The following is a 54421-nucleotide window of genomic DNA, read 5'->3' as shown; positions in this document are numbered from 1 at the left end:
CCGGCTGGTGCGGCGCGGCCTGGTGCTGCGTCGGCGCGACCCCTCGGACGGGCGGCGCAACCTGCTGTCGCTCTCCCCGACCGGCCAGGAGCTGCTGCACAGCTCCGCCGCCGCGGTGGCGCAGGTGCAGCGGCTGCTGCTCTCGCCGCTGGAGGAGGTCGACCACGAGAAGGCACTCACCCTGCTCGCGAAGGCGGCCCGGCTGGAGCCCGTGGCGTAACGATTCGCCACCAGTTTCGTAAGACGGTGAAGGGGTCCGCACCATCGGTGCGGACCCCTTCACCGCTGCGGGATCAGTTCCAGTCGAAGCCCTGCGGGTCCGGGCCGAGCCGCTTGCCGGTCTCGACGGCGGCGATCACCGCGAGGTCGTCGGCGTCCAGCTCGAAGCCGGTCACGTCGAGGTTCTCGCGGATCCGCGACGGGGTCACGGACTTCGGGATCGCCACGATGCCGCTCTGCAGGTGCCAGCGGAGCACGACCTGGGCCACCGTGCGGCCGTGCTTCTCGGCGACGGCGACCAGCGCCGGGTCCGTCAGCAGCTCCTTGCCCTGGCCCAGCGGGCTCCAGGCCTCGGTGGCGATGCCGTGCTCGGCGTGGAAGGCGCGCAGCTCGTGCTGCGGGAAGTGCGGGTGCAGCTCGACCTGGTTCAGCGCCGGGACCAGCGAGCTGGTCTCGAAGAGCCGGGTCAGCTGCTCCTGGCCGAAGTTGGAGACGCCGACCGCCTTCGCCCGGCCGTCGGCCTGCAGCTGCTCGAAGGCCTTCCAGATGTTGGCGTAGCTGCCGTGCATCGGGCGCGGCCAGTGGATCAGGTAGAGGTCGACGTAGTCGAGGCCGAGCTTCTTCAGCGAGTCGTCGAAGGCGGTCAGCACGGCGTCGCGGCCGGCCTGGCCGGACCAGTCGGCCTTGCCGCTGTTCCACAGCTTGGTGGTGACGAAGAGTTCCTCGCGGGCCGCACCGGCCTGCTGGATGCCCTGGCCGGTGCCGACCTCGTTCTCGTACACCGCGGCGGTGTCGATGCTGCGGTAGCCGGTCTCGATGGCGGTGCGCACGGCGCTGCTCGCCTCGTCGTCCGGCACCTGCCAGACGCCGAAGCCGAGCTGGGGGATCTGCACGCCGTTGTTCAGGGTGACGGTGGGAATGGTGCTCACAGGAAGAACTGCCTCCGGATTTGTCCAGTGCTGCCACTGGGTGAACCTGCCGCTCGCCGTGAGTGTTCCCGGTCGGCGCAGCGGATGTGCCGGGCGCGCTGAGCGGAGGTCACCTGAAGGGGGGACACGGCTGCGCTGTCCGGCGCAGCCCGGCGCGTGACGGGTGAGCGGGCCGGGGGTGCCGCGCGCAGACTGCGGCTGTGACCAAGAACCCGGACAGTGCGTCCTTCTCCGGCCGAAAGAAGAAGAGCGAGATCGCGGGCATTCCGACCCGGGTGATCGCCATCGTGGTGATCGCCGCCCTGGCGCTCTGGTTCCTGCTGGCGAATCTCGACCCGGTGAAGATCCAGTTCTGGTTCTTCACGGTGACCGCTCCGCTGTGGATCGCGCTGGCCGGTACGCTGCTCGCCGGCGGGGTGCTGGGGTACCTGCTGAAGGGCCGTTGGGCGAACCGCTGAGGGGCCGTCGCCCCGGCGGGGCCGCTAATGATCGGTTGAGCCGATGGAGTGTCCCGCTGTCCAAAGTTCTGCTTATGATTCAGTGATGTTGGACACCCGGCACATCAGGACCTTCCACGAAGTCGTGAACACCGGTTCCTACACCGGGGCGGCCAGATCGCTCGGTTACACCCAGCCGGCCGTCACCCAGCAGATCAAGGCGCTGGAACGAGAGGTCGGGCTGCCGCTGTTCGCCCGTGCCGGGCGCCGGATGCGGCTGACCGAGGCCGGCGAGACACTGGCCCGGCACGCCGAGGTGATCATCGGCAACCTGGGCGCGGCGCAGCAGCAGTTACAGGCGCTCTCCCGGCTGCGCGCGGGACGGGTGCGGGTCTGCGCGTTCCCCAGCGCCAACGCCACGCTGATCCCCGAGACGATGGCCCGGCTGCTGGCGCAGAACCCCGGCGTGCGGGTCGAACTGCTGGAGGCCGAGCCGCCGGAGTCGCTGCACCGCCTGCTGGCCGGCGAGTGCGACATCGCGCTCGCATTCCGCTATCCCGGGATGCAGTCCGAGGTGCCGCCCGAAGTGGTCGAGATACGCCTGATGGAGGATCTGCTGACCGTGCTGCTGCCGGTCGGCCACCCGCTGGCCCGCCGGCACGCCGTCCGGTTGACCGAGCTCGCCGGGGCCCGCTGGATCGCCGGCTGTCCGCGATGTCGGGCCAACTTCCTGCACGTCTGCGCGGAGGAGGGCCTGGAGCCGGACATCGTCTTCACCACCGACGACAACCTGGCCATCCAGAGCCTGGTGGCGGTCGGCGTCGGTCTGGCGGTGGTCCCCTCGCTGGTGCTCTCCTTCCTCAACCACCGCAAGGTCACCGGACGGGCGCTGGAACCACACGTGCGCCGTCAGGTCTCGGCGTACGTGCTGCGCGAACACCTGCCGCTGCCGGCCACCGCGCTGGTGCTGAACGAGCTGAAGGCGGCCGCGGCCACCCGGGTCGGCTGCTGACGCTGCGTCAGCTACTCATAAGGGCAGGTTGGGTCTGGCGAAGAAATCGTCCTTGGACGCCCCCGCCCGGTCGGCCGCAGGCTGGTCGGCATGACCGTGCCGACCCTTTCCGTCCGCACCACGGTGCTGACCGACGCGCTCGTCTCCGAGATCCGTGAGGTGGTGGCCCTCGGCCACACCCCCGAGCTGACCGCCTACCTGGTGGGTGAGCGGTTGCGGCCGTACCTGGCCAGAGCGGAACTGCTGACCGAACAGCAGCAGGAGGGAAACCCCGACAGCTACCGGCAGCACGTGCTGCACGCCGAGCCGGACGGGAGCTTCTCGGTCGTCGCGCTGGTCTGGCTGCCCGGCCAGCAGACCTCGATCCACGACCATGTCTCGTGGTGCGTGACCGGCGTCCACCAGGGCGTGGAGAGCGAAAGCCGCTACCGGCTGGTGCCCGCGGGCGACGGCGCGCGGCTGACCGCGACCGAGGACGTGGTCAACCCCGAGGGCTCGGTCTGCGGCTTCGCGCCGCCCGGTGACATCCACCGGGTGCGGAACGCCTGTACGGCGACCGCGATCTCGATCCACGTCTACGGCGCGGACGTGGTCCGGCTGGGCAGCAGCATCCGCCGGGTGTACCAGCTGCCGGACTGAGAGCCGGCTTACGAGAACGGGTCCCGCACGGGTGCGGCGGCGGGCGGTGCGCTGGGTGCTGCGGCGGGGGTCGTGGGCTGCGGGGCGAAGGGGTCGAAGTCGGGCGGCGGGATGTTGACCGGGGTGCCCTTGCCGCGCGGGCGCTGCTCTTCGGCCGCCGGTGGCGGGGTGGGGGTTTCGGGCTGGGGGGCGAAGGGGTCGAAGTCGGGCGGCGGGATGTTGACCGGGGTGCCCTTGCTGCGCGGGCGCTGCTCTTCGGCCGCGGGTGGCGCGGTGGGCGCAGGTGCGGGCGGGCGACTGTCGGTGCGGCGGGGGCCGGGGCGCTGGTGTTGCGGGTGACCGTGCCGAAGGGGTCCAGCGGCTGGTCCGCCGTCACCGTGCCGAACGGGTCCAGCGGCTGTTGGGCCGCGACGGGTGTGGGCGTGGGTGTGGGCGTGGGCGCGGCTGCGGGAGCCGGGGTCGCGGGGGTGGTCGGCGGGGCGAACGGGTTGAAGTCCGGTGGCGGGATGTTGACCGGGGTGCCCCGGGTGGGGGGCGTCGGCGGCGCGGCCGGGGGCGGCGGGAGCACGGGGGGCGGAGTCGGGGCCGGGGCCGGAGTGGGGGTCGGCGCGGGGGCGGTGGGTGCCGGGGGTGTGGGCGCCGGGGCTGCGGCGACCGGGGCGGTGACGCCGTCCCAGCCCGTCTCGATGCTCCGCAGCAGGTCCGCGAAGACCTCCGTGTACAGCGCCCAGTCCTCGCCCTGCGCCGTGCCGAGCTGCACGGTCAGGACCGATTCGCCGTCCGGCAGCGGCAGGAAGGCCTGCACGACGGAGGTCACCAGCCAGCGGCGGGCGCCGTCCTGGCTGAGCAGGCCCGGGACCTCCGCCGTCCGCCCCTGGACCAGCACGGCGGCCGGTCCGGAGGGCAGGATCACCGTCCAGACCTCGGCGTGCGGGCGGGAGTTGGCCAGCTCGGCGGCGAGTTCGGTGATCGGGGCGGGGTCGCGGTGCCGTGCGACGACGAGGGAGGCGTTGCTCGGCCGTCCCTCGATCTCCACCGCCGCGACCCCGGCGTAGAGCACGCCGGCCGCCTCCACCGCGTCGGCCAGCACCGCGCTGAGCACCGCCCAGTCCCGTCGCGGGGGCACTCCGGTAGAGGCGAACAACTCGTCCGCGACCTCGGCGAGTTGGTCGGCCAGCTGCTCGCTGCCGCCACGTACGGTCAGGGCGTGGAAGGCCGGCGGCACGGCCAGCCGGATCTGAACCCCGCTGCCGGTGGGCAGTTCGGCGGGCGTCAGGGTCTGCCGGCCCGCGGCCAGGCGGGCCAGCGGAGCGGCGAACTCCGGGCGCAGCTGAGCCGCCGACGGCTCGGCGCTGACGGGCAGGTGGAAGGCCGCGGCGTCCGGCGGCCCGGGCACACCGCGCACCGGCGCGTGACCGTAGCGGGCCAGCAGCCGGTCGACGGCGGCGGTCGCACTCGGGGCGGCGGGCGCGGTGACCGGGTCGGCCGCGACCAGCGTGCCGAGGCCGCGCACGGCCAGCCGGCCGGGGCCGGAGACGGTGAGCCAGTGGTCGAAGAGCGCGGGGGCGGGGGCCGGCGGGCCGGGTGTGCGGAAGCCGGTGAGCGCGCTGAGCGGCTGGCGGGTCACGTCCGTCCCGAGCAGGGCCTGCGCCAGCGAGTCCACGCTCGCCGAGATCCGGTCGGCAGCGGCGGCTGTCGCCGCGCCCCCGTTGGCGTAGCCGTCCTGGGTCATGGTTCGGAGCCCCCCGTTCTGCGCTGTCCGGCTCTGCCGCCGCGTTCCCCTACCGGTGCTTTTCTATCAGACCTGGTCGGGACGGCCGGGCTCCGGGCGGACCCGCTCGCCGCCGGGCGCGACCAGCGGTCCGACCGCGTCCGCCAGGCCGGGGACCGCGAGCAGCGCGGCCAGCGCGCCGACCAGCGCGCTGGTCGGGCTGCCGACGCGCTCGGCTGTCAGGTAGCCGACCAGCGCCCGGGCCAGCTCCGGATCCGGCTCCCGCGCCGCCGTCACCGTCAGCGCCGCGACGAAGTCCTGGACCAGCCGCAGCTGGAGCTCCTCGCGCGGTGGTCGCTGCTTGGCGGCCAGCCACTCCAGCGAGCTGATCTCGGCGTTGGCGATCCACACCCGCAGGGTCAGCCGCAGTGCGGCGCTGGGCCGCGTCAGCGCCAGGTGGGAGAGGATCTGGTCGTGCGCCGCCCGCCGGACCTCGTCGATCACCGCGCTGGTGCCCGGGCTGGCGGCGACCGAGCCGCCGCGCAGCAGGGCCTCGAAGCCGGGGCCGTGGCTCTCCACGAAGTCCAGGTAGCGGCCCATCACCCGGTACAGCCGCTCGGAGAGCGGGCCGGCCTGCGGCTCCTCGAAGCGTCCGGCCAGCTCCTGGCCGGCCCGCCGCAGGGACTCCTCGTAGATCGCCTGCTTGCCCGGGAAGTAGTGGTACACCAGCGGCCGGGAGGCGCCGGCGGCGGCCGCGATGTCGTCGATCGACACCTCCTCGGGCGGCCGGGCGCTGAACAGCTCCAACGCGACGGCGATCAGCTGCTCGCGGCGCTCGTCCACGCTCAGCCTGCGCCGCTGCGGGGACCTGGGTGCCGCTGCGGGCGTACGGGAAGCCATAGCTGCACACCTTAGTCGGGCGTCAGTTCGGCAAGAGATGAAGAAAGTCTGACGTTTCCGCCCAGAGGTGTCCGGAAGGGATGCGGTGTGGCGACAATTGGCCGCGTGAACGACAATCCACCCACCAGCGGTACCCCGATCGGCCGACGGCTGGTCCTGGGCATGCTCGGCCTCGGCGCGGCCGGTGTCGCCGCCGGGCCGGTCCTCCAGCGTGCGGTGGGTTCGGTGATCTCCGCCGTCTCACGGCAGGACCCGACCGGCCTCACCGCGCTGCTGCCCGACTCCGGCGGCTTCGAGTACTACTCCGTCACCGGCGCGGTCGACGCGCCCAAGAACTACCAGCTGACCGTCGACGGCCTGGTGGACAAGCCCGCCAGCTACGGCCTCGCCGACCTGCAGGCGCTTCCGCAGCACCGGATCGTCCACGACGTGCAGTGCGTGACCGGCTGGCGGGTGCCCGGCACGCCGTTCGAGGGCGTCAAGCTGGCCGACCTGCTGGACGCCTCGGGGGTGCGCTCGGGTGCCACCGCCGTGAAGTTCAGCTGCTTCGACGGCATCTACACCGAGAGCCTCACGCTGGACCAGGCGCGCCGCGACGACGTGCTGGTCGCCCTCAAGATGCAGGACAAGCCGGTCACCCACGACCACGGCGGGCCGGTGCGGCTCTACGTCGCGCCGATGTACTTCTACAAGTCGGCGAAGTGGCTCTCGGGAATCACCCTCACCTCCTCCGTCGAACGCGGCTACTGGGAGGGCTACGGCTATGACACGGACGCGTGGGTCGGCAAGTCGAACGGGCGCGACGATGCGCCGACCAGCTGACCCCGGGCAGCCCGCGCGGCTGCCCCGCTTCACCCCGGCCGAGCGATGGGCGCACCGGGTCACCGCGACGCTGATGATGACCTGCGTGATCACCGCGGCCTTCCTCTACCTGCCGCAGCTGGCGGTGCTGGTCGGGCGGCGCCGGCTGCTGGTGGTCGTGCACGAGTGGGCGGGGCTGTTCCTGCCGGTGCCGGTGCTGGTCGGCCTCGCCTCGCGCGCGCTGCGGCGTGACCTGGGACGGCTCAACCGCTTCGCGCCGTACGACCGGGACTGGCTGCGGGCGGCGCTTCGGCGCAGCTACCGGCGTCGGGCGGGGAAGTTCAACGCCGGGCAGAAGGTCTTCGCGGGGTGGATCGCGGGGGCCTCGCTGGTGATGCTCGGGACCGGACTGCTGATGTGGTTCACCAGCCTGTCCCCGCTCTCCTGGCGGGTGGGCGCGAACTTCGTGCACGACTGGCTGGCGCTGGCGGTCGGGGTGGTGGTCGCGGGGCACGTCTACATGGCGGCCAAGGACCCGGAGGCGCGGTTGGGCATGCGCACGGGCAGCGTGGACCCGTTCTGGGCCAGGGCCGAGCACCCGGAATGGGATCCCTACGAGGACGAGGGCGAGGACGAGGGCAGGGAGTCGTCCGGGGAGTCGGCCGGGGACGAGGGTGCGGCCGGCGAGAGGCCGGCGGCCAGGTAGCGGCGGTAGGCCTCGCGGCCGTCGGGGACGAAGTCCCACTCGCTCATCCGCTCGGCGACCTCCTCGTCGGTGAGCCAGTCGTGCCAGTCGATCTCCTCGGCCTGCGGGGAGACCGGGCCGGTCCACTCGGCGCGGTAGACATCGCAGAACCAGGAGTAGTTCCCCTGTTCGAAGAGGAACTTGAAGAGTGGCTCCGGACGGATCCCGCTGACCCCCAGTTCCTCTTCCGCCTCGCGAATCGCCGCCTCGGCGTACGCCTCGCCCGCGCCCACCACGCCCCCTACGAAGATGTCGTACGCCCCCGGCGCGAAGAGCTTGTCGCGCGACCGTTGGTGTACGAAAATCCGCCCCTCGGCGTTTCGGACCAACACCATCACGCACCGGTGGGTGAGCCGACGCCGGTAGACCTCGCCCCTGGGGGCGGTACCGACGACCTGGTCCTCGTGGTCGACGACGTTCAGCAGTTCGTCCGAAGGGTTGCTCATGAAGATCAGACTAAGGTTCGAAGGGCAGTGTCGGGTGAGGAACTGAAGCGAGGCGGCGCGCGGTGGTGGAGATCTGGGGCGAGACGGCCGAGGGCTACGAGCCGGTGCGCGAGGCGTTCGCGCGCAATTTCGCCGACTACGGCGAGCTCGGTGCCGCTTTCGCGCTCTACGTCCGCGGGCGCAAGACGGTTGACCTGTGGGGTGGTGACGCGCGCCCCGAGGTGGGCGGCCGGCCGGCTCCGGCGGTCGCCTGGACGGCTGACACCGCGCAGCTGCTGCGCTCGGTCACCAAGGGCCTGACGGCGGCGAGTGCGCTGCTCCTCGCCCAGCGCGGGCAGCTCGACCTGGATGCGCCGGTCGCCGCCTACTGGCCGGAGTTCAAGGCGGCGGGCAAGGAGCGCGTGCCGGTGCGCTGGCTGCTCTCGCACCGTGCCGGGCTGCCGGCCCTGGACGTCCCGCTGCGGGTGGAGGACGTGCTGGCCTGGGAGCCGGCGGTCGCCGCGATCGCGGCGCAGGCGCCGGCCTGGGAGCCGGGCAGCGCGCACGGCTACCACCCGTACACCTTCGGCTGGCTGGTCGGCGAGGTGGTCCGGCGGGTGAGCGGACGCAGCGTCGGGCACTACTTCGCCGAGGAGATCGCCCGGCCGCTCGGCCTCGACCTGTGGATCGGCCTGCCCGCCGACGCCGCTCCCCGGGTTGGCCGGCTGGTGGACCTGCCGGCGCCCGCCGCCGCGCAGGCCGGGCCCAGCGGGCTGCGGCTGCGGCCCAAGCAGTCGGTGGTCGACGCCTACCAGGACCCGGCCTCGCTCACCGCACGCGCCTTCGCGGTGGTCCGCCCGGCGCTGGACCTGAACGACCCGGCGGCCCAGGCCGCCGAGATCCCCGGCGCCAACGGCATCGGTACGGCCCGCTCGGTGGCCCGCTTCTACGCGGCGCTGATCGGAGTGGCGGACCGGCACGGCGGCCGGCCCGGCGAGGTGCTGCCCGCGCTCTTCGAGAGCCGGACGCTGGCCGAGGCGGCGGGGCCGGCCTCGGACGGACCGGACCGCGTCCTGATCGTCAACTCCCGCTTCGGGCACGGGTTCTTCCGGCACGGCCCGACCTCGCCGATGTCCTCGCCGGCCGCCTTCGGGCATCCGGGGCGGGGCGGGTCACTGGGCTTCGCCGACCCGGAGCTCGGGATCGGCTTCGGGTACGTGACCAACGGGATGCAGCCGGGCGTGACCGGCGACATCCGCTCGCGCAACCTGATCGCGGCGGTCCGCTCCTGCCTGGCCTGAGCCCGGAGTTCCGGCTCCGGGGTCAGGCCAGGCAGGGGAGTTCAGCGCGGGCCCAGGGCCGCGGCCTCCTCGTCGGTCAGCAGCCGCGAGCGGGTCAGGAAGCGCCGCCCGGTCGGCGACTCCAGTGAGAAGCCGCTGCCCCGGCCGGGCACCACGTCGATAGTGAGGTGGGTGTGCGACCAGTAGGCGAACTGCTCGCGCCCCATCCACACCGCGATCGGCGCCAGCCCCGGCACCGCCAGCTCGCCGACCAGCACGTCGCTGTCCGAGGTCAGGAACTCCCCGGCGGGGAAGCACATCGGTGCCGACCCGTCGCAGCAGCCGCCGGACTGGTGGAACATCAGCGGCCCGTGGTCGGCGGTCAGCTCCCGCAGCAGCTCCGCGGCGGCCGGGGTCACCGCCACCTGGGAGACCGGTGTCAGCGGTGGCATCAGAAGAAGCCCTGCGCCTTGGGGGCGTAGCTCACCAGCAGGTTCTTGGTCTGCTGGTAGTGCTGCAGCGCCATCTGGTGGGTCTCCCGGCCGAAGCCGGAGTTCTTGTAGCCGCCAAAAGCTGCATGGGCAGGGTAGGCGTGATAGCAGTTCGTCCACACACGACCCGCCTGGATCGCCCGGCCGGCCCGGTAGGCGTTGCTGCCGTCCCGGCTCCACACGCCCGCGCCCAGCCCGTAGAGGGTGTCGTTGGCGATCGCGATGCCGTCCTCGAAGTCCTCGAAGCGGGTCACCGCGAGCACCGGGCCGAAGATCTCCTCCTGGAAGATCCGCATGCTGTTGTCGCCCTCGAAGACGGTCGGCGCGACGTAGTAGCCGCCCGAGAGGTCGCCGCCGAGGTCGACCCGCTCGCCGCCGGCCAGCACCTTGGCGCCCTCGGCCTGGCCGATGTCGATGTAGGAGAGGATCTTCTCCAGCTGGTCGTTGCTGGCCTGGGCGCCGACCATGGTGTCGGTGTCCAGCGGGTTGCCCTGCCGCATCGCCCGCACCCGCTCCAGGCCGTCGGCCAGCAGGCGGTCGTAGACCGGCGCCTGGATCAGCGCGCGGCTCGGACAGGTGCAGACCTCGCCCTGGTTGAGGGCGAACATCGCGAACCCTTCCAACGCCTTGTCGTAGAAGGCGTCCTGCTCGGCCGCGACGTCCGCGAAGAAGAGGTTGGGGCTCTTGCCGCCCAGCTCCAGGGTGACCGGGATCAGGTTGCCGCTGGCGTACTGCATGATGAGCCGGCCGGTCGTGGTCTCCCCGGTGAAGGAGATCTTGCGGATCCGGCTGCTGGAGGCCAGCGGCTTGCCGGCCTCCACGCCGAAGCCGTTGACCACGTTGACCACGCCCGGCGGCAGCAGGTCGGCGATCAGCTCCATCAGCACCAGGATGGTGGCCGGGGTCTGCTCGGCGGGCTTGAGCACCACGGTGTTGCCGGCCGCCAGCGCCGGGGAGAGCTTCCAGATCGCCATCAGCAGCGGGAAGTTCCACGGGATGATCTGGCCGACCACGCCCAACGGCTCGTTGAAGTGGTAGGCGACGGTGTCCTCGTCGATCTGGGAGAGACCGCCCTCCTGGGCGCGGATCGCCCCGGCGTAGTAGCGCAGGTGGTCGACCGCGAGCGGGAGGTCGGCGGCCAGTGTCTCGCGCACCGGCTTGCCGTTCTCCCAGCTCTCGGCGACCGCGAGCAGTTCGAGGTTGGCCTCGATCCGGTCGGCTATCTTGTTCAGCACCTGCGCCCGCGCGGCGGGGGCGGTCCGGCCCCAGGCGGGGGCGGCGGCGTGCGCGGCGTCCAACGCCAGCTCGATGTCCTCGGCGGTGCCGCGGGCCACTTCGCAGAACACCTGTCCGGTCACGGGGGTGGGGTTCTCGAAGTACTGGCCGCGGACCGGCGGGACCCAGGCTCCGCCGATCCAGTTCTCGTAGCGGGGCTTGAAGGTCGTCGGGGGCTGAAAGATCGTCAAGTGTCTTCTCCCATGTGCCTGCTGGGTCGGCTGGTTGACGCGCGTTCGACACCCTAGCCCCGTGGGTCGCGATCGGCTACGGTACGTGGAGAACCGGTTACGCGACTCGGTAACGGCCCGTGCGGGCCTCCCAGTCGAGGTAGCCGGTCAGCCAGGCGGCCAGTCCGTCGGCGTAGCGCTGGGCGAGTTGGCTCTCGTCCGGACCCAGCTCCAACTCCCGATAGGTGCGCGGAAGTTCGTCTGCCAACTGGGTGAAGCGTTGGACCATCTGCTGGGCCTCGGCGAGGACCGCGGAACCGGCCTCCGCCAGCGAGCAGTCACGTTCGCGCTGGACGATCATGACCAGGTTGTTCACGTCGCCGCGTGAGGCCTCCTGCTGGTACGAGCGTACGTCGTTGCTCAGCGAGGGTATGTCGGCCGCCAGTTGCCGCAGCTGTCTGAGGTGCGGACAGTGGAAGGCGGCGGGCGTCACCTCGAAGCGGCCGACGCGTTCGACCATGTCGAGCACGGTTTCCATCGCCGCCGTGCCCCGGCGCAGGATCAAGTACCCCTCCCGGTCCGGCGGCTGGCCGCCGAGCCGGCCCGCCGCCTCGGCCGGGTGGCTGGCGAGGTACCACTCCCAGTTGTAGGTGGCGCGGGCCCGCCAGCGGTCCGACATGCCGTCGGTGATGCGCTCCCAGAGGTCCTCGAAGGCGCTGGTGCAGGGTGATCGGCCGGGGGTCGGGTGCCGGCCGTGCAGGACGCCGGTGAGCTCGTCGCAGATCGCGGCCACATCGGCGGGGCGCCGTCCGAGCGGTCCGTCGAACTGGTCGTCGAACAGGAAGTAGAAGCCCATCAGATCGGTGGCGAGGGCGAGTTCATCGGGACCGCAGTCGGGGTAGCTGAGGGAGGCCAGACCGGGGACGTCCCAGCGGGCGTATCCGCTCGGGCTGAGCCGGCTGCCGAGCATGGCGTGGGTGTCCAGCCATTGCCGGTGGCGTGCCTCTGCCTCGGCGCGGTGTGGGCTGAGGCGTGGGGGGAGGGGCAGGTCGAGTGTGGGCGCATCGGACATCGGACTCCCGGGGAGGAGAGGGTGGGTGATGCTGCTGGGGGCTCTGCTGCTGTTGTGCTGGGTGTCAAGATCCACGGGTCTCCTGCGGGCCGCAGAGTATCTGATCACACCATCAGATGGCATGACTGTCGCAGCAATTGCCCTCGGCACGTGAGCTTGAACCCTTATCAGCGCTCGGGCCTGCGCGAACGGTGCTCACGCGGACCGATCCGACGATAGCCTCGCAGCAGGATTGCAGAGCGGTGAGGCGGAGGGACCGACGGTGACCGAACAGGGGAGCGACTGGGTGGTGCAGGGCGAGCGGCCGGACCCGGCGGAGATCGATCCGAGCTTGCCACACCTGCATGAGCGCGAGCAGGCCACCCGAGTCGCGGAGCAGGCCATCGACACGCTCTGCCGCGAGTTCGCGGCCGGCGGCGTCGAGCTCGGCTCGCTGCTCCTCTACAGCGGTGAGCCCGGACTGGGCAAGACCAGCATGCTCCAGCGGGTCCGCACCCTGGCCAAGCGGCGCGGCGGCTGCACGGTGCTGAACGCCCGGGGCGCCGAGGTGCGAAGGAACGAGCCGTTCCACGTGCTGACGCAGCTGCTCCAGCCGGCCCTGCTGGCGCTGACGCCCGCCGAGCAGAAGGAGGCCTTCGGCCACTGGATCGACATCGCCGGCCCGGCCGTCGGGATGGTCAAGCCGACCGCCGCCGAGCCCGACCCGCAGAGCGTGCGCGACGGCCTGGACTACGTGGTGACCCAACTCGCCCGGCTGAAGGCGCCGCTGGTGATGCTGGTGGACGACCTCCAGTGGGCCGACGCGGAGTCCTTCGCCTGGCTGGAGTCGTTCGCGGTGCGCTCGCCGGAACTGCCGGTGCTCCTGGTGATCGCCTGGCGCTCCGGCCAACTCCCCGAGGAGGCCCACGCCTTCCGCACCCTGGTGGCCGGCAACTCGCACCGCCACCTGGAGTTCAAGGGCCTGAGCCCGGCCTCGGTCGAGAAGCTGGTGCGCGCGGCCTACCCGGACACCGCCGAGGACTACTTCTGCCGCCAGGTCTGGGCGGTCACCGCGGGCAGCCCGTACCTCACCAACGCCCTGCTGGCCAAGGTCCGCGAGCGCGGTATCGAGCCGGTCGAGGAGTCCGTCTCGCTGCTGCACGACCTGGCCGCCGAGGCCAAGGGCATGACCCGCGAGCTCTGGCTCGCCAAGCTCGGCGTCAGCACGCTGACCTTCGCCTACGCCGCCGCGATCCTCGGCACCCAGATCGTGCCGGGCGTGGCGGCCCGGATCGCCGGCCAGACCCCGGCCGCGGCGGCCGAGGCGATCTCCGAGCTGCGCCGCCACCAGGTGCTGACCGGACCGGCGGACGGCCCGCTGGAGTTCGTCCACCCGCTGGTCGCCACCTCGATCTACCGCTCGATCCGCACGGGTACCCGCACCGCCATGCACGGCAAGGCCGCTGCCGAGGTGGAGCTCGCGGGCCGGCCCCTGACGGAGGCCACCCGCCACCTGCTGGAGACCCACGGCGAGGGCGACCCCGAGGTGGTCGCCAAGCTGCGCCGGGCGGCCCGCGAGCACCTGGCCGTCGGAGCCCCCGCCGCCGCGAAGCGCTGCCTGGAGCGGGCGTTGGAGGAGCCGCCGGAGGACGACGACCGGGCCGCGGTGATCTACGAACTCGGCTGCTCGGCGCTGCTCACCGACCCGGTCACCACCGTCAACCAGCTGCGTCTCGCACTGGAGACCGAAGGGCTGACCGACGAACTGCGGGTTGACGCCACCTTCCGGCTCTCCGAGGTGCTCGCCCACAGCGGCCAGCTCGTCGAGGCGGCCCGGCTCACCCTCGACGAGGCCGAGCACACCGCGCCCGGCGACGGCCGGCTGCGCCTGGAGGTGGCGCACTACATCTGGGCGGCCTTCCAGCGCGACGAGGAGGACGGCCCCGACCGCTCCGCGCGGCTCGGCCGGCTGAGCGCCCAGCTGACCGGCGACGGCGTCAACGCCCGGGCCGCCCGCGCCGTGCGCGCCTGGGACCTGACGCTCCAGGGCGAGAGCGCCGTCGACGCGCTGGAGCTGGTCGACTCCGCGCTGCTGGACGGCCGGCTGCCGGCGGGCCTGGCCTGGACGAACAGCAACTGGGGCCTGGAGCTGCCCGGGATCATCGGCCTGACCTACGTCTACACGGACCGCCTCGACCGCGCCGAGAAGCTCTTCGAGGAGGCCATCCGGGCCTTCGAGGTGGCCGGTTGGGGCGGTGGCCACCTGGGCTTCGCGTACTTCCTGATGGGGCTGGCCCGGTTCCGGCGCGGCGCGCTGGCGGAGGCCGAGGAGTTCCTGCGCAGTGCCCTGCGGATCGCCCGCCGGCTGGGCACCGACCTGCCGTTGCAGTGGGACGCCGTCGGCGTGCTGGCCGACACGCTGCTGGCCCGCGGCCGGACGGCGGAGGCCTGGCAGCTGGCCTGCGACTACGGCTTCGCACCGCCGTACCACCCGACCGCGATGGTGCTGCCGGACGCGCCGACGCTCTACGGCAAGCTGCGGCTGGCCCAGGGCGACCGCGAGTGCGCGGCCGGGGTGCTGCGCGGGGTGGGCGCGCAACTGACGGACCGTGGCTGGCGCAACACCATCTGGGCGCCGTGGGTCGGCCACCTGGCCGTCGCCGTCCACCCGGTGGATCCGGTCGAGGCGCGCGAGCTGGCCGAACAGGGCCTGGCGCAGGCGCGCCGGTTCGGCACCGCGCTGCGGATGGCGGCCGCGGTGGCCGAGGGGCAGCGGGCGGTGGAGCTGCTGGAGGAGTCCGTCCGGCAGCTCGGCCGCTCCCCGGTCGGCTACGAACACGCCTACTCGCTCGTCGAGTTGGGTGCCGCCCTGCGCAGGGTGGGCCGGCTGGGGGACGCCACCGAGCACCTGCACCAGGGCATGGAGCTGGCGGTGGAGTGCAACGCCGACGGTCTGGTGGCGCGGGCCCGCGAGGAGCTCAAGGCCTCCGGCCTGCGGCCCAACCGGCTGCGGACCACCAGCAAGGACGCGCTGAGCCACGGGGAGTGGGAGGTGGCCGAGATCGCCGTCGGCGGCCTCTCCGCGCTGGAGATCGCCGAGCGGCTGGACCTCCCGTTGAGCCTGGTCAACCGCCGGCTGGCGGCCGTCCACCGCAAGACCGGCACCAACCACGAGGGCCTGGCCGCGGCGCTCGGCCTGCAGAAGAACCGCCCGGACGACGCCGCTCGGTAGGCCTCACGCGGGCCGGTCGGCGCGTGGCGCCCGCGCGCTGACCGACCGGGAATCCAGAGTCAGGCTCTAGGCTGATCGCGAAAAGGGACAGAACCCGCCAAATCCAGCAGTGCAGAGACGAGGAGCAGCAGATGCCGCTGACATCCGGACAGGGAACCGGCCGGACCACGCCGGTGGAGGTCTCGCACGCGCCGCTGGAGTCCGGCGGCGCGGGTGCGGCCATCCAGCGGTGGACGCTACGGGCGGGCGCGGTCGAGGTGACGGTGCTGACCCTGGGCGCGACCCTGCACACCGTCCGGACCCCGGACCGCACCGGCGCGGTGGCCCAACTCCTGCTCAGCTCGGAGTCGCTGAGCGCGATCCTGGGCCCGGCCCGGCACTACGGCGCCACCGTCGGCCGGTACGCCAACCGGATCGCGGACAGCCGGATCACCCTGGACGGCGTCGACCACCCGCTCGCCCCGACCGGCAATGGCGTCACCCTGCACGGCGGCCCGGACGGCTTCGCCAACCGGATCTGGTCCGCGGAGCCGGTTGCGGACGGCGAGCGGGCGGGCGTCCGGTTGAGCCTGCACAGCCCCGACGGCGACCAGGGCTTCCCCGGCGCGCTGGACGTCCGGGTCGACTATCTACTCGCCCCGGACGGCGAGTTGGCCATCGAGTACCACGCCGTCACGACCCGCGTCACGGTGCTCAACCTGACCAACCACGCCTACTTCAACCTGGCCGGCGAGGGCAGCGGCGACATCCTCGGCCACCTGCTCACCCTGGACGCCGACGCCTACACCCCGGTCGACCAGCGGCAGATCCCGTACGGCCCGTACGAGCCGGTGGCCGGCACCCCGTTCGACTTCACCAGCGCGACGCCGATCGGCAAGGGCATCGCCGAAGACCACCCGCAGCTGGTCGGCCCCGGGGGCTACGACCACAACTGGGTGCTGCGCCCGCGCCCGGCCGACGGCTCGCCCGCGCGGGCCGCCCTGTTGGAGGACCCGGTCTCCGGGCGGACCCTGGAGGTGCTGACCACCGAGCCGGGTCTTCAGGTCTACACGGCCAACAGCTTCCAGGGCGCGGTGACCGGCGAGAGCGGCGTGGCGTACGGGCCGTTCTCCGGGGTCGCGTTGGAGACCCAGCACCACCCCGACTCGCCGCACCACCCGGCCTATCCGTCCACCGTGCTGCGCCCGGGCGAGGAGTTCCGCTCGGTGACTCTCCTGCGCTTCAGCCCCAGTTTCCCCCCGGGACACGCGGTATGACTAGTATCACTGCGTCAAAGGTCCCGCCCCAGACGGATGGCCGTCCCCGGCCGCCGCCCCTCCTGAGGAGAGTCCCCTGCGCGCGCGTGGAGCCTCCAAACCCAGGCGTTCGCGCCTCTCCCTGCGGACAGCCCTGCTCGTGCTGGCCATCGTCCCCAGCATCGCGCTCGCCGCACTCTGGGCGGTCACCACGGGCCAGACCATGTTCGACTTCCATCGCCAGGCCGCTCAGGGACTGCTCGCGCAGAAGGCCGGGCAGCCGTCGAACATCGTCTACTACAACCTGCAGGAGGAGCGTCGGCTCACCGCCGAGCAGCTCGCCCGGCCGGGCAGCGTCAGCGACCAGCTGATCAACCAGCGCCGGTTGACGGACGACGCGGTGCGCACCTTCCAGACGCTCTCCGACGTGGACTCCACCGGCGCCCCGACCGAGGTCCGCAACGCGGTGGACCAGGCCCGCCAGGCGATGACCCAGCTCCCGGCGCACCGCGCCGCGGTCGACCAGGGCATCGCCGACCAGCAGACCACCTTCACGTACTACACCGACCTGATCACGGTCGACCTCCAGCTCTTCACCGCGCTCAGCCACGTGGAGAACGGCGAGGTCACCTATGTCTCGCGCACGCTGGTGGCCAGCTTCTGGGCCAAGGAGATGCTTGCCCGCGAGGACGCGCTGCTGGCCCGCGGCTGGCCGTCCGGCAAGCTCAGCAGCGGTGACTACCAGCAGGTCCAGCAGGCCATCAGCGACCAGGCGTTCCTCTACACCACGATGGTCGTGCCCTACCTGCCCGCCAACGAGAGCGCCGGCTGGCAGCGGCTCACCGCCGGCATCCCCTGGCAGTCCAAGGCCTCCGTCGAGCAGGAGCTGATGCGGCCCAGTACGGCGGACGGCGACGGCGACGTCCAGCTCCCGCCGGACGAGGCCCAGTGGCGCCAGGCCGTCGACCTGGTCACCCCGCAGGTCGTCTCGCTGCTGCAGAGCCGCACCGACTCCGTGATCGCCACCGGCAAGGACAGCGTCCTCTCACTGCTCCTCAAGGTCGTCCTGACCAGCGTCGTTGGCCTGCTGGCCGTCATCGCGGTGATCATCACCTCCTGGCGCCTGGTCCGCACGCTGCGCCGCCGGATCCTCGCTCTGCACGACCGGGCCCAGGAGCTGGAACTCACTCTGCCCACGGTCGTGGAGCGGCTGAGCCACGGCGAGCACGTGGACCTGGAGGCCGAGCGCCGGGTGACCGTCACCGACGACGTGCGCCGCGGCGGCGACGAGCTCAGCCGGCTGGGCCGGGCGCTCAACCTCGCCCGGGACAGCGCGCTGGAGGCCGCCGTCCGGCAGGCGCAGCAGCACCGCGGCTTCGAGCGGCTGCTCCAACGGATCGCCCGCCGCACCCAGTTGCTGATCGGCCTCCAGCTCAAGAAGCTGGACGAGATGGAGCGCCGCCACGAGGACCCCGAGGTGCTGCAGGGCCTCTTCGACCTCGACCACCTGACGGCCCGGCTGCGCCGCTACGAGGAGAACCTGGTGATCCTCGCCGGCGGCCAGCCGCAGCGCCGCTGGCGCAAGCCCGTCCCGCTGCTGGACGTGCTGCGCGCCGCCCAGGGCGAGGTGCAGGACTACAAGCGGATCATGCTCGACGTCGAGGGTGACCCGTGGATCTCCGAGCGCGCGGTGGGCTCGGTGGTGCACGTGCTCGCCGAGTTGATGGAGAACGCCGCCACCTTCTCCAAGCCGCCCACACCGGTGGAGGTCCGGGCCGCGCTGGTCGGCCGGGGCCTGGCGATCGAGATCGAGGACCGCGGGCTCGGCATGGAGCCCGAGCAGTACGACCTGGCGAACGAGCTGATCCGCAACCCTCCCCGGATGGACGTGCTGGAGCAGGCCGACGACGTCCGGCTCGGCCTCTACGTGGTCGCCCGGCTGGCCGACGGCCTCGGGCTGAAGGTGGAGTTCCGGGCCTCCGCGTTCGGCGGCACCCGTGCGGTCGTGCTGATCCCGGCCGAGCTGGTCACCGACGGCGCCGAGCGCGCGCCGGCCGAGACGGCGACGTCCGTCGAACCGGTCGAGCCGGTGGCGCTGCCCGCGCGCACGCGTGGGCGGGCGCTGGCGGCCGGCACGGTGAGCACGGTCCCGGCGCTGCCGGCCGCGCCCGCTGCGGAGGTCGCTGCCGATCCCGTCGGGTCCGAGTCGGTGTCGGTCGTGTCCGTGGTGTCCGTCGAGCCCGAACCCGTGGAGGCGCCGCTGCCGCGGCCGTCCTGGGCGGCGGCCCGCGGCGAGGACCACGGGCACACCGCCGAGACTCCTGAGCCGCCGCTGCCGCAGCGGATCCGCCAGGCCAGCCTGGTGGCCGAGTTGCGCACCCCCGAGCCCGCCGCCCCTGCCTCGGCCCCTGACCATGCCCCGTCGGCCGTCCCCGCCGGCCGTCCGGACGGGCTGCCGACCCGCTCGGGCGCGGCGATCGGCGCCTTCCAGCGCCAGTCCCGGGCGGCCCGCGTCCCCGGTCAGAGCTCCGGCGACACGAGCCCCGGCCTCCCGCTCCCCGGTGAGCCGACTCCCGACCCCCACACCCCTACGACGGAAGACCGGTCATGACGCGCACCATCGCCACCCACCAGGACCTGGACTGGCTGCTGGACGGACTCGTCGACGCGGTGGTCGGCACCCGTCACGCCGTCCTGCTCTCCGACGACGGCCTGGTGGTCAGCCACTCCCGCGACATCGAACGGGCGGACGCCGAGCGGCTGGCCGCCGTCGCCACCGGCCAGCAGAGCCTGGCCCGCGGCGTCGGCCAGCTCTTCGACGGCGGCCAGGTCCACCAGGTGATCGTCGAACTGGCCGACCTCTGGCTCTTCGTCACCGCGGCCGGCCAGGGCACCCACCTGGCGGTGATCGCCTCCCAGGACGTCGACGCCGAGGTGATGTCGGTGGCCATGCACACCCTGGTCCAGCAGGTCGGGCAGAAGCTCGGCACCGCGATCCGGGGCGGCCAGTAGTGACGACCCCGCACTGGAGCGAGGAGGAGGCGGTCGACGACGGATCGGACTCGATGGTCCGTCCGTACACCATCACCCGCGGCCGCACCGCGCCCGAGCGGGACGACCTCACCCTGATCACCGTGCTGACGACGGTCCAGGAGCCCGGCGACACCGGCCGGCAGAGCGCGCGGCTCCAGCCCGAGCACCGGGTGATCCTGGACCGCTGCCGCCAACCGGCGGCCGTGGCCGAGGTGGCGGCCGACCTGGACCTGCCGGTCTCGGTCACCAAGATCCTGTTGGGCGACCTGATCGCCCAGGGCCTGTTGCTGGCCCGCGCCCCGCTCTCGGTCGCCCGGGCGAGTGGCGGCATGGACATCGGTTTGCTGACCGCCGTACGTGACGGACTCCGGAGACTCTGAACATGAGCACCACTCAGGCGGATCCCGCCGCCGCCCCCGCGGCCGTGAAGATCCTCATCGCAGGCGGCTTCGGCGTGGGCAAGACGACCCTGGTCGGCTCGGTCAGCGAGGTCGCCCCGCTGCGCACCGAGGAGTACCTGACCCGGGCCAGCGTCGGCGTCGACGACCTGGACGGCGTGGACGAGAAGGACACCACCACCGTCGCCCTCGACTTCGGGCGGATCACCATCGGCACCGAGCTGGTGGTCTACCTGTTCGGCACCCCCGGCCAGGAGCGCTTCTGGTTCATGTGGAACGACCTGGTGAACGGCGCCCTCGGCGGCATCGTGATCGCCGACACCCGGCGGCTGGACAGTAGCTTCGCCTCGATCGACTTCTTCGAGAGCCGCGGTATCCCGTTCGTGGTGGCGATCAACTGCTTCCACGGCCGCAACACCCGCAGCCCGCAGGAGATCCGGGCCGCGCTCGACCTGGACCCGCAGGTCCCGATGCTGCTCGGCGACGTCCGCGAGCGCGCGTTCGGCCGCGATCTACTGCTCGCGCTGGTGGACCATCTGATGAACCTTTCGGTGCCGCAGCCCGTCGCGCTCTGCTAACCGGCCTGAGGACAGTCGGCCTCGTATTCCTCCGTCCATGCCTCCAACGCGTTCTGGTCGGACGTGAGGGTGTCCTCGGCCGCTTGCAGGACTGCTTTCGCCGTCGCCACGGCGGCCGGGTCGGGGTTCGGTGAGTTCTGCAGCGCGGTGAGATGCGTCTGTGCGGCCTCTACGGTTCGACCGTCCGCAAGAATGGATTTCTGGATTGCGGTGATCGTGCGCGCCATGAGGGCGCAGATGTCACCCGGGCTTCCCGGCATGGCGATTCCTCCCGTGTTCCCGCTGGCTGTGCTCCGCACGACGCGGCTCCGGGCGTCTGGGCTCCGGGCGTCTTGGCTTCGCACGTCGGTATATCCAGCGTCGCACCCACGGACAGCCGATGCATCTGGGCACCCTCGACCGCTGCTGGCTGGATGGAGGAGAGGTGATGACTCCTCCATCCATGCCGCCCCGGTCAGGGAAGACGGTCAGGACAGACTCTGGCTGCCACTGCCGGACAACGTTCCGCTCTCGGTGCTGTGCCAGTACACGTTGCTGACCGCACACGAGGTGTACACGGTGCCGCTGGGCTGCTGCCAGTCGTTGATGTTGAACGAGCGGTCGTCGCCACAGCCGTAGCTGTACGAGGTGAAGTAGATCCGCTCGTCGGTGCTGCCCCCACTGATGCGCCAGGACCAGCTGCTGGAGCCGCCACCACCGCAGATGGTGACCGTCGAGCCGTAGTTGGTCGTGCCGGTGTCGTAGCAGGACGAGGCCTGGGCCTGGCTCGCGCCGAACCCGATCAGGCCAGTGGTGCAGGCGGCGGTCGCGGCGAGCATCGCTGCGGCTTTCCTGATGCGCATGGGTACTGTCTCCTGACTGTCCCGAACAGGGGCGCTCTTGCGGCCCTGACAGGCAGGTTGCGGGCCGGCCGGGTGTCCAACCACGGTTTTGGACGACCCCGGACGACCCTGAACGACCTCGCACTGCCCCGCACGGGAAGTCGGCTCCGCCGACTTCCCGGACCTGAGGATGCGTCGTCCGGCGTGGAGCACGGCTCAGCAGTCCGGGGCGAACCGGATTCCGTAGTCGTCGAGCCAGGAGATCAGCTCGCTCCGGTGGGCCCGGACGAGCCGCCCGCCGGTGAAGCGCGGGTCGCCGGTCACCTCGGCGACGATGCCGGCGGGCGGTTCGAAGGCGTCCGACTCCTCGTCCGTGCTGAACTCCGCCTCGGCCAGGACGAGGCCGTGTAGCGGCGGATCGAAGACGTCGACGCCCAGCGGCGGGAAGCTCAGGCGCGTCTTGGTCAGCACCGCGGCGGGCAGGGTGGCGAACACGTCGTACTCGGCCTGGGACAGGTAGGTGTTCGTGATCGTGCCCTGCACGGGACCCGGCCGGTCGGCGGGCACCTTCTGGGTGAGCTTGAACTCCGGCCGGCCCGGGGCCGGATGGTCCACCCGGCGCAGACGCAGACGCGTCCCGGTCAGATAGCGGTCGGTGATCCGTCGCACCTCGTGTGCGTCCGAGGCTTGCGGCGCGCCGGCCAGCAGGAACCGTCGTTCCCGCTCCACGAGGGCGTACTTCCCCGCGCGTTCGGACGCCCTGCCGCTGTGCGCGTTCGATGGACGGGAGGGCTGGTCCGGCTTCGGTTCGCTCATGATCGGGATCATCTCGCACGAAGCGGCTTCCGGGGGAGGCCGGGAGCTGCGCGTGGGTTTAGTCTGGCTGGTCTGGCCGGTCTGATCTGGGGGTTTGTGGGTGCGGTCCGTTCTTCGTGCCATCCATGTGTGTGATGGAGCTGCCGTTGTCGTCATCGCCGGCTTCGGGTTCGCCGAGGATGCGGAGGCCGGTGCAGGTCCGGTGGTCATGGTCACGGTGTGCGAGGAGCACCGGGACGTGGTCGGCCCGTGGTTGGCAGGTCTCCACTCGGTGGTGTGCGACGACGGCAGTGTCGGTGAGGCGTGCGGCTGGGTTCGCGACTTCCGCGCGCATGAGGTCGTCCTTCGGGCTCATGTCGACGCATGGCTCGGCCCGCTGACCGGTCTCGACCTCGCCGACTACGACGGGTGGGCGGCCTTCCTCACCGCAGCGTGCGAGCAGCTTCGAGTCCGGCACGGTCTCGCCTGCGGGCAACTGGGCAGCGGCGCTGTCGGGAGTATCGCCATGGCTGCGGAGTGCGAGTCCGACGGCAGCGGCCTCGAAGGCGCGTTGTTCTTCCTGGGGCATGCCGAAGTGCTGGCTGCCAGAGGCATGATCACCGATGGTGAGGCGTGCTGCTGCTGAGTACTTGGGGAGGTCGGAGTCAGACCGTTCCGAAGTCGCCCGCCTTGACGCCCGCCACGAACGCGGCGAACGCGGTGGCGGGGAGGAGCAGGGCGGGGCCTGCGGGGTCCTTGGAGTCGCGGAGGGGGACGGTGTCGGTGAACTGACCGTCGGCGATTTCGATGCAGTTACCGCCCTCGCCGGTGCTGAGACTCGACTTACGCCACCGGGCGCCGGTCAGATCGATGCTCATGAATACAAGTCCTGTCTGACTTGGCGGATCAGGTCCATGGAAGCAACCTGCGAGAGAGCTGCGACCTGCAGTAGAGCGTACTGGCGCTGCCACGGGCCAACGACTGCTTTGTCCCGTTCCAACCAACCCCGTCGCAGGGACTCCGCATATCCGACCACCGAACTGTCAGGAAGGGTCAGAAGCGTCAACGGTGCGCCCAGCGGCGCACGTTCACCGAGCGCTGTCGGCGCTACCTGAAGGGCCACGTTGGGACGATCGGCAGTGGTCAGGAGGTGATCCAACTGTTCGCGCATCACCACGGGTCCGCCGACCGGCCGCCGCAACACACTCTCGTCGATGACCGCGAAGACGAAGGCCGGTGTCTCAGCCGTGATGATCTGCTGCCGGTCGAGTCGCAGAGCGAGACGTTCCTCAACGGTGTCAATGTCGTCGTCCCGCTGGATGCCCACAGCACTGAGCAGCGCACGGGCATAAGCGGGAGTCTGGAGTAGCCCCGGCATATAGGTGGTTTCGAAGATCCGCAGCTCAGTCGCCCTGGCTTCTTCGGCGACGTAGTCGACGAACCCTTCTGGGAAGACCAGCTCCAGGCGCTTCTTGACGTATGGCATGAGGTAGGCGAGAGCGCCGCCGGTCCGCAGGATCGCGTCGCAGGTCGCGGCGAAGTCCTCCTTCGGCGGGCGCGTTCCGCTCTCCACCTTGCTGATGAAGCTCGCGTCACAAGGGACCTTGGCCGCGAGCTGGGGCTGCGACAGCTCCCGCAACTCCCGGTAGTGGCGGAGCATCCCGCCGAAGAGCGAGCCGGGGGACTCGCTCGGATCCAGTTCGTTCTTCCGACCACCCATCGCGGGCCCCCATCGTGCCGTGCGCCTCTTCGGATCTGTCCGTGCCCGGGCGGATCGGTCAAGATCTCGCCCCTGGTGAGGCTACGTCAATCTGCCGATGCTGGAAGCAATCAGTCACCGATTGGTGACGGTACGACATATGAGCGAACGGATCACCCCATGGCATCAGAGCTCTCCAGAATCACAGCGGCAGCCCGCAAACAGGCGGTCGACGCCGTCCGCGAGTTGACCTCCCTCCTCTCCGACGCCGGACTCGTCCTGCCCTCGCTCGCCGTGGACTGGCACGAGGGGCGGTTCACCGGGGACGTCCTCGTCGACCTGGGCCGGGCTCGGGCCGACGTCGTCATGGAACTGGTCGGCCTGCTCCGGGAGGGACTGGACGCCCGTGGCAGGCAGTCGAGTTGAGAGCCCAGACGCGCGGATGGTCCGCGAGCTCCGGGAGGCCGCCGAGCGGGCCGTCGCCGCGATGGTGGACGCTCTCGCACTGGCCGGCCTGCCGCCGCTGGTCTCCCTCACCGCCGGGCGTATCACCCTCTTTGCCGAGGGCGTCCACGTGGAGATCGGCGGCTGCAACGTCCGTACTCTTCAGGCGATCGCCGACCACATCGCCGCGCACGCGGGCTGCCTCGGCCGGGTCGTCCGGGGTGAGACCGTGCCCACTGGGCTGGCCGAACTGCCCTGTGTGCGAGGGGAGCTGAGGTGAGAGCGCCCCGTAAGAGCGCCATGACCATCGGGACCTACCGGGTCACCGGCGAGGGCCGGCGCATCGACGTCTCACCCCGCGAAGTCGTCGAGGCGGACCGCCCGTCCTACAACCCGCTCACCTGGCCCTCCTGCCGCTGCCCGCGCTGCCGCACGGAGGCGCCGTCCGGCCCGGCGGCCTGACCGCCGCCGCATTTCGTGCGAGGGCATCGAGCCGACGCTCGATGCCCGGCTCACGGCGCAGGTCTGGCTGCACCGTCGCTGAAGCAGTCAAGCACTGGGGACGTCCGCCTTCGCCGCGATGAGCATGCTGCGGGGGATGACCACGAGGCGTTCGTCCGGGCTGATCGAGACCCCGGCCGGCAACTGGGTGCCCAGGGATGCGGTGAGATCACGCCCGATGACGGCGATGTCATCGTTGTCCGGAGTAGTTCCGGTCATCCGCCGGCGTGGAACGAGCGGCGGTAGGTGTCGGGCGGGACGCCGACGGTCCGTTTGAACTGGCGGCGCAGGGTTGTGGCGGTGCCCATGCCGCTGGCGACGGCGATCGCCTGGATGCTCTCGTCGGTGGACTCCAGGAGTTCCTGGGCGCGGCGGACGCGCTGGGTCAGGAGCCACTGGATCGGGGTCTGCCCGATCGCCGCGTGGAACTGGCGTCCGAGATGGCGCGGGCTCGTGTTCGCCTGCCGTGCCATGTCGACCACGGTCAGCGGTTGGTCCAGCCGCCGCTGGACCCAGCTGAGTAGCTGGGCGAGTCCGTGGTCGGCTCTGACCTGCACCGGGGTGGTCACGAACTGGGCCTGGCCGCCGGGCCGGTGCAGGGGCATGACGAGGCGGCGGGCGACGGAGTTGGCGATGGCGGCGCCGTGGTCGAGGTGGATCAGGTGCAGGCACAGGTCCACGGCGGCGGCCTTGCCCGCGGCGGTGAGCACGCTGCCGTTGTCCGTGTAGAGCACGTCGGGGTCGACCAGGGCGTGCGGATGGCGTGCACTCAGTTCGGCGGCGTGGGCCCAGTGGGTGGTGGCGCGCCGGCCGTCCAGCAGGCCCGCGGCGCCGAGCAGGAACGCTCCGGTGCAGAGCGAGGCGATCCGGGCCCCCGACGCGTGGGCCGCCCGGACGGCCTCGATCAGCTCCGGTGGCGGCGGATCGTCGATGTCCGCGCAGGCGGGGACGATCACGGTGTCGGCGTCGGCCAGGCGTTCCAGCCCGTGCTCCGGTTCGACCGTGAACGGGCCGACCCGCACCGGCCCGGGCCCGCAGAGCAGCACGTCGTACCAGCCGTTCACCGCCTCGCGCGGGGGGTTGCCGAAGATCTCGTAGGCCACCCCCAGCTCGAAGTGCAGGAGGCCTGCGGTGGCCAGGAGCGCGACAGTTGGCATGTCCGAAAGTGTACGGGTGCTGTCGTTCCGGACCATCACCGTCGAGGCCCGCCGGGCAAGAGACTGGGTGCACCAGGAGATCGAGAACACCGAGTACGGGGAGAACGACAATGCGCACGAAGCCTGCTGCCGTAGTGGTTTACGGCGCGACGGGACACACCGGCCGCTTCGTCGTGGCCGAACTGCGCAGGCGCGGCTTCGCCACCGTCCTCTCCGGCCGGGACGCGGCTCGGCTGGAGGCGCTGGCGGCCGAGCGGGCGGACGTGGACGCGGACGTGGAGGCGGACGTGGTGGTGCGGCCCGCTACCGTCGACGATCCGGCCTCGCTGGACCGGGCACTGGCCGGCGCCGCGGCCGTCGTCAACTGCGCCGGACCGTTCGCGCTGACGGCGGGTCCGCTCGTGGAGGCGGCCCTGCGCGCGGGGATCCCGTACGTCGACGTCGCGGCGGAGATCGAGGCGAATGCCGCGATGTTCGCCGACTACGCGCAGGCGGCCCGGAGGGCGGGGACGCCCGTGCTGCCGGCGATGGCCTTCTACGGCGGGTTGGGAGACCTGTTGGTGACCGCGCTGCTGGGGGAGCGGACCACCGCGGATGTCGTGCACGTCGCGTACGGGCTGAGCAGCTGGCACCCGACGCCGGGCACCCGGGAGGCGGGCGCGGTGTCCCATCGCCGTCGCGCGGGCCGGCGGGTGCGGTTCGCGGACGGCGCGCTGCGCTACCACGACGACCCGGTGGCGCGGCAGGACTGGCACTTCCCGCAGCCGCTGGGCCGGCGGGCGGTGATCGCGGAGTTCACCATGGCCGATGTCGTCACCGTGCCGAGCCACCTGGCCGTGCCCGAGGTCCGGACCTACATGAGCGTCGAAGCCGCCGGCGACCTGGCCGGGCAGGACACGCCGGCGCCGGAGCCGGTCGACGCCCTGGGGCGTTCGGACCAGACGTTCGTCGTCGACGTCCTGGTCGACGCGGGCGGTGTCGAGCGGCGCGCCACGGCCCGTGGCCGGGACATCTACGCGGTCACCGCGCCGCTGGTGGTGGAGGCCGTCGAGCGCATCCTGGACGGGCGGACGCGGACCGCGGGCGTCGCCTCGGCCGGCGCGATGTTCGACGCGGCGGACTTCCTGCGGGCGCTGGCCCCGCACGTGTCGGTCGATCTTCCGCACTGACGGGCCCCGCACGGTGCCGGCTGCCCGTCAGGCCCCGGGAGCCGCCGCTCCCAGGGCCTGATCGGCTACGTCAGCTGTTGCGTCAGCTGTGCTTCCAGCTCACCGAGAAGCTGCCGCCGCCGGAGAGGGCGGAGGTGGTGGCCTTGGTGGTGCTGCCGTCGGCCATCGTGATGGCGTCGGGGGAGAAGTTGCCGATCGGCTGGCCGTTCGCGGTGGCGCTGGTGAACGACACGGTGTGGAAGTTGGTCAGCGGCAGCGCGCCCGAACTGTCGGACGGCGCCTCGGCGATGATCTCGGCGGAGGCGAGGGCCGCGTTCTTCAGGGTCTTGTTCTCGGTCTTGGTCCAGCCCTGGGTGGTGTCCGAGAGCTTGAGCGTGAACGAGCCGCTGCCGTTGGTGGTGACGGACGACGTGAAGTGGTCGCCGGGGCGCACGGTGTTGCTGAAGTTCACGGGGTAGGCCGGGTACATCTCGTACCAGGCGTAGTACTGCGGGGAGCCGCCGGAGCAGTCGACCTCGCTGCCGGTCTGCTCGACCGAGTTGCTGCCGTCGCCGTCCAGGCCGATCCAGAAGCTGGAGTAGGTGTCGGAGCCGGTGCAGCTCGCCGCCGGCTGGACCCAACTGGCGGTGACGGACGTGAACTTGGAGCCGGTCGCGGAGTACCCGGCCCAGTTGCTGCTGGTGCTGTTGAGCACGTGGCTGTGCGGGCCGACCAGGTGCGGGGTCGCCGAGGCGTTGGGGGCCTGGACGATCGCGGGCGCGGAGGCGGCGAGTGCGGGCCCTGCGGTGCCGAGGACCGCGAGCAGGGCTGCGGAGACGGCCAGGGTGCGGCGACGTGCAGCGGGCATGACGAACTCCCTTGTGGGGGCGCAGGGAGGCTCACCCGACGGACTGAGGGGATCGGGTGGGCCGACCGTTTTGACGGCGTGTCGACAACAGTAGGGGAGGGAGCCGGTGGGCTGATGTTACGGATATGCAAATCTTCTGATCGCCGTCACCGACACGCTGATTTGCGTCAGTTGGACATGTTCCGTTCAAGACTCTGTTGCCCGACCATGGTGGAACACGACGCACGGCGGCCCCCATGCTGCTTCTCGGCAACCCGCCTACGCGCGTAGCGATGCCTCAACATCCCCACACGACGAGGAGCTTGACGCATGATCAATGCACGGATGTCCGCAGGTCGGGACGGGTACCGACGGGCCCTGGCGGGGCTTGCCGCCACCGCCGTCCTGGCCGCCCTCGGCACGGTCGCCGCCGGCCACCCCGCCGTCGCCGCCGCCCAGGCCCCCGCCGCCCAGGCCGCCCCCACGGCCAAGACGCCCGCCGCGACCACCGCGAGCGCCCAGCACCGCGTCCTGTTCGACAACACCAAGGCCGAGACGGCCGGCAACGCCGACTGGATCATCAGCACCAGCCAGCCGGACCCGCTCGCGGAGAACGCCAACCCGCAGACCGAGAGTGACTGGACCGGCGCGCTCTCCGCCTGGGGCGTGGCCCTGCAGAAGACCGGCCGCTACAGCCTGAAGACGCTGCCCGCCGGCAACACCATCAGCTACGGCAACGCGTCCAACCCGCTGGACCTCAGCAACTTCGACACCTTCGTGGTGGACGAGCCCAACAGCCAGATGAGCGCCGCCGAGAAGAGCGCGCTGATGCTGTTCGTCCAGAACGGCGGCGGCCTCTTCCTGATCTCCGACCACACCGGCAGCGACCGCAACAACGACGGCTGGGACTCGCCGAAGATCATCAACGACCTGCTGACGAACAACGGCGTCGACAACACCGACCCGTTCGGCTTCTCGGTCGACCTCAAGAACATCGTCACCGACAACCCGCGGGCCGTCAGCGACGCCTCGAACCCGGTGCTCAACGGCCCGTTCGGTACCGTCACCGGCAGCATCCTGCGTAACGGCACCACCTTCACGCTCAACCCGGCCGACAACCCGGCGGTCAAGGGGCTGCTCTACCTGAGCACCGGCGCGAGCGGCGGCAACACCAACGCCTTCTTCGTCACCAGCGGCTTCGGCAAGGGCAGAGTCGCGATCTGGGGCGACAGTTCGACCGTCGACGACGGTACGGGCCAGAGCGGCAACACCCTCTACGACGGCTGGGACGACCCGGCGGGCACCGACGCCGCACTCGCCCTGAACGCCACCGAGTGGCTCTCCACCGGTTCGGGCGGCGGCACCACCGGCGGCGTCAGCGTCACCACCCCGGGCGCGCAGAGTGCGACCGTCGGCACCGCCGCGAGCCTGCAGCTCGCCGCGAGCGACACTGCCGGCGGGACGCTGAGCTGGACGGCGAGCGGGCTGCCCGCCGGGCTGTCCGTCAACTCCGCCACCGGCCTGATCAGCGGCACCCCGACCACCGCCGGCAGCTACAACGTCACGGTCACCGCCACCGACTCCAGCGGCCCGTCCGGTTCGGCCGCCTTCACCTGGACGGTCGGCACGGGCGGCGGCAGCGGCTGCACCCCGGCCCAGCTGCTCGGCAACCCCGGCTTCGAGAGCGGCAGCGCCGCACCGTGGACGCTCGGCGGCTCGGCCCGGCTGAACAGCGGCGGCACCGAGCCGGCGCACAGCGGCAGCGAGGACGTCTGGCTGGACGGCCACGGCAGCGCGCACACCGACACGCTCGCCCAGACGGTGACCGTGCCGACCGGCTGCACCAACGCGACGTTCAGCTACTGGCTGCACGTCGACACCGCCGAGACCAGCACCAGCAAGGCCTACGACACGCTCAGCGTCCAGGTGCTGAACAGCTCCGGGACGGTGCTCTCCACGCTCGCGAGCTACTCCAACCTGAACGCGGGCGCCGGCTACGTCCAGCACAGCTTCAACCTGGCGGCGTACGCCGGACAGACCGTCACCCTGAAGTTCAGCGGCACCGAGGACTACACCAAGCAGACCTCGTTCGTGGTGGACGACACCGCGCTCAACCTGTCCTGACAGCACGGTGCGGCCTGCTCCCCCGAGGGGAGCAGGCCGCACCGCGGTGGGTCAGCCCTGGATGGTGCCGGCCACCTCGCCGAAGCCGATCCGCACGCCGTCCGCGCCGGGCGCGGTGGCGCGCAGCGTGACGGTGTCGCCGTCCTCCAGGAAGGTCCGGGTGGAGCCGTCCGGCAGGGTCAGCGGGTCGCGCCCGTTCCAGGTCAGCTCGATCAGCGAGCCGCGCTGGTCGGCCTCGGTGCCGGAGACCGTCCCGGAGGCGTACAGGTCGCCGGTGCGCAGCGAGGCGCCGTTGACCGTCATGTGCGCCAGCATCTGGGCGGGCGACCAGTAGGTGCCGGCGAACGGCGGGCGCGAGACGGTGTGCCCGTTGAGGTCCACCTCGATCTGCAGGTCCAGGCCCCAGGACTGCTTCTCCGCCAGGTACGGCAGCGGCTCCGGCAGCTGGACGGGCGTCTGCACGCGCGCCGCCTCCAGGGCCGCCAGCGGGACCACCCAGGCGGAGATCGAGGTCGCGAAGGACTTGCCGAGGAACGGGCCGAGCGGCACGTACTCCCAGGCCTGCACGTCGCGGGCGCTCCAGTCGTTGACCAGCACCGCGCCGAAGACGTGCTCGGCGAAGTCGTCCACGCCGACCGCCTCGCCGAGCGAGGAGCCCGCGCCGACGACGAAGCCGACCTCGGCCTCGATGTCCAGCTTCACGGACGGGCCGAAGACCGGCGCCGCGTCGTCGGGGCCCTTGCGCTGGCCGCTGGGGCGGCGCACGTCCGTGCCGGAGACCACCACGGTGCCGGCCCGGCCGTGGTAGCCGACCGGCAGGTGCTTCCAGTTGGGCAGCAGCGCCTCGCCGTTCGGGCGGAAGATCCGGCCCAGGTTGGTCGCGTGGTTCTCCGAGGCGTAGAAGTCGACGTAGTCGGCGACCTCGATCGGCAGGTGCAGCCGCACCTCGTCGATCCGGTGCAGGTTGGACTCCACCAGGCGGCGCTCGCCCTCGGTGGTCAGCAGCGTGGTGACCCGGTCGCGGACGTAGGCCCACTCGGCCGGGCCGCGGCGCAGGAACGCGTTCAGCGAACCGCTGGCCAGCGCGGCGCCGAGCGAGGTGCCGGCCCAGATCGCGGCCAGGTCGAGCACCCGCTCGCCGATCGCGACGCCGACCCGCGGTTCGCCCACGGGGTGCCCGCCGCGCAGCGGCGTGAAGACGCCGTAGGGCAGGTTCTGCACCGGGAAGTCGGAACCCTCGGGAACCGGGACCCAGGTCTGAAGGGGGGCCGTCACTTGCTTCCACCGTCCTGCGGGCCGCGCCCGCTCCAGCTCCATGCGTATGTGCCGTCGTCGCTCGCCCGGCCGCCCTCGGCGATCTCCAGCGGGCGGAAGGTGTCCACCATCACCGCCAGCTCGTCGAAGAACTCGGCGCCGATGCTGCGCTCGTAGGCGCCCGGCTGCGGGCCGTGGGTGTGGCCGCCGGGGTGCAGCGAGATCGAGCCCTGGCCGATGCCGGAGCCCTTGCGGGCCTCGTAGTCCCCGCCGCAGTAGAACATCACCTCGTCGCTGTCCACATTGGAGTGGTAGTACGGGACGGGGATCGACAGCGGGTGGTAGTCCACCTTGCGCGGCACGAAGTTGCAGATCACGAAGTTGTTGCCCTCGAAGACCTGGTGGGCCGGTGGCGGCTGGTGGATCCGGCCGGTGATCGGCTCGTAGTCGCTGATGTTGAAGGCGTACGGGTACAGGCAGCCGTCCCAGCCGACCACGTCGAACGGGTGGGTGGGGGTCACGAAGACCGTCCCGGCCACGCCCTCGCTGCCGTTGCCGCGGTGCTTGACGTAGATCTCGGTATCACCGCTCTCGTTCGAGAGCAGTGGTCCGACCGGGCCGCGCAGGTCGCGCTCGCAGAACGGCGCGTGCTCCAGCAGCTGCCCGAACTTCGAGAGGTAGCGCTTGGCGGGGGTGATGTGGCTGTTGGCCTCGATCGCGTAGAGCCGCAGCGGCTGGTCGCCGGTCGGCACCCAGCGGTGCGTGGTGGCCCGGGGCACGATCAGGTAGTCGCCCTGGCCGGCCTCGATCGTCCCGAAGACCGTCTCCAGCGTGCCGGTGCCGGACTCCACGTAGACGCACTCGTCGCCTATGGCGTTGCGGTAGAGCGGCGAGGGCTGACCGCAGGCGACGTAGGCGATCCGGACGTCGGCGTTGGCCAGGACGACCCGCCGGCCGCGCACGGCGTCGGTCTGGCGCCACTCCTCGCCCGGGAAGAGGTCGTGCAGCTTGAAGTGGAACGGCTTCAGCGGGTGGTTCGGCTCCGGCTTGCCCTGCGGCAGGGCCCAGACCCGGCTGTCCACCAGCGCGGACGGGATGGCGCGGTGGTAGAGCAGTGAGGAGTCGGAGGAGAAGCCCTCCTCGCCCATCAGCTCCTCGTAGTAGAGGCCGCCGTCCTCGTTCCGGTGCTGGGTGTGCCTTTTGGGCGGCACCGTGCCGACGGTGCGGTAGTACGCCATAGTGCGCCTCCTGAGCGACTGGCCCTGGACTGCGCCGGCCAGGGCTTGTCCGCCCTTTGGGTGGGGGCGAACAGACCAATCCCAAGGCCAGCGGGCCTGTGGTGTCAAGGACCGGCCGATTTCGACCGGGGCCGCGGGCCCCGACGCGGTCAGGACGCGCGGCGGCAACTCTCCGGACACGCGGATGTAACGATCCCCAGGATCTTGCAGAAACTTGCTGCAAGGGCTTTCAGCGGCGATTGCATCGCTGTTACGTTCCTGCACAAGCCCGACGGCCCAGCCAGTCAGGTCGGCACGGGACGGCCATTATGCGCGTCCCCCACCCATCCCGGGACCCCCACCCCCTCCAAGGAGTTCTCATGCGGCGTGGCATCGCGGCCTCTGCCCTCGTTGCGGCCCTCGCGGTCTCTCTCGCGGCTTGCGGCAGCAGCGGCTCCAGTTCGTCCACCGCGGGCAACGGCCCGGTCACCATCACCTACTGGGACACCTCGAACGCCACCAACGAGGCGCCGACCTACATGGACCTGGCGAAGAAGTTCGAGGCAGCCAACCCGAACATCAAGGTGAACTTCGTCAACGTGCCGTTCGACTCGGCGCAGAACAAGCTGCAGACGGCCATGGGCAGCAAGGGCGCCCCGGACGTGTTCCGATCCGAGGTCGGCTGGACCGCCGCCTTCGCCAAGGCCGGCTACCTGACCCCGCTGGACGGCACCCCGGCGCTCGCCGACTCCGCGGCCTTCCAGCCCAGCCTGCTCAAGCAGGCCAGCTACCAGGGCAAGACCTACGGCGTGCCGCTGGTCACCGACACCCTGGGCCTGCTCTACAACAAGGCGCTCTTCGCCAAGGCCGGCATCACCGCCGCCCCCACCACCTGGGACGAGCTGAAGGCCGACGCCGCCACGCTCAAGGACAAGACCGGCGTGGACGGCTTCGAGATGCGGGCCGGCGACGGCTACTACGCGATGCCGCTGCTCTTCGGCGAGGGCACCGACATGGTGAACACCGCGGCGAAGAAGATCACCATCAACTCGCCGCAGGCCGCCGCGGCCGTCGAGACCTACAAGTCCCTGTTCACGGCGCCCGGCACCGTGAAGGCCGACCTGACCTCGGACGGCTACGCGCACATGATGGACGCCTTCACCACCGGCAAGGTCGCCGCCATCATCAACGGCCCGTGGGAGATCACCAACATCTACCAGGGCTCCGCGTTCACCGACAAGACGAACCTCGGCATCGCCGCCGTGCCGGCCGGCTCGGCCGGCAAGCCCGGCGCCCCGACCGGCGGTCACAACATCGCCGTCTACGCCGGTTCGGACGCCGCCCACCAGGCCGCCTCCGAGAAGTTCGCCGCCTTCATGACGTCGGCCACCAGCCAGACCGAGATCGCGCAGAAGAACTCGACGCTGCCCACCCGCTCCGACGCCTACACCCCCGCGCTGACCGCCGACCCGGGCATCGCCGGCTTCCAGGCGATCCTGCCGGTCGCCCAGCCGCGCCCCGAACTGCCGGAGTACAGCTCGCTGTTCGCCTCGATCGGGACCAACCTCGGCAAGATCCTGCAGAACCAGGAGAGCACCCAGGCCGGCCTGGACTCCACCGCGGCCGACTACACCAAGCTCCTGCCGGGCTTCGGCAAGTAGCAACCGCCCCGGCCGCCCGGCCCGCCGTTCGCACGGCGGGCCGGGCGGCCACCGGCACAGCAAGCACGTTGCACAGCAAGCACGTTCGCCGTAGCGAGGCTGCGGACCTCTGGAAAAGGTGTGTCTCAGATGGCAGTCGCCGTACCGGGCGCAGCCCGCAAGGGCGGCCGTGACCGCGAACCGCGTCCCGGCCTCGTGGAGCGCCTCAAGCTCTCGTACAGCAGGCACTGGTACGCCTACGCGATGGCCGCGCCGGTCGTCATCGTGCTCGGCGTGCTGGTGGCCTACCCGCTCGGCCGCGGTGTCTACCTGACGCTGACCGACGCCAACAGCCTCAACGTCGGCCACACGGTGGGCGTCAACCACATCCCCGACACCTTCAAGTTCGTCGGCCTGCAGAACTACGCCGACGTGCTCTGGGGACAGGGCAGTTACGACCGCTTCTGGTCGCACTTCGTGTGGACCATCCTGTGGACGGTCATCTGTGTCACCCTGACCTACGGCTCGGGCCTGGGCCTCGCCCTGCTGATGAACCAACAGCTGCGCGGGCGCACCGCCTACCGGCTGCTGCTGATCCTGCCGTGGGCCGTGCCGACCTTCGTCACCGTCTTCTCCTGGCGCCTGATGCTGGCCGACGGGGGCATGGTCAACACCCTGCTCGGCGCCCTGCACCTGCCGCAGCCCAGCTGGCTGGAGGACCCGCTGGCCCAGAAGGCCGCGGCGATCCTGGTCAACACCTGGTGCGGCGTGCCGTTCATGATGGTCTCGCTGCTCGGCGGCCTGCAGTCGATCCCCGCCGAGCTGTACGAGGCGGCCGAGATGGACGGCGCCAGCAGCTGGCAGCGCTTCCGCTACGTCACGCTGCCGGGGCTGCGCGCGGTCAGCAGCACGGTGATCCTGCTCGGTGTGATCTGGACCTTCAACCAGTTCGTCATCATCTTCCTGCTGTTCGGCAACAACGCCCCGGACGTGCAGATCCTGGTGACCTGGGCCTACCAGCTGGGCTTCGGCCAACAGCCGCGCGACTACGCGCAGTCGGCGAGCTACGGGATCATCCTGCTCTCCATCCTGATCGTCTTCACGACCTTCTACCAGCGCTGGCTCAAGCGCAACGACCAGGGCGTCGTCTGATGGCCCCGGCGGACACCGACCTCGAAGGCCGCGAACGCAGCGAAGGAAGGCCCCCGTTGAGCACCACCACCGACATCCCCACCAAGGCCGCCACGGCCGCCGCGGCCACCGCCAAGCCTGCCGTCCGGGTGCGCCCGCGCGGCAAGAGCAGCAGGACCGCCGCCGCGCTCTCGCACGGTGTCCTGATCGCGGCCGCCCTGGTCGCGGTGTTCCCGGTGCTCTACCTCTTCTTCATCGCGCTCGGCCCGGACAAGACCGACTACCTGCACCCGGGCGGGATCCTCGGCAAGGCCACCTTCGCCAACTTCGGCAAGGTGCTGAGCCAGACCGACTTCCTCACCTGGTTCGGCAACTCGCTGATCGTGGCCGGCGGCACCACCGTCTTCGGCGTCCTGATCGCGGCCACCACCGGCTACGCGGTCTCCCGGATGCGCTTTCCGGGGCTGCGCCCGCTGATGTGGTCGCTGCTGGTCACCCAGATGTTCCCGATCGCCGTGCTGATCGTGCCGATGTACTACACGATGGCCAACCTCGGTCTGCTGGACACCTACAGCGGCCTGATCCTGGTCTACGCGAGCACCGCCGTGCCGTACTGCGCCTGGCTGCTCAAGGGCTACTTCGACACCATCCCGGTGGAGATCGACGAGGCCGGCCGGGTCGACGGGCTCACCCCGTTCGGCACCTTCTGGCGGCTGATCCTGCCGCTGGCCCGCCCGGGCCTGGCGGTCGCCGCGTTCTACACCTTCCTGACCGCCTGGGCCGAGGTGCCGTTCGCCTCCACCTTCATGCTCAGCTCCGACAAGTACACCCTCGCGGTGGGCCTGACCACCTTCGTCAGCCAGTACGAGAGCCAGTGGAACCTGATGGCCGCCACCTCCGTACTGATCGCGATCCCGGTCTCCGCGGTCTTCTACCTGGTACAGAAGCACCTCGTCACCGGGCTGACCGCAGGCGCCGCGAAGTCGTGATCCGTATTCCCTGACGCCTCGTCAGTCCCGCCCAGTACTCTGCCTGTTGCCGCGCACCGCCGCACCGCTTCGGCGGCCGGTGCGACACCTAGTCCCCAAGGGATCCCGTCCATGACCCAGAACCTGGCCGACACCTCCCGGCCTGCCGCCGCTGCCCCGCTCCCGCCGCCACCCCCGGCACCGCGGCGGCGAACTCCGGTGAGCCGAGAGGCTGGTGGCGGGACGCGGTCATCTACCAGGTGTACCCGCGCAGCTTCGCCGACTCCAACGGCGACGGGATGGGCGACCTGCCGGGCGTGCGCAGCCGGCTGCCCTACCTGCGCGAACTGGGCGTGGACGCCGTCTGGCTCTCGCCGTTCTACGCCTCCCCGCAGGCCGACGCCGGCTACGACGTGGCCGACTACCGCGCGGTGGACCCGATGTTCGGCACCCTGCTGGACGCAGACGCGCTGATCCGCGACGCCCACGCGCTGGGCCTGCGGATCATCGTGGACCTGGTCCCCAACCACTCCTCCGACCAGCACGAGTGGTTCCAGCGCGCGCTGCGCGAGGGCCCGGGCTCGGCGCTGCGCGACCGCTACCACTTCCGTCCCGGCCAGGGCGCGGACGGCGAACTCCCGCCCAACGACTGGGAGTCCATCTTCGGCGGACCGGCCTGGACCCGCACCACCGACCCGGACGGCACCCCCGGCGACTGGTACCTGCACCTGTTCGCCCCCGAGCAGCCCGACTTCGACTGGGACCACCCGGCGGTCGGCGACGAGTTCCGCTCGATCCTGCGCTTCTGGCTGGACATGGGCGTGGACGGCTTCCGGATCGACGTCGCGCACGGCCTGGTGAAGGCCCCCGGCCTGCCCGACCTCGGCAGCCACGACCAGCTCAAGCTGCTCGGCAACGACGTGATGCCGTTCTTCGACCAGGACGGCGTGCACGAGATCTACCGCACCTGGCGCACGATCCTGGACGAGTACCCGGGCGAGCGGATCGCGGTCGCCGAGGCGTGGACCCCCACGGTGGAGCGCACCGCCAACTACGTGCGCCCCGACGAGCTGCACCAGGCCTTCAACTTCCAGTACCTGGGCACCTCCTGGGACGCCACCGAGCTGCGCGCGGTGATCGACAGCTCACTGGCGGCGATGCGCCCGGTGGACGCGCCGGCCACCTGGGTGCTCTCCAACCACGACGTCACCCGGCACGCCACCCGCTTCGCCAACCCGCCCGGCGGCACCCAGATCCGCGACCGCGGCGACCGCGAACTCGGCCTGCGCCGGGCCCGCGCCGCCACCCTGCTGATGCTCGCGCTGCCCGGCTCCGCCTACCTCTACCAGGGCGAGGAGCTCGGCCTGCCGGACGTCACCGACCTGCCCGACCAGGTCCGCCAGGACCCCTCGTTCTTCCGCGCCAGCGGCCAGGACGGCTTCCGGGACGGCTGCCGGGTCCCGCTGCCGTGGTCCGGCACGCAGGCCCCGTACGGCTTCGGCCCGACCGAGGGCGGCCCCAGCTGGCTGCCGCAGCCGGCCGAGTGGGCGCAGCTCAGCGTCGAGGTCCAGACCGGCGACCCGACCTCCACCCTGGAGCTCTACCGCAGCGCCCTGACGCTTCGCCGCGAGCACCCCGCGCTCGGCGCGGGCACCGCGGTGACCTGGCTGGACGCCCCCGCCGACGTGCTGGTGTTCCGCCGCGACTCGGCGGACGGCTCGCTGCTGTGCACCGTCAACACCGGTGCGGAGCCGGTCCGGATGCCGGCCCCGGGCCGCATCCTGCTGGCCTCCACCGAGGCCGTAGCGGTGGACGGCGAGACGGTTCTGGCAGCGAACAGCACCATCTGGTGGGCGGTCTGACATGGTTGCAATAGGCTCTGGGATCGTGACTACGGCGCGACTTTCGGACATCGCGGCGCAGGCGGGGGTCAGTGAGGCCACCGTTTCCCGCGTCCTCAACGGCAAGGCAGGCGTCTCCGCGACCATGCGGCAGACCGTCCTTGCGGCGCTCGACGTGCTCGGTTACGAGCGGCCGACCCGCCTGCGCCAGCGCAGCGCCGGCCTGATCGGGCTGATCACCCCGGAGCTGAGCAACCCGATCTTCCCCGCGCTGGCCCAGGTGATCGAGCAGGTGCTCAGCCGGCACGGCTACACGCCGGTGCTCTGCACCCAGACACCGGGCGGATCCACCGAGGACGAACTGGTGGAGATGCTGGTCGAACGGGGGGTGGCTGGCATCGTCTTCGTCTCGGGCCTGCACGCGGACTCCACCGCCGACCACGACCGGTACGCCAAGCTGACCGGGCGGCAGGTGCCGTTCGTGCTGATCAACGGCTACAGCGAGCGGATCGCCGCGCCGTTCATCTCCCCGGACGACCGCGCCGCGATGTGGATGGCCGTCCAGCACCTGGCGGAACTCGGCCACGAGCAGATCGGCCTGGCGGTCGGCCAGCGCCGCTACGTCCCCGTGCTGCGCAAGATCGAGGGCTTCACGGCCGCGATGCGGGCGGTTCTCGGCAAGACGGCCGAGGAGGCCGAGGCGCTCGTGCACCACACGCTGTTCAGCGTGGAGGGCGGCCACTCGGCGGCCGGCGCGCTGCTCGACCGGGGCTGCACGGCGATCGTCTGCGGCAGCGACATGATGGCGCTCGGCGCGATCCGCGCGGTGCGCCAGCGCGGGCTGAGCGTGCCGGGGGACGTCTCGGTGGTCGGCTTCGACGACTCGCCGCTGATCGCCTTCACGGAGCCGCCGCTCACCACCATCCGCCAGCCGGTCGAGGCGATGGCCACCGCCGCCGTGGACGCCCTGCTGGAGGAGGTCGGCGGCAACCCCGCCCAGCGCGCCGAGTTCATGTTCCAGCCGGAGCTGGTGATGCGCGGCTCGACGGGTGCCAACACGCACCGCGCCGGGTAGCCGGGCTGCCCGCGCGGGCTAACGCCGGGGGGCGTGCGGCCTGTCGCGGTGTCAGCATCGGGTCATGAGCGCAGGTCACCAGGGGGATGTGCACAGCGGACAGCGGCCGCCGACCGGCCCGGTCCGGGCGGTCTGAGGCATGGGCGGCGGCTGGTACCAGCACGAGATCGTGGACCCCGGCAAGCAGCCGCTGCTGGTCCTGCTGGCGGGCTTCCTGGGTGCCTTCTTCTTCATCCGGCTCAGCGTCCGGATGATCCGCGCCGAGGTCTCCTGGTGGCCCGGCAATGTGTCGCCGGGCGGGCTGCACATCCATCACGTGGTGTTCGGCATCGTCTTCATGGTCGTCGCGGGGGTGGGCCTCGCCTCGCCGAGCGGCGGGCACCGGCCCTGGGAGGAGATCTGCGCGGGGCTCTTCGGGATCGGCACGGCGTTGGTGCTCGACGAGTTCGCGCTGGTCCTGCACCTGCGGGACGTCTACTGGTCCGAGGAGGGCCGGCTCTCGGTGGACGCCGTGGTGCTCGGCGCGGCCGTGATCGGGCTCCTGCTGCTGGGGGCCGTGCCGTTCGGCGTCGACCAGAGCTCGACCGCCGACGAGCCGGCGTCGGCCTGGACATACGCGTCGCTGGTGCTGGTCAACGGCGGTTTCGCGTTGGTCGCGCTGACCAAGGGGAAGACCTTCACCGGGCTGCTGGGCATCCTCGTGACGCCCGTCGCCGTGGTCGGCGCGCTCCGGCTGGCCCGGCCCGGCTCGCCGTGGGCGCGGGCGCGCTACCCGCAGGGAGGCCGCAAGGAGGCCCGGGCGGTGGCTCGTGCCGAACGCGAGGGCTGGCGCCGGCGGCTGCGTGAGCGGGTCTACGACGCGGTGGCGGGCAAGCCCTCGAAGCCGTGACGAGGGCTCACCCGGCCACCGGGCACGACGGACGGCCCGCCTTCCCCTGGAGCAGGGGGAGGCGGGCCGTAGCCGTGTCAGCGGGAGGTTCAGACCCGGCCGGCGAAGTCCGGGGCCCAGTTGGCGATGGTCTCCATGTGGACACCGACGCTCGGGTTGGCGGCCTCGACGTACGAGCCGTTGCCGACGTAGATGCCGACGTGGTAGACGCCCGAGTCGGCGCCGTTGTTCGACCAGAAGAGCAGGTCGCCGGGCTGCAGGTTGTCCAGCGACACGTGGGTGCTGGCGGCGGCCTGGTCGGCGGCCACGCGCGGGATCGAGATCCCGGCCTGGGCCAGCGCGGCCTGGGTCAGGCCGGAGCAGTCCCAGCCACCGTTGCCGGTGCCGCCGTAGATGTACGCCTGGCCGACCTTGGACTCGGCGAACGCGACCGCGGCGGCCATGCTGCCGGTGGCCGGCGCCGGGGTGGCGGGCTTGGCGGTGGTCTTGGCGGCCGGAGCAGCCGGGGCGGCCTGGGTGGTGCTGCCCGACTTGCCCGAGTTGTCCGAACCGTTCCAGTTGCCGCCCCAGTTGCCGTGGTGGTCCGCGGCCGGGGTGGCGGTGGCGCCGCCGAGCGAGAGGTGCTGGCCCGGGTAGATGGTGTCCGGACCGTGGGTCAGCACCGACTTGTTGAGGTCGTAGAGGTGCTGCCAGCCGCCCTGCACGTTGTGGCTCTGCGCGATGCTGGAGAGCCAGTCACCGGCGGCCACGGTGTAGCTGCTGTCGCCCGCCGGGGCGGCGTCCTGGGAGGCGCTGTGCTGCCAGCCGGAGTGCTGCGACGCGCTGCTCTGGCCGGAGGCGGCCGGGGCGGAGGTCGTCGGCGCGGCCGGGGCGGCCGGAGCGGGGGTGGACGGGGTGGCCGCCGCGGAGGAGGTGTTGACGGCCGCGGGGGCGCCACCGGCGGTCAGGCCGGCCTGGACGGAGCAGACCGGCCAGGCGCCGGGGCCCTGGGAGGCGAGCACCTTCTCGGCGACGGCGATCTGCTGGTCCTCGGTGGCCTGGTTGGCCTGCGGGGCGTACTGGGTGCCACCGAAGGCGGCCCAGGTGGAGGCGCTGAACTGGAGGCCGCCGTAGTAGCCGTTGCCGGTGTTGATGCTCCAGTCGCCGCTGCTCTCGCACTGGGCGACCTTCTCCCAGGTGGAGACGGGGGCGGCGGAGGCGGTGGTGGCGGTGATGCACGGGAGGCTGAGGCCGAGTCCGACAAGGCCCGTCGCGGCGATGACGCGGCGGGTGCGGGTCGAGCGGTTCGTACCAGTGATGGGCAGCATGAAGTCGCGTTCCTCTCCTACGCCTACGAGGTGAGCTGTCGGATTCGGGCTGGAGTTGCCCGGCCGTGCTGAGCACGGCTTCACCCCTAGCTCCGGGTCGTCGGTCCGAGGACCGGCCCGGGGCGGCTTACCTGGTTCCCCCGCTCCTGCCGTGGTGCGTGCTTGCGTGCCAGTGGTCCGGTGGCAGGATTCGGCGTCCGGATTGCTGGGTCCGTGTGACCACGAACGGGAGCACGTTAGACAGACTTAAGTTGAAACCGCAAACACCTGTGACGCCGGTCACAGGGCCCCCGCGGGCCCCTCGTGCCACAAGGGGGAGATCAACTGATGGGCCGTCTGCGCAAAGGGTCGTTCGGGTCCGTCCTATGGTGAACAACCGGGCGTTCGGGCAACGGAATTGGTTGTCTCTCAGGTCCTGGGTCAGCTGACGTCGTATCCGGCTCGGGGTGCCCGCACCCGGGGTGGCGACCGTGCCCGCCGGGTCGACCGTGGCCGGTTCGTGACCTTCGCGCGGGACCAAGGGCTCCCCGCCCGGGCCCGACCGCCGGGCGGTCTGACGCTCCGCCGGGGCCCGAGAAGGGCGATTTGTCCCTCTTGTCTCCCGGCTGGCTCCCGGCGTTGCTTCCCGCTCGCTGCCGCTCGCACAGGACATGACTGTGGGCCGGTCGTCCGCTCGGCGGCTGACCGGCCCACAGGTCCCACGGGTCGTGAGGGTGGTGGTGCTGTGCTGCTCTACTGCTCGGGGTGCTCCGCCTGCTCGGGCTGCTCGGCCTCGGCCGCCGTGCCCACGGTGGCGAGGTAGCCGGCGGCCACCAGCTGACCGATGGTCGGGTAGCCGCCCAGCGCCTCGGCGCTCGGGCAGCCGGTCTCCTCGCCGGCCGCGCGCAGCAGCTCGGCGTCCACCTCGGGGCCGATCACCAGCGGCGCCAGCGCCGGGCGCTGCGAGCCGGTGGCCCGCAGGTGCTCGACCGCGGCCAGCACCGCGCCGGGGACGTCCAGGGCGGCCGCCACCACGGGCACCGCCAGGCGCGCCGCCAGCAGGACGCCGGTGATCTCGGCGGCCGCCGCAGCCTCCTCGCCGCCGGCGGTGGTCAGCACCACGCCGTCGGCCGAGGTGGCGATGGCGAACAGCCGGGCGCGGTCGGCGCGGGCGAGGCCGGCCTCGGAGAGCCGTACGTGCACCGCCTCCGCGAGCAGCGGGTGCGGGCCGAGCACGTCGGTCACCGTCGCGCCGCTCTCGGCGGCCAGCTTGTGCAGGGCCGTCAGGCAGTCGTGCGGACCGGTCAGCAGCGGCACGAGCACCGGTGCGGGCAGTCCCGCCTCGACGGCGGCGGCGATGAGGTCGGCCACGCTCGGCAGCGAGCGCTCGGTGGACGGCAGGCCGAAGCTCACGAAGCCGCTCAGGGCGTTGGCCTCGGCGAGGTCCTCCTCCGTCAGGGCCTCGGTGGTGCTCTCGGTCTCAGGCTCGGCGACGGTCAGCAGACCGGCGGCCACGCTGATGCCCGGCTGCTCGCCGCGGATCACCGAGAGGATCTCCTCCACCACGGCGAACGCCTCGGGCGTCGTCGCCGCGGGAACGGCGAGCACCAGCCCGGGCGCGCCGGTCGGCACCCCCGGCCGCTCGGGCCGACGGTGGCGCCCCCTCGCACGGGAGCCTGGAGTGCGGACGGGCAGTGGTGCGCCCGGGGTGGCAGCAGTGCTCATGGCGAGATCGTAGGACATGGGATTGACGTTTCCGCAGTCGGCTGGCACTACGAGGGCGTCGACTGCCTTCACGTGCCGGACAAATGAGACATTTGGCATGAAATCCCCCGGCAAGCTTGGAAGATGTGACGGTGCGTGAGCAATTCACTGCAGTGTTGATCATTCGACCGTCGGTCCGGCCGTGCTCCGTTCGCATGCCGCACTCTTCGCGATCAACGCCCGGTCACCAGTGGTTGCCTGAATGGTTCTCATATGTCCACTTACGCACCGTCAAGCGAACCCGGGGCGCCAACGATTGTCACGTCCCGTACAACCGCGTGCACGAGCAAAATCGCATGCCGATGCACGTGCACTGGAGTTATCATCACGACAAGTGAGGCATCAGCCCTGCCCGCACGAGCCGGAAGGCGGCCGGCGGTCGGAGCGGGCGGGCGCCGAGCGGTACGAGCACTCCAGGCTCTTGGGAGATTTCTATGCACCACACGTACAACGGCATGGCGGCTGCGGACCTCGATGGCGTGGTCTGGCAGAAGAGCCAGTACAGCAACTCGAAGGGGAACTGCGTCGAGCTCGCGGCTCTCCCGAGCGGCGAGGTCGCCATGCGCAACTCCCGCTTCCCGGACAGCCCCGCACTGATCTACACGCGCGCCGAGATAGCGGCGTTGCTGCTCGGTGTGAAGGACGGGGAGTTCGACCACCTGGTCGGCTGAGCGTGCCGGCGGATGACGCGCCGTCGTGGGGGAAAGTGCCGCGACGGCGTTCGGCGTTGCCGGGTCCCGGCCGTCAGGCGCTGGCCGTGACCGCGGGCGGCGTCGTGCGGGCCGGTGGGGGCTGCTGAGGCAGTCAGGGCCGCAGGGGCCGCGGGGGACGTCCGGGAAACAAAAGAACGCCGCGCACGGGCGCGGCGTTCGATGCACGGCTGGGCGCCTAGGCCGACCGACGGTGGCGTCCGGGCGACGCGGGGTCGGTGGAGCGTTCCAGGTCGACGGCTGACGCCTCGTCGGCCTCGAAGAGCGCCCAGACCACCTTCCCGGCCCCGGCCAGCGGGTGCCAGCCCCACGAGCGGCTGAAGGAGTCCACCAGGTGCAGCCCCCGGCCGGACTCGGCCACGAAGTCGGCCTCCCGGGTCACCGGGCCGTCGCTGCTGGGATCGCTCACCGCGCAGACGAGTTGGGGTGAGCGGTGCACCAGGCTGATCCGGATCGGCAGCCGGCTGTCGAGGCTCTGCGCGGGCCCCGGCTGGGCCGGCAGCGCGAGCCGGGACGAGCCGGTGCAGCTGCGCAGTTCGGCCGCGGTCGGTTCACCGATGGCGTGCCGCAGCGCGTTGGTCACCAACTCCGAAGCCACCAGGGCCACATCGTCGAACAGGTCGCCGAGTCCCCATTGCAGCAGGGTGGTTCGGGCGAAGTCGCGGGCTGTTCTGACGGCCTCGTAGCGAGGCGCGAGCGTACAGGTGACGACGTCGGGATCGACCGCCAAGGCCGTACCGGTGCCCATGAAGAGCTCCTCCCATAAGGGGGCGGACACGGCTGGACCCGGCGGGGTCATGCCGGTCACCTCCGACTCGCTCGGCCGCTTCGCCGTCGCCTCGATCCGGTCACGATCGCCGCACCACGATCCGGACACGCGGGAACGCGCCCGGCAGGTGTGCGGAGTCGCGCGTGGGGTCGACGGCGAAGCCCGCGGAATGTCTCAGGGGTTGTGCAGGTGCACGTGCACCATCGTGCTCTGCGCTCACGGCAGATGCAAGAGTCGATTCACGTGCAGTCGCACTATTGGCATATGCAGAAGCCGGATGCACGTGCATCTGGCCGTGCTGATGGACGTGCCGATGCAGAATTGATAGATCCATCTGCCACTACAGGCACTGTGAGCGCCCAGTTGATGGCAGACTGTGCGCTGTTTTCCCGAGGCGGAGGTTTCGACGGCATGACCACAGTTCAGCCCGGCGGCGGCTCGATGGTGCGCCGGATCCTCCTGGGCTCCCAGCTGCGCAGACTGCGCGAGAGCCGCAGCATCACCCGCGAGGACGCCGGCTATGCCATCCGTGCCTCGGAGTCGAAGATCAGTCGCATGGAGCTCGGCCGCGTCAGCTTCAAGGAGCGCGACGTCGCCGATCTGCTCAGCCTGTACGGCGTCGAGGACGGCGGGGAGCGCGAGTCGCTGCTCGGCCTGGTCCGCGAGGCCAACAAGTCCGGGTGGTGGCACAGCTTCAACGACGTGCTGCCGGGCTGGTTCCAGACCTACGTGGGGCTGGAGGAGGCCGCGGCGCTGATCCGTACTTACGAGGTGCAGTTCATTCCCGGTCTGCTGCAGGCCGAGGAGTACGCCCGCGCGGTGTTCGGGCAGAGCCGCCCGGTGCTGAGCGAGGAGGAGGTCGACCGGATGGTCGGCCTGCGACTGCGCCGCCAGCGGCTGCTGACGGATGGTCAGGGACCGCGGCTGTGGGCCGTGATCGACGAGGCGGCGCTGCGCCGGCCGGTCGGCGGACCCAAGGTGATGCGCAGTCAGTTGCAGTATCTGATCGATGTCGCCGAGCAGCCCAACGTGGTGATCCAGGTGATGCCGTTCCGCTTCGGCGCGCACGCGGGGGAGAGCGGTGCCTTCAGTATCCTGCGCTTCCCCGAGCAGGATCTCGCCGACGTCGTCTACCTGGAGCAGCTGACCAGCGCGCTCTACCTGGACAAGCGCGACGACGTGGACGCCTACGTCCAGGTCATGGAGCGGCTCTGCGTGGACAGCCTCACCCCGGAGCGCACTGTCGACCTGCTCGCCTCGATCCTCGCCGAGAGCTGACGCCCCGGCCCCGACTGCGGGGTCAGGGCCAGGACTTCAGCTGCGGTCGGGACGGCGCCTGCGGCTGCGGCGGGGTCCCCAGCTCCCAGGGGAGCCCGTAGCGGGCGAACAGGTCGGCCCGGACCGGCGGCAGCGCCGTCTGCGCCCCCGGCAGCAGCACGCCGATGCAGCCGCCCATCAACGCGCTGCGCAGCAGGGCGTGTTCGGCGGCGGGATCGGCCACGCCCCAGCCCGCCAGGACGTCCTGGAGGATCGCGCCGAGCCGCTGCTGCTCCGGGTCCTGCACGAAGCCGCCGCCGTCGGGGTCCAGGATCAGCGCGAGGTGCGAGCGCATCACCCGCGGATGGTCCAGTGCCAGGTTCAGCACGGTGTCGATCACGCAGGCCAGCCGCTCGCGGGCGGCGGCGTCCGGGGCCAGCCGGTCCAGCTCCTCGGTGAGCCGCAGGTGCATCAGCCGGTGGGTGGCCGCCTGCATCAGCAGTCGTTTGCCGTCGAAGTAGTACGAGACGAGGCCGCGGGCGAGTCCGGCCTCCTCGGCGATGTCCGCGAGGGTCGTGGCGGCGTATCCGCGCCGGTCCACGAGGTCCACGGTGGCCCGCATGATGCGTACACGTGAGCGGCGGCGCATCTCCTCGTTGACCGAATCCCCGCGAGGTGCCATCGTGTCAGCTCCGTACGTTCGTTGGCTTCGGGCCAATATACGTCTCGACCCGGGCTGTCGACGTTACGCGCCCGGGGCGGGGCCATGCGCCGGCGCGGTACGGAGCCGGCAGCGGCCTCACCAGCCGGGGGGAGTGGTGAGGCCGGCGCCTGCCGGGCAGCGCAGGGGGCTGCCCGGCAGGCGCCGGAGGGGGGTGAGAGGGTCGGGGGCAGGTCAGACCCGTTCCGCCGCCGCGTCCAGCTGGGCGGCGGCCGCCCGGCTGTAGTCGTAGTCCGGCACGGGGGTGGCCGGGGCGGCCGCGGCCCGGCGGCGGTCCAGAACGGCGCCCACCGCCGTGACGCTCACCCCGATCAGCGCGACGCCGGTGACCAGCAGCAGCGCCGGGCGGTAGCCGGCCAGTTGGGCCTGCGGGCTGGTCCCGCCGTGGCTGCCGGCGGTGATGACGGCGGTGGCGGCGGCCAGCACCAGCGCGCTGCCCACCTGGAACGCGGTGTTGACCAGTCCCGAGGCCAGCCCCTGCTCGTCGTCGGCCACCCCGTCGGTGGCCGCGATGTTCGCGGACGGGAAGGCCAGCGCGAACCCGATGCCGAGCAGCAGCATGCTGGGCAGCACCAGGACGAGGAACGAGCTGTGCGCGTCCATCCGCAGGAAGAGCGCGTAGCCCAGCAGCAGCGCCAGCGACCCGGCGGGGAGCAGCCTGCTGGTGCCGAAGCGGTCGACGATGGCGCCCATCCTGGGCGCGGAGAGCGCGACCAGCGCGCCGGTCGGCAGGAAGGCGAAGGCCATCTCCAGGGCCGACCAGCCGAGCAGCCGCTGCAGGTAGAGGGTGGCGATGAACTGGAATCCGGCGTAGCTGCCCATGATCGTGAGGCCGGCCACGTTGGCCCGGGCCACACTGCCGTTGCGGAAGATCCCGAGCCGCACCAGCGGGTGCGCGGTGCGGGTCTCGATCAGCAGGAAGGCGGCGCCCAGCACGGCCACCACGACCAGCGAGCCGATGGTTCGCAGGCTCGCCCAGCCGGCGCTCTGCGCCTCGGTGACGGTGAACACCAGCAGCAGGAGCGCACCGGTGCCGGTGATCGCCCCGGCCACGTCGTAGCCACCGCTGCCGCCGCGCTCGGCGGCCTTGGGGCGGGGGATCAGCCGGATCGCGAACACCAGCGCGATCAGCGCGACCGGGACCGGGCTGAGGAAGGTCCAGCGCCAGCCGGCCGAGGTGAGGAGACCGCTGAGCACCAGGCCGAGCGAGAAGCCGCTGGCGCCGCAGGTGGTGTAGATCGACAGGGCCCGGTTGCGCGCGGGGCCCTCGGCGAACGTGGTGGTGATGATGGAGAGCCCGGCCGGCGCGGTGAAGGCGGCGCTGACGCCCTTGAGGAAGCGGGCCGCGATCAGCAGTCCGCCGTTGTCGACCAGCCCGCCGAGCAGCGAGGCCGCGGCGAAGACGCCGAGGGCGACCAGGAAGACCCGGCGGCGGCCCAGCAGGTCCGCCGCGCGTCCGCCGAGCAGCAACAGCCCGCCGTAGCCGAGCACGTAGCCGCTGACGACCCACTGCAGGGTGGAGGTGGAGAGCTTGAGGCTGGTGCCGATGGAGGGCAGCGCGACGCCGACCATCGAGACGTCCAGCGCGTCGAGGAAGAGCGCGGTGCAGAGAACGATGAGGGTGCCCCAGAGCCGTGGGCTCCAGCGCTCCGCAGTGGACGGTTCGTCAGCAGGTCGCTGGGTGGGCTTGGTTGGTCCGTCGAGTGGCGCTGTGGTCATGGGCAGAGATTACATGCACGTGCACTCAATGCAAGTAACTATAATGTGAACACATATAGTTCCCATGCATGTGCTAGGGTGGGCGCGTGTCTACACCCGACCCGGCCGAGATGGCCTCTCTGGTCTCCGAGTGGCGCGACCTGTTGGCCCGCCACGCGGCCACCACCTGTGCGCTGGACCGGGAGCTGGGCGAGCGGCACGGTCTCGGCATGAGCGAGTTCGAGGTGCTGGAGCGCCTCGTCGAGTCACCGTGCGAGGACGGCACGAGCCTGCGCGTCCAGGAGCTCTCCGGGATGGTGCACCTCAGCCAGAGCGCGCTCTCCCGGCTGATCGGCAGGCTGGAGAAGGCCGGGCTGGTCGAGCGGGTGATGTGCGAGCAGGACCGGCGCGGCATCTACGTCTCGCTGTCGCAGGCCGGGCGGGAGCGCTACGAGGCCGCCCGCCCGACCCACCGGGCCGTCCTGGCAAGGATCCTGACGGCCGGTCAGCCGGCCTGAGACGCCGCCCGCGCGCTCCAGGGCGGCGCCGGCCGGCTCAGCGGGCCAGCGCGCCCAGCCCGGGCGCCACAGCGAGCAGGACGACCGCGGCCGGCGCCGCCAGCCCGATCATCGTCAGGCGCAGCCGCCGGGAGACCGTCAGCCGTGGCTCACCGGCCAGCAGGCGGTCCACCCGGCGCGGGGCCTGGGCCAGCTGCCCGGGGCAGGAGAGCTCGAACACCCCACGTTCGGAGTTGAGTTCGACCATCGCCAGGGCAGTGGTCAGCCGCCCGTGCCGGCGGGCGGCCCGGTCGTCCGCCGCCAGCTCCACCAACTCGCCGACCTGGTCCCGGAAGGCGCTGAACACCCCGACACCGGGGAAGCCGGCCGCCAGCGCCTGGGCGCACTGCGAGAGCCAGTGGTGGCGGGCCCGGACGTGGCCGCGCTCGTGGCTCAGCACGGCCGCCAACTCGCGGTCCGACAACCGGCGCAGCGCGCCGGTGGTGACCACCAGGCGGGCGCCCGGTCCCGGCAACGACCAGGCCTCCGGCCGCCGGTTCTCCAGCACGACCAGCCGCTCGCGCTCGCCGGGCGGTGCGCCGATGCCGGCCGGCAGCTCCGGCGCGCGGTGCGCCAGCTCGGCGTGCCGGTGGTCGCGCAGCGCCCGTGCCGAGCGGATCTCCCGGGTCAGCGAGAGCGCCGTGCGCAGCCCGCCCAGCGCCAGCAGGGCCGCGCACAGGCGCCCCCAGCTCTCGCCCCCGGCGAACCCGTAGGCGGCCTCCACGCCGTGCGGCGCCCCCGCGAAGAACAGCGTGCGCACCTCCGGCAGCGCCGCCGTGACGGCCAGCAGCAGGCCGAGCACGCAGCAGAGCAGGACGGCCACCACCAGGCACTGCCAGACCAGGAGAGCGAGGACCGGTTCTCGCTCGGCCCAGCGGGCACGGGCCAGCACGGTGGGTCCGACGGTGGAGAGCAGCACACCGAGCAGCAGCAGGCCGAGCAGGGCCGTCATGGCAGGGGCTCCCCCGGGGAGAGAAGGCGCAACTAACGCTGGGCTCAACCTAGGCGCTGCGCGAGCGCCGTGGAACCCGCTTCGCCGCCGCAGTGACCAACGCCACGCGCAGGGCCCGAGAAGAGGCGCGGCGGGCCCGCTCAGAGGGTCAGCAACATGGCGAACATCCCGACGCCCATCGCGAGTCGGCAGGCCCGGGGGAGGCCGTTCGCGCCCAGTAGCGACCCGCCCGCCCCGCCGGCCTGATGGGCGGTCACGGTGAACAGGCGGCTGCCCGTCCACAGCGCGTAGCCACCGAAGTAGAGCAGTAGCAGACCGGTCACCGCCGGCAGGCCGGCCGCCCCGCCCATCGGCATCGCCATGGCGGGGTGCGGGTGCTGACCACTGCCCATCGCCAGCGTCATGTAGACCATGGCCAGCGCGCCGACCGCGTGGTGCAGCCGGTGCGCCAGCAGCCGGGCCGTTCCGCTGCCGGCCGCGGCCAGCAGGGAGACGGCGGCCAGCAGGCCGAAGGCCCAGGCCCAGAGCGGCGGCGGCAGATGGTCGCCGGCCGCGATCATCACGGCCATGCCCAGGCCCATCGCGGCCTCCGCCGCGTCCGACCCGCGCCCCGGCCCGTGCTCACCCGCGTCCCGCCCCCCGCCTCCGCCCGCCGGCGCCGCACGCATCCGGAGCAGGCAGAGCCCGCCGGTGACGGCCGCCACCACCGCCAGCAGCCAGCTGAGAACGGCTGGTCCGTACATCGGCCCCCCTCTTCGCCGCCGGGTACGGGGATACCGACCACGATCACCGCTCGGCGCTGCGACCAGCAGGGCGCGTACGGGGGCGTACGGAGGTGCGCCGACCGGCACGGCGGCCGGCGCACGCCTGGCGAGGGCCCGGAGGGCCGGGTTCACTCGGAGAGGGAGGCGAACTGTCGCCCACCGCAAGGCTTCCGGGTGGACACCACGCTGCGTACAGATTTTCTCACAGAACACGACTTGAACAGGAGAACCTTTCGTCCTTATCGTGTCCTTGATTCAGTTACTCCTGTGAAAGTAGGTCTCCTGTGCAGAATCTTTCGCCGAGGATCGCTGGGGAGACCGACCTCCCGGCGTCCTTCTCCGCCGACCACCCCGCCTGGCAGCGACTGAAGCAGGCCGTCGAGGCGCTGCGCCCGCTGCAGTCCAAGGACGGCTCGATCGACCTCGCCGCCGTCCAGCGGCACGCGGTCGACCCGCTGGTCGCCACCGTCCTGGAGTCCGTGCGCGAGCTCGCGCCGCACTTCCCGCACGACGCGGCCTACCTGGAGGCGGTCCAGGCGGACCTGCGCAAGTGGGCCGACACCGGGTACCGCGAGCCCGACTTCCTCGACTCGCTGATGGCCTTCCAGCCCGCGGCCGAGAGAGTCGACGGCCTGGACCACCTCGTGGTCTTCCCGATGTACACGCAGAACGGCAACCCGGACCGCAACCTGGAGGCCGTCCTGCTGAGCGTGGTCTGGCCGGACTGGCTGGCCGAGCTGGAGCGCACCCGCTTCGACAACCCGATGTTCGTCCCGATCACCTTCACGGACTTCACGGCCGGCTACGACACCAACTCCGCTGTGCTCTTCCCCGAGACCGTCGCCGTCCGCAAGGCCCCCGAGCGCTTCACCTGGGGCGGCATCTTCTGCGACCGCGAGGCCGCCCGCTTCCGCGCCGTCACCACCTCCGCCGTCGGCATACTCGGCCTGGAGATCCCGGCCGACGCCGCCGAGCTCATCGCGGACCAGCAGCGCTCGCAGCAGACCTTCGTCCTGTGGGACCTGGTCCACGACCGCACCCACAGCCACGGCGACCTGCCGTTCGACCCCTTCATGATCAAGCAGCGCAGCCCGTTCTGGATGTACGGACTGGAGGAGCTGCGCTGCGACCTGACCGCCTTCAAGGAGGCCGTCCGCCTGGAGGCCGAGGGCTACCCGCAGGGCCGCGACGTCCAGTACGCGATCCTCTTCGACCGGATGTTCCGCTTCCCCGTCTCCGGCGGCCGGGTGCGCAACTACGACGGCCTCGGCGGCCAGCTGCTCTTCGCCTACCTGCACAAGCACGACGCGCTGCGCTGGCGCGACAACCGCCTGAGCATCGACTGGGACCGCGTCGCCGACGTGACCAACGCGCTCTGCGGCGAGATCGAGGCGCTCTACCGCGCCGGCATCGACCGGCCCAAGACCGCGCACTGGATCGCCGCATACGAGTTGGTCTCCCAGTACCTGACCCCGCACCCGGCCTCCACCTGGGCGAAGGGTCCGTCCGCCCTCCCGCTGGACACGGCCGACGGCAAGGCGCTCAACAAGGCCCTGTGCGACGCCGTGCTGCCGGACGAGTTCCCGCTGAGCATGTTCTTCGAGGCCCTCTCCAAGAAGCTGAGCGGCGTCATCGCCGCCACCACGGGCATCACCGGCGCCGGCATCCAGGAGATCGCAGCATGAGCACGCTCGACAACAAGGTCATCGCGGTCGCCGGTGCCAGCGGCCCGGCCGGTCAGGCCACGCTGCGCCGCCTCGCGGCCGACGGCGCGACCGTGATCGGTGCCGACATCGACCAGCGCCGCCTGGACGCGGCGATCGCCGCCGTCCGGGTGGGCGTGCCCGGCGCGAAGATCAGCGGACAGGTCATCGACCTGCTCGACCCGCAGGAGGTGCACGACTGGGCGGACCACCTGGAGGCCGAGCACGGCCGGGTCGACGGCCTGTTCCACCTGGTCGGCGGCTGGCGTGGCGCCAAGTCCTTCCACGAGTCGCGGATCGACGACTGGGACTTCCTGCACGACACCGTGGTCCGCACGCTCCAGCACACCTCGCTCGCCTTCCAGCCCGCCCTGCTGCGCAGCGAGGCCGGCCGGTTCGCGATGATCTCCGCCTCGGCCGCCCACAAGCCCACCTCCGGCGGCGCCGCCTACGCGGCCGCCAAGGCCGCCACCGAGGCCTGGACCCTGGCGATGGCCAACTCCTTCGTGAAGGAGACCACCCAGGCGGACGGCGTCCCGACCGCGGCTGCTGTCATCCTGGTGATCAAGGCTCTGCTCAGCCCCGAGATGCGGGCCGAGAAGCCGGAGGCCAAGTTCACGGGCTACACCGCGACCGCCGACCTGGCCGACACCCTGGCGGACCTCTGGTCCCGCCCCGCCGCAGAACTGAACGGACAGCACCAGTGGCTGACAGCCCGATGACCCACCCCACGGACGCGCAGCGGCGGCACGACCCCGCCGTGCGCGGGTTCGCCAGCGACAACTACGCCGGCGTCCACCCGGAGATCCTCGCCGCGATAGCCCTCGCCAACGACGGCCACCAGGTCGCGTACGGCGAGGACCAGTACACCGAGCACCTGCAGAGCGTCTTCCGCACCCACTTCGGCCCGCAGGCCGAGGCCTACCCGGTCTTCAACGGGACAGGCGCCAACGTGGTCTCGCTCCAGGCCCTGCTGCCGCGCTGGGGCGCGGTCATCGCGGCCGGCAGCGCGCACATCAACGTGGACGAGTGCGGAGCGCCGGAGAAGATCGCCGGCATCAAGCTTCTGACCATCCCCACCGAGGACGGCAAGCTCAGCCCCGAGCTGATCGACCAGCAGGCCTGGGGCTGGGGCGACGAGCACCGCGCGCAGCCGCTGGCGGTCTCCATCACCCAGAGCACCGAGCTCGGCACCCTCTACACGCCGGAGGAGGTCAGGGCCATCTGCGAGCACGCGCACGAGCGCGGCATGCTCGTCCACATGGACGGCTCGCGCCTGGCCAACGCCGCCGCGTCGCTGGGCCGGCCGTTCCGCGAGTTCACCACCGACGCCGGGGTGGACGTGCTCTCCTTCGGCGGCACCAAGAACGGCCTGCTGTTCGGTGAGGTCGTGGTGGTGCTCAACCCGGAGAAGGTCCGGAACATCAAGTACCTGCGCAAGATGTCGATGCAGCTCGCGTCGAAGATGCGCTTCGTCTCGGTGCAGTTCGAGGCCCTGCTCACGGGTGACCTCTGGCTGCGCAACGCCGGCCACGCCAACGCGATGGCCACCCGCCTCGCCGAGGCGGTGCGCGGGATCGACGGCGTGACGATCGTCCGGCCCGTCCAGGCCAACGCCGTCTTCGCGCTCCTCCCGCGCGAGGTCAGCGAGCGGCTGCAGAAGCGGTACCGCTTCTACTTCTGGGACGAGCACACCGGAGAGGTCCGCTGGATGGCGGCCTTCGACACCACGGAGGCCGACATCGACGCCTTCGCGGCGGCCATCGTGGAGGAGATGGGGCGCACGGCCTGAGGGTCGTTGTACCTGTCCTGACATGCCGATCGTCCCTTCCCGGGTGTCCGGGGAGGGACGATTTGCTTGTGGCGGGCGGATCCCCGTACAGTTCCGGAGTCGCACCGAGAGGGGCGGCAAAGTGAGTCAGGAAAGCGAAACTCCGGTAAAACGGAGTGAAACAAATCTGATAAGCTGATCGAAGAACGAACGAAGCGCCCGGAGATACTGCGAAAGCAGTTCGAAGGAAGTGTCCGTTCCTTGAGAACTCAACAGCGTGCCAAAAGTCAACGCCAGATATGTTGACATCCCCGGCCTCGGTCTTTGATCGGGGTTGGAGATTCCTTTTGAAGTAAG

Annotated in this window: 54 protein-coding genes, 1 pseudogene and 1 riboswitch (1 of these 56 cut by a window edge); of the genes and pseudogenes, 31 read left to right on the top strand and 24 right to left on the bottom strand. The window is 71.5% G+C overall.

Features of this window, described 5'->3' with window-relative positions:
• A protein-coding gene (locus BS80_RS39955; protein WP_083975585.1) for a MarR family winged helix-turn-helix transcriptional regulator crosses the window boundary here: on the top strand, nucleotides 1–220 show its 3' portion. Its footprint begins 689 nt before the window's first position; the window shows 220 of its 909 coding nt (coding positions 690–909); its start codon lies beyond the left edge, outside the window; it ends in the stop codon at nucleotides 218–220.
• Nucleotides 221–293: 73 nt separating this feature from the next.
• On the opposite strand, the gene BS80_RS30725 is transcribed toward BS80_RS39955, so the two are convergent.
• Nucleotides 294–1148 carry an aldo/keto reductase gene (locus BS80_RS30725; RefSeq protein ID WP_035804442.1) on the bottom strand — a complete coding sequence of 285 codons (855 nt, stop codon included), beginning with the start codon at nucleotides 1146–1148 and terminating at the stop codon, nucleotides 294–296.
• 200 nt (nucleotides 1149–1348) lie between these two features.
• On the opposite strand from BS80_RS30725, the gene BS80_RS30720 reads away from it, so the two are divergent.
• The 3 genes from BS80_RS30720 to BS80_RS30710 all read left to right on the top strand — a co-directional run bounded on the left by BS80_RS30720 (nucleotide 1349) and on the right by BS80_RS30710 (nucleotide 3236).
• Complete coding sequence (locus tag BS80_RS30720; protein ID WP_035804441.1) at nucleotides 1349–1606, top strand: LapA family protein; 258 nt, start codon at nucleotides 1349–1351, stop codon at nucleotides 1604–1606.
• An 85-nt stretch (nucleotides 1607–1691) separates the two neighbouring features.
• Entirely contained in the window at nucleotides 1692–2597 is a 906-nt protein-coding gene (locus tag BS80_RS30715; protein WP_035804440.1) for a LysR family transcriptional regulator, read from the top strand.
• 90 nt (nucleotides 2598–2687) lie between these two features.
• Nucleotides 2688–3236 carry a cysteine dioxygenase family protein gene (locus BS80_RS30710; protein ID WP_035804439.1) on the top strand — a complete coding sequence of 183 codons (549 nt, stop codon included), beginning with the start codon at nucleotides 2688–2690 and terminating at the stop codon, nucleotides 3234–3236.
• 1798 nt (nucleotides 3237–5034) lie between these two features.
• Here the strand turns inward: BS80_RS30710 and BS80_RS30695 are convergent.
• On the bottom strand, nucleotides 5035–5847 hold the full coding sequence (locus tag BS80_RS30695) for a TetR/AcrR family transcriptional regulator (RefSeq protein WP_083975583.1): 813 nt from the start codon (nucleotides 5845–5847) through the stop codon (nucleotides 5035–5037).
• A 162-nt stretch (nucleotides 5848–6009) separates the two neighbouring features.
• Here BS80_RS30695 and BS80_RS30690 point away from each other — a divergent pair, with 162 nt between their 5' ends.
• Together BS80_RS30690 and BS80_RS30685 are read left to right on the top strand one after the other, a co-directional pair.
• Entirely contained in the window at nucleotides 6010–6669 is a 660-nt protein-coding gene (locus BS80_RS30690; protein WP_083975770.1) for a molybdopterin-dependent oxidoreductase, read from the top strand.
• Nucleotides 6653–7354 (top strand): cytochrome b/b6 domain-containing protein, encoded by a 702-nt coding sequence (locus BS80_RS30685; RefSeq protein WP_083975582.1) that lies wholly within the window; start codon nucleotides 6653–6655, stop codon nucleotides 7352–7354. The genes BS80_RS30690 and BS80_RS30685 overlap by 17 nt, the downstream gene beginning before the upstream one ends.
• Here BS80_RS30685 and BS80_RS30680 read toward each other — a convergent pair.
• A complete protein-coding gene (locus tag BS80_RS30680; protein WP_063772120.1) occupies nucleotides 7261–7839 on the bottom strand; it encodes an NUDIX hydrolase in 579 nt (192 codons plus the stop codon). The genes BS80_RS30685 and BS80_RS30680 overlap by 94 nt on opposite strands.
• 62 nt (nucleotides 7840–7901) lie before the next feature.
• Between BS80_RS30680 and BS80_RS30675 the strand changes: the two genes are divergently transcribed.
• On the top strand, nucleotides 7902–9119 hold the full coding sequence (locus BS80_RS30675; protein ID WP_035804436.1) for a serine hydrolase domain-containing protein: 1218 nt from the start codon (nucleotides 7902–7904) through the stop codon (nucleotides 9117–9119).
• Between the two features lie 41 nt (nucleotides 9120–9160).
• On the opposite strand, the gene BS80_RS30670 is transcribed toward BS80_RS30675, so the two are convergent.
• From BS80_RS30670 to BS80_RS30660, 3 genes are all read right to left on the bottom strand, one after another.
• Complete coding sequence (locus BS80_RS30670; protein ID WP_035804434.1) at nucleotides 9161–9550, bottom strand: DUF779 domain-containing protein; 390 nt, start codon at nucleotides 9548–9550, stop codon at nucleotides 9161–9163.
• Nucleotides 9550–11055, bottom strand: coding sequence for an acetaldehyde dehydrogenase ExaC (exaC, locus tag BS80_RS30665; protein WP_035804432.1), 1506 nt, complete (start codon nucleotides 11053–11055; stop codon nucleotides 9550–9552). Before exaC ends, BS80_RS30670 begins: the two co-directional genes overlap by 1 nt.
• A gap of 97 nt (nucleotides 11056–11152) precedes the next feature.
• Nucleotides 11153–12106 carry a terpene synthase family protein gene (locus BS80_RS30660; protein ID WP_035806300.1) on the bottom strand — a complete coding sequence of 318 codons (954 nt, stop codon included), beginning with the start codon at nucleotides 12104–12106 and terminating at the stop codon, nucleotides 11153–11155.
• 262 nt (nucleotides 12107–12368) lie between these two features.
• Here BS80_RS30660 and BS80_RS30655 point away from each other — a divergent pair, with 262 nt between their 5' ends.
• The 6 genes from BS80_RS30655 to BS80_RS30630 all read left to right on the top strand — a co-directional run bounded on the left by BS80_RS30655 (nucleotide 12369) and on the right by BS80_RS30630 (nucleotide 20561).
• Complete coding sequence (locus BS80_RS30655) at nucleotides 12369–15317, top strand: ATP-binding protein (protein ID WP_063772119.1); 2949 nt, start codon at nucleotides 12369–12371, stop codon at nucleotides 15315–15317.
• A gap of 131 nt (nucleotides 15318–15448) precedes the next feature.
• The gene (locus tag BS80_RS30650) at nucleotides 15449–16573 is read left to right on the top strand and encodes an aldose epimerase family protein (protein WP_083975580.1); all 1125 of its coding nucleotides are present in this window, start codon (nucleotides 15449–15451) and stop codon (nucleotides 16571–16573) included.
• A gap of 139 nt (nucleotides 16574–16712) precedes the next feature.
• On the top strand, nucleotides 16713–19163 hold the full coding sequence (locus BS80_RS30645) for a sensor histidine kinase (protein WP_232246720.1): 2451 nt from the start codon (nucleotides 16713–16715) through the stop codon (nucleotides 19161–19163).
• Entirely contained in the window at nucleotides 19160–19564 is a 405-nt protein-coding gene (locus BS80_RS30640; RefSeq protein ID WP_035804430.1) for a roadblock/LC7 domain-containing protein, read from the top strand. Before BS80_RS30645 ends, BS80_RS30640 begins: the two co-directional genes overlap by 4 nt.
• Nucleotides 19565–19617: 53 nt before the next feature.
• Nucleotides 19618–19965 carry a DUF742 domain-containing protein gene (locus BS80_RS30635; RefSeq protein ID WP_035806293.1) on the top strand — a complete coding sequence of 116 codons (348 nt, stop codon included), beginning with the start codon at nucleotides 19618–19620 and terminating at the stop codon, nucleotides 19963–19965.
• 2 nt (nucleotides 19966–19967) lie between these two features.
• Complete coding sequence (locus tag BS80_RS30630) at nucleotides 19968–20561, top strand: GTP-binding protein (RefSeq protein WP_035804427.1); 594 nt, start codon at nucleotides 19968–19970, stop codon at nucleotides 20559–20561.
• Here BS80_RS30630 and BS80_RS30625 read toward each other — a convergent pair.
• The 3 genes from BS80_RS30625 to BS80_RS30615 form a co-directional block, all read right to left on the bottom strand.
• A complete protein-coding gene (locus BS80_RS30625; RefSeq protein WP_035804425.1) occupies nucleotides 20558–20821 on the bottom strand; it encodes a hypothetical protein in 264 nt (87 codons plus the stop codon). The genes BS80_RS30630 and BS80_RS30625 overlap by 4 nt on opposite strands.
• Nucleotides 20822–21028: 207 nt before the next feature.
• Entirely contained in the window at nucleotides 21029–21403 is a 375-nt protein-coding gene (locus tag BS80_RS30620) for a hypothetical protein (RefSeq protein WP_157536708.1), read from the bottom strand.
• A 195-nt stretch (nucleotides 21404–21598) separates the two neighbouring features.
• Nucleotides 21599–22198, bottom strand: a complete 600-nt coding sequence (locus BS80_RS30615; RefSeq protein ID WP_051967687.1) for a CYTH domain-containing protein — start codon at nucleotides 22196–22198, stop codon at nucleotides 21599–21601.
• Nucleotides 22199–22298: 100 nt separating this feature from the next.
• On the opposite strand from BS80_RS30615, the gene BS80_RS38270 reads away from it, so the two are divergent.
• Entirely contained in the window at nucleotides 22299–22823 is a 525-nt protein-coding gene (locus tag BS80_RS38270) for a hypothetical protein (RefSeq protein ID WP_157536707.1), read from the top strand.
• A 19-nt stretch (nucleotides 22824–22842) separates the two neighbouring features.
• Here BS80_RS38270 and BS80_RS30605 read toward each other — a convergent pair whose 3' ends face one another.
• Together BS80_RS30605 and BS80_RS30600 are read right to left on the bottom strand one after the other, a co-directional pair.
• Nucleotides 22843–23055 (bottom strand): DUF397 domain-containing protein, encoded by a 213-nt coding sequence (locus tag BS80_RS30605; RefSeq protein ID WP_035804422.1) that lies wholly within the window; start codon nucleotides 23053–23055, stop codon nucleotides 22843–22845.
• The gene (locus BS80_RS30600) at nucleotides 23052–23897 is read right to left on the bottom strand and encodes a helix-turn-helix domain-containing protein (RefSeq protein WP_035804420.1); all 846 of its coding nucleotides are present in this window, start codon (nucleotides 23895–23897) and stop codon (nucleotides 23052–23054) included. Before BS80_RS30600 ends, BS80_RS30605 begins: the two co-directional genes overlap by 4 nt.
• A gap of 159 nt (nucleotides 23898–24056) precedes the next feature.
• On the opposite strand from BS80_RS30600, the gene BS80_RS30595 reads away from it, so the two are divergent.
• The 3 genes from BS80_RS30595 to BS80_RS41285 are packed head-to-tail and all read left to right on the top strand — an operon-like array spanning nucleotide 24057 to nucleotide 24782.
• Nucleotides 24057–24302: a hypothetical protein gene (locus BS80_RS30595; protein ID WP_035804418.1), complete on the top strand. Its 246-nt coding sequence runs from the start codon at nucleotides 24057–24059 to the stop codon at nucleotides 24300–24302.
• Between the two features lie 16 nt (nucleotides 24303–24318).
• On the top strand, nucleotides 24319–24600 hold the full coding sequence (locus BS80_RS30590; protein ID WP_035804416.1) for a hypothetical protein: 282 nt from the start codon (nucleotides 24319–24321) through the stop codon (nucleotides 24598–24600).
• A complete protein-coding gene (locus BS80_RS41285) occupies nucleotides 24597–24782 on the top strand; it encodes a hypothetical protein (RefSeq protein ID WP_157536706.1) in 186 nt (61 codons plus the stop codon). The genes BS80_RS30590 and BS80_RS41285 overlap by 4 nt, the downstream gene beginning before the upstream one ends.
• An 87-nt stretch (nucleotides 24783–24869) precedes the next feature.
• Here BS80_RS41285 and BS80_RS41280 read toward each other — a convergent pair whose 3' ends face one another.
• Both BS80_RS41280 and BS80_RS30585 read right to left on the bottom strand, forming a co-directional pair.
• A complete protein-coding gene (locus BS80_RS41280; RefSeq protein WP_157536705.1) occupies nucleotides 24870–25040 on the bottom strand; it encodes a hypothetical protein in 171 nt (56 codons plus the stop codon).
• A complete protein-coding gene (locus BS80_RS30585) occupies nucleotides 25037–25978 on the bottom strand; it encodes a helix-turn-helix domain-containing protein (protein WP_035806286.1) in 942 nt (313 codons plus the stop codon). The genes BS80_RS41280 and BS80_RS30585 overlap by 4 nt, the downstream gene beginning before the upstream one ends.
• A 110-nt stretch (nucleotides 25979–26088) precedes the next feature.
• Here BS80_RS30585 and BS80_RS30580 point away from each other — a divergent pair, with 110 nt between their 5' ends.
• Nucleotides 26089–27147, top strand: a complete 1059-nt coding sequence (locus BS80_RS30580) for a saccharopine dehydrogenase NADP-binding domain-containing protein (RefSeq protein ID WP_035804414.1) — start codon at nucleotides 26089–26091, stop codon at nucleotides 27145–27147.
• 82 nt (nucleotides 27148–27229) lie between these two features.
• Here BS80_RS30580 and BS80_RS30575 read toward each other — a convergent pair whose 3' ends face one another.
• Nucleotides 27230–27994 (bottom strand): G1 family glutamic endopeptidase, encoded by a 765-nt coding sequence (locus BS80_RS30575; protein ID WP_035804412.1) that lies wholly within the window; start codon nucleotides 27992–27994, stop codon nucleotides 27230–27232.
• A gap of 324 nt (nucleotides 27995–28318) precedes the next feature.
• Between BS80_RS30575 and BS80_RS39940 the strand changes: the two genes are divergently transcribed.
• Nucleotides 28319–30097, top strand: a complete 1779-nt coding sequence (locus BS80_RS39940; protein WP_051967686.1) for a putative Ig domain-containing protein — start codon at nucleotides 28319–28321, stop codon at nucleotides 30095–30097.
• Between the two features lie 51 nt (nucleotides 30098–30148).
• Here BS80_RS39940 and fahA read toward each other — a convergent pair whose 3' ends face one another.
• Nucleotides 30149–31414 (bottom strand): fumarylacetoacetase, encoded by a 1266-nt coding sequence (gene fahA / locus BS80_RS30565; RefSeq protein ID WP_051967436.1) that lies wholly within the window; start codon nucleotides 31412–31414, stop codon nucleotides 30149–30151.
• Nucleotides 31369–32589, bottom strand: coding sequence for a homogentisate 1,2-dioxygenase (locus BS80_RS30560; protein WP_035804408.1), 1221 nt, complete (start codon nucleotides 32587–32589; stop codon nucleotides 31369–31371). Before BS80_RS30560 ends, fahA begins: the two co-directional genes overlap by 46 nt.
• 359 nt (nucleotides 32590–32948) lie before the next feature.
• On the opposite strand from BS80_RS30560, the gene BS80_RS30555 reads away from it, so the two are divergent.
• From BS80_RS30555 to BS80_RS30530, 6 genes and pseudogenes are all read left to right on the top strand, one after another.
• On the top strand, nucleotides 32949–34229 hold the full coding sequence (locus tag BS80_RS30555; RefSeq protein ID WP_035804406.1) for an extracellular solute-binding protein: 1281 nt from the start codon (nucleotides 32949–32951) through the stop codon (nucleotides 34227–34229).
• Between the two features lie 129 nt (nucleotides 34230–34358).
• Nucleotides 34359–35360, top strand: a complete 1002-nt coding sequence (locus BS80_RS30550) for a carbohydrate ABC transporter permease (protein ID WP_035804404.1) — start codon at nucleotides 34359–34361, stop codon at nucleotides 35358–35360.
• Nucleotides 35361–35416: 56 nt separating this feature from the next.
• On the top strand, nucleotides 35417–36328 hold the full coding sequence (locus BS80_RS30545; protein ID WP_035804402.1) for a sugar ABC transporter permease: 912 nt from the start codon (nucleotides 35417–35419) through the stop codon (nucleotides 36326–36328).
• A gap of 203 nt (nucleotides 36329–36531) precedes the next feature.
• Nucleotides 36532–38169, top strand: a pseudogene (locus BS80_RS30540) (glycoside hydrolase family 13 protein); the annotation flags it as partial.
• Nucleotide 38170: 1 nt separating this feature from the next.
• Complete coding sequence (locus BS80_RS30535; protein WP_035804400.1) at nucleotides 38171–39223, top strand: LacI family DNA-binding transcriptional regulator; 1053 nt, start codon at nucleotides 38171–38173, stop codon at nucleotides 39221–39223.
• 139 nt (nucleotides 39224–39362) lie between these two features.
• A complete protein-coding gene (locus BS80_RS30530) occupies nucleotides 39363–40112 on the top strand; it encodes a hypothetical protein (protein ID WP_035804398.1) in 750 nt (249 codons plus the stop codon).
• A gap of 89 nt (nucleotides 40113–40201) precedes the next feature.
• Here the strand turns inward: BS80_RS30530 and BS80_RS43675 are convergent, their stop codons facing one another.
• Nucleotides 40202–41419, bottom strand: coding sequence for a transglycosylase family protein (locus tag BS80_RS43675; RefSeq protein WP_063772117.1), 1218 nt, complete (start codon nucleotides 41417–41419; stop codon nucleotides 40202–40204).
• A 7-nt stretch (nucleotides 41420–41426) separates the two neighbouring features.
• Nucleotides 41427–41625, bottom strand: a riboswitch (cyclic di-AMP (ydaO/yuaA leader).
• Between the two features lie 526 nt (nucleotides 41626–42151).
• Nucleotides 42152–43123, bottom strand: coding sequence for a hypothetical protein (locus tag BS80_RS30520; protein ID WP_198045670.1), 972 nt, complete (start codon nucleotides 43121–43123; stop codon nucleotides 42152–42154).
• A gap of 473 nt (nucleotides 43124–43596) precedes the next feature.
• Between BS80_RS30520 and BS80_RS30515 the strand changes: the two genes are divergently transcribed.
• Nucleotides 43597–43833, top strand: a complete 237-nt coding sequence (locus tag BS80_RS30515; RefSeq protein ID WP_035804396.1) for a DUF397 domain-containing protein — start codon at nucleotides 43597–43599, stop codon at nucleotides 43831–43833.
• 217 nt (nucleotides 43834–44050) lie between these two features.
• Here the strand turns inward: BS80_RS30515 and BS80_RS30510 are convergent, their stop codons facing one another.
• Nucleotides 44051–44620, bottom strand: coding sequence for an ATP-binding protein (locus BS80_RS30510; protein WP_051967434.1), 570 nt, complete (start codon nucleotides 44618–44620; stop codon nucleotides 44051–44053).
• Nucleotides 44621–45052: 432 nt separating this feature from the next.
• On the opposite strand from BS80_RS30510, the gene BS80_RS30505 reads away from it, so the two are divergent.
• Entirely contained in the window at nucleotides 45053–45919 is an 867-nt protein-coding gene (locus tag BS80_RS30505; RefSeq protein WP_035804394.1) for a helix-turn-helix domain-containing protein, read from the top strand.
• A 22-nt stretch (nucleotides 45920–45941) separates the two neighbouring features.
• Here the strand turns inward: BS80_RS30505 and BS80_RS30500 are convergent, their stop codons facing one another.
• Both BS80_RS30500 and BS80_RS30495 read right to left on the bottom strand, forming a co-directional pair.
• Entirely contained in the window at nucleotides 45942–46580 is a 639-nt protein-coding gene (locus tag BS80_RS30500; RefSeq protein ID WP_035804393.1) for a TetR/AcrR family transcriptional regulator, read from the bottom strand.
• 213 nt (nucleotides 46581–46793) lie between these two features.
• Nucleotides 46794–48338, bottom strand: coding sequence for an MFS transporter (locus BS80_RS30495; protein ID WP_051967433.1), 1545 nt, complete (start codon nucleotides 48336–48338; stop codon nucleotides 46794–46796).
• 110 nt (nucleotides 48339–48448) lie between these two features.
• On the opposite strand from BS80_RS30495, the gene BS80_RS30490 reads away from it, so the two are divergent.
• Nucleotides 48449–48835 carry a MarR family winged helix-turn-helix transcriptional regulator gene (locus tag BS80_RS30490; protein WP_035804391.1) on the top strand — a complete coding sequence of 129 codons (387 nt, stop codon included), beginning with the start codon at nucleotides 48449–48451 and terminating at the stop codon, nucleotides 48833–48835.
• Nucleotides 48836–48872: 37 nt separating this feature from the next.
• Here the strand turns inward: BS80_RS30490 and BS80_RS30485 are convergent, their stop codons facing one another.
• Nucleotides 48873–49826 (bottom strand): M56 family metallopeptidase, encoded by a 954-nt coding sequence (locus BS80_RS30485; protein WP_035804389.1) that lies wholly within the window; start codon nucleotides 49824–49826, stop codon nucleotides 48873–48875.
• 140 nt (nucleotides 49827–49966) lie between these two features.
• Nucleotides 49967–50569 (bottom strand): DUF5134 domain-containing protein, encoded by a 603-nt coding sequence (locus tag BS80_RS30480; RefSeq protein ID WP_035804387.1) that lies wholly within the window; start codon nucleotides 50567–50569, stop codon nucleotides 49967–49969.
• A gap of 305 nt (nucleotides 50570–50874) precedes the next feature.
• On the opposite strand from BS80_RS30480, the gene BS80_RS30475 reads away from it, so the two are divergent.
• From BS80_RS30475 to BS80_RS30465, 3 genes are read left to right on the top strand one after another with little or no spacing between them, the layout of a single operon-like run.
• Complete coding sequence (locus BS80_RS30475) at nucleotides 50875–52275, top strand: DUF6421 family protein (protein ID WP_035804385.1); 1401 nt, start codon at nucleotides 50875–50877, stop codon at nucleotides 52273–52275.
• Nucleotides 52272–53015, top strand: a complete 744-nt coding sequence (locus tag BS80_RS30470) for an SDR family NAD(P)-dependent oxidoreductase (protein WP_035804384.1) — start codon at nucleotides 52272–52274, stop codon at nucleotides 53013–53015. Before BS80_RS30475 ends, BS80_RS30470 begins: the two co-directional genes overlap by 4 nt.
• Entirely contained in the window at nucleotides 53012–54085 is a 1074-nt protein-coding gene (locus BS80_RS30465) for a threonine aldolase family protein (RefSeq protein ID WP_035806275.1), read from the top strand. The genes BS80_RS30470 and BS80_RS30465 overlap by 4 nt, the downstream gene beginning before the upstream one ends.
• Before the next feature lie 126 nt (nucleotides 54086–54211).
• On the opposite strand, the gene BS80_RS43210 is transcribed toward BS80_RS30465, so the two are convergent.
• A partial coding sequence (locus BS80_RS43210; RefSeq protein WP_232246718.1) for a hypothetical protein occupies nucleotides 54212–54421 on the bottom strand: 210 nt, incomplete at its 5' end.

Origin of the sequence: Kitasatospora mediocidica KCTC 9733, from assembly GCF_000744225.1 — a bacterium.
Taxonomy (GTDB): Bacteria; Actinomycetota; Actinomycetes; order Streptomycetales; family Streptomycetaceae; genus Kitasatospora; species Kitasatospora mediocidica.
The sequence above is the reverse complement of the archived record's forward strand: the minus strand, read 5'-3'. Positions and strand labels throughout refer to the sequence as shown.

Coding starts and splice junctions, on each gene's coding strand:
- BS80_RS30715 (WP_035804440.1), top strand. CDS start 1,692: ATGTTGGACACCCGGCACATCAGGACCTTCCACGAAGTCGTGAACACC.
- BS80_RS30710 (WP_035804439.1), top strand. CDS start 2,688: ATGACCGTGCCGACCCTTTCCGTCCGCACCACGGTGCTGACCGACGCG.
- BS80_RS30695 (WP_083975583.1), bottom strand. CDS start 5,847: ATGGCTTCCCGTACGCCCGCAGCGGCACCCAGGTCCCCGCAGCGGCGC.
- BS80_RS30690 (WP_083975770.1), top strand. CDS start 6,010: ATGCTCGGCCTCGGCGCGGCCGGTGTCGCCGCCGGGCCGGTCCTCCAG.
- BS80_RS30685 (WP_083975582.1), top strand. CDS start 6,653: ATGCGCCGACCAGCTGACCCCGGGCAGCCCGCGCGGCTGCCCCGCTTC.
- BS80_RS30680 (WP_063772120.1), bottom strand. CDS start 7,839: ATGAGCAACCCTTCGGACGAACTGCTGAACGTCGTCGACCACGAGGAC.
- BS80_RS30670 (WP_035804434.1), bottom strand. CDS start 9,550: ATGCCACCGCTGACACCGGTCTCCCAGGTGGCGGTGACCCCGGCCGCC.
- BS80_RS30660 (WP_035806300.1), bottom strand. CDS start 12,106: ATGTCCGATGCGCCCACACTCGACCTGCCCCTCCCCCCACGCCTCAGC.
- BS80_RS30650 (WP_083975580.1), top strand. CDS start 15,449: ATGCCGCTGACATCCGGACAGGGAACCGGCCGGACCACGCCGGTGGAG.
- BS80_RS30640 (WP_035804430.1), top strand. CDS start 19,160: ATGACGCGCACCATCGCCACCCACCAGGACCTGGACTGGCTGCTGGAC.
- BS80_RS30635 (WP_035806293.1), top strand. CDS start 19,618: ATGGTCCGTCCGTACACCATCACCCGCGGCCGCACCGCGCCCGAGCGG.
- BS80_RS30630 (WP_035804427.1), top strand. CDS start 19,968: ATGAGCACCACTCAGGCGGATCCCGCCGCCGCCCCCGCGGCCGTGAAG.
- BS80_RS30625 (WP_035804425.1), bottom strand. CDS start 20,821: ATGCCGGGAAGCCCGGGTGACATCTGCGCCCTCATGGCGCGCACGATC.
- BS80_RS30620 (WP_157536708.1), bottom strand. CDS start 21,403: ATGCGCATCAGGAAAGCCGCAGCGATGCTCGCCGCGACCGCCGCCTGC.
- BS80_RS30615 (WP_051967687.1), bottom strand. CDS start 22,198: ATGAGCGAACCGAAGCCGGACCAGCCCTCCCGTCCATCGAACGCGCAC.
- BS80_RS30605 (WP_035804422.1), bottom strand. CDS start 23,055: ATGAGCATCGATCTGACCGGCGCCCGGTGGCGTAAGTCGAGTCTCAGC.
- BS80_RS30600 (WP_035804420.1), bottom strand. CDS start 23,897: ATGGGTGGTCGGAAGAACGAACTGGATCCGAGCGAGTCCCCCGGCTCG.
- BS80_RS30595 (WP_035804418.1), top strand. CDS start 24,057: ATGGCATCAGAGCTCTCCAGAATCACAGCGGCAGCCCGCAAACAGGCG.
- BS80_RS30590 (WP_035804416.1), top strand. CDS start 24,319: ATGGTCCGCGAGCTCCGGGAGGCCGCCGAGCGGGCCGTCGCCGCGATG.
- BS80_RS41280 (WP_157536705.1), bottom strand. CDS start 25,040: ATGACCGGAACTACTCCGGACAACGATGACATCGCCGTCATCGGGCGT.
- BS80_RS30585 (WP_035806286.1), bottom strand. CDS start 25,978: ATGCCAACTGTCGCGCTCCTGGCCACCGCAGGCCTCCTGCACTTCGAG.
- BS80_RS30580 (WP_035804414.1), top strand. CDS start 26,089: ATGCGCACGAAGCCTGCTGCCGTAGTGGTTTACGGCGCGACGGGACAC.
- BS80_RS30575 (WP_035804412.1), bottom strand. CDS start 27,994: ATGCCCGCTGCACGTCGCCGCACCCTGGCCGTCTCCGCAGCCCTGCTC.
- BS80_RS39940 (WP_051967686.1), top strand. CDS start 28,319: ATGTCCGCAGGTCGGGACGGGTACCGACGGGCCCTGGCGGGGCTTGCC.
- fahA (WP_051967436.1), bottom strand. CDS start 31,414: ATGGAGCTGGAGCGGGCGCGGCCCGCAGGACGGTGGAAGCAAGTGACG.
- BS80_RS30560 (WP_035804408.1), bottom strand. CDS start 32,589: ATGGCGTACTACCGCACCGTCGGCACGGTGCCGCCCAAAAGGCACACC.
- BS80_RS30555 (WP_035804406.1), top strand. CDS start 32,949: ATGCGGCGTGGCATCGCGGCCTCTGCCCTCGTTGCGGCCCTCGCGGTC.
- BS80_RS30550 (WP_035804404.1), top strand. CDS start 34,359: ATGGCAGTCGCCGTACCGGGCGCAGCCCGCAAGGGCGGCCGTGACCGC.
- BS80_RS30535 (WP_035804400.1), top strand. CDS start 38,171: ATGGTTGCAATAGGCTCTGGGATCGTGACTACGGCGCGACTTTCGGAC.
- BS80_RS30530 (WP_035804398.1), top strand. CDS start 39,363: ATGGGCGGCGGCTGGTACCAGCACGAGATCGTGGACCCCGGCAAGCAG.
- BS80_RS43675 (WP_063772117.1), bottom strand. CDS start 41,419: ATGCTGCCCATCACTGGTACGAACCGCTCGACCCGCACCCGCCGCGTC.
- BS80_RS30520 (WP_198045670.1), bottom strand. CDS start 43,123: ATGAGCACTGCTGCCACCCCGGGCGCACCACTGCCCGTCCGCACTCCA.
- BS80_RS30515 (WP_035804396.1), top strand. CDS start 43,597: ATGCACCACACGTACAACGGCATGGCGGCTGCGGACCTCGATGGCGTG.
- BS80_RS30510 (WP_051967434.1), bottom strand. CDS start 44,620: ATGGGCACCGGTACGGCCTTGGCGGTCGATCCCGACGTCGTCACCTGT.
- BS80_RS30505 (WP_035804394.1), top strand. CDS start 45,053: ATGACCACAGTTCAGCCCGGCGGCGGCTCGATGGTGCGCCGGATCCTC.
- BS80_RS30500 (WP_035804393.1), bottom strand. CDS start 46,580: ATGGCACCTCGCGGGGATTCGGTCAACGAGGAGATGCGCCGCCGCTCA.
- BS80_RS30495 (WP_051967433.1), bottom strand. CDS start 48,338: ATGACCACAGCGCCACTCGACGGACCAACCAAGCCCACCCAGCGACCT.
- BS80_RS30490 (WP_035804391.1), top strand. CDS start 48,449: ATGGCCTCTCTGGTCTCCGAGTGGCGCGACCTGTTGGCCCGCCACGCG.
- BS80_RS30485 (WP_035804389.1), bottom strand. CDS start 49,826: ATGACGGCCCTGCTCGGCCTGCTGCTGCTCGGTGTGCTGCTCTCCACC.
- BS80_RS30480 (WP_035804387.1), bottom strand. CDS start 50,569: ATGTACGGACCAGCCGTTCTCAGCTGGCTGCTGGCGGTGGTGGCGGCC.
- BS80_RS30470 (WP_035804384.1), top strand. CDS start 52,272: ATGAGCACGCTCGACAACAAGGTCATCGCGGTCGCCGGTGCCAGCGGC.
- BS80_RS30465 (WP_035806275.1), top strand. CDS start 53,012: ATGACCCACCCCACGGACGCGCAGCGGCGGCACGACCCCGCCGTGCGC.